The 57,671-nt window shown below is 42.7% G+C and carries 62 protein-coding genes, 1 pseudogene and 1 riboswitch (1 of these 64 running past the window's edge); of the genes and pseudogenes, 59 read left to right on the plus strand and 4 right to left on the minus strand.

The window, feature by feature from the left end:
- From BLU58_RS11240 to BLU58_RS11300, 13 genes and pseudogenes are all read left to right on the plus strand, one after another.
- Nucleotides 1-1,449, plus strand: a pseudogene (locus tag BLU58_RS11240) (collagen-like protein); the annotation flags it as partial.
- A gap of 149 nt (nucleotides 1,450-1,598) precedes the next feature.
- The gene (locus tag BLU58_RS11245; protein WP_093292312.1) at nucleotides 1,599-2,618 is read left to right on the plus strand and encodes an alpha/beta hydrolase; all 1,020 of its coding nucleotides are present in this window, start codon (nucleotides 1,599-1,601) and stop codon (nucleotides 2,616-2,618) included.
- A 70-nt stretch (nucleotides 2,619-2,688) separates the two neighbouring features.
- Entirely contained in the window at nucleotides 2,689-3,807 is a 1,119-nt protein-coding gene (locus BLU58_RS11250; RefSeq protein WP_093292313.1) for a M20/M25/M40 family metallo-hydrolase, read from the plus strand.
- Nucleotides 3,808-3,949: 142 nt separating this feature from the next.
- Nucleotides 3,950-5,131: a NupC/NupG family nucleoside CNT transporter gene (locus BLU58_RS11255; RefSeq protein WP_093292314.1), complete on the plus strand. Its 1,182-nt coding sequence runs from the start codon at nucleotides 3,950-3,952 to the stop codon at nucleotides 5,129-5,131.
- Nucleotides 5,132-5,959: 828 nt separating this feature from the next.
- Nucleotides 5,960-6,859: an alpha-helical endospore appendage domain-containing protein gene (locus BLU58_RS11260; protein WP_093292315.1), complete on the plus strand. Its 900-nt coding sequence runs from the start codon at nucleotides 5,960-5,962 to the stop codon at nucleotides 6,857-6,859.
- Between the two features lie 131 nt (nucleotides 6,860-6,990).
- On the plus strand, nucleotides 6,991-8,373 hold the full coding sequence (locus tag BLU58_RS11265; RefSeq protein ID WP_093292316.1) for a M28 family peptidase: 1,383 nt from the start codon (nucleotides 6,991-6,993) through the stop codon (nucleotides 8,371-8,373).
- Nucleotides 8,374-8,560: 187 nt separating this feature from the next.
- A complete protein-coding gene (locus BLU58_RS11270; RefSeq protein ID WP_093292317.1) occupies nucleotides 8,561-9,301 on the plus strand; it encodes a FadR/GntR family transcriptional regulator in 741 nt (246 codons plus the stop codon).
- A gap of 30 nt (nucleotides 9,302-9,331) precedes the next feature.
- The gene (locus BLU58_RS11275) at nucleotides 9,332-9,598 is read left to right on the plus strand and encodes a (2Fe-2S)-binding protein (protein WP_255404689.1); all 267 of its coding nucleotides are present in this window, start codon (nucleotides 9,332-9,334) and stop codon (nucleotides 9,596-9,598) included.
- Nucleotides 9,599-9,643: 45 nt separating this feature from the next.
- Nucleotides 9,644-9,934: a (2Fe-2S)-binding protein gene (locus BLU58_RS11280; RefSeq protein WP_093292419.1), complete on the plus strand. Its 291-nt coding sequence runs from the start codon at nucleotides 9,644-9,646 to the stop codon at nucleotides 9,932-9,934.
- Complete coding sequence (locus BLU58_RS11285) at nucleotides 9,931-11,154, plus strand: NAD(P)/FAD-dependent oxidoreductase (protein ID WP_093292319.1); 1,224 nt, start codon at nucleotides 9,931-9,933, stop codon at nucleotides 11,152-11,154. Before BLU58_RS11280 ends, BLU58_RS11285 begins: the two co-directional genes overlap by 4 nt.
- Nucleotides 11,155-11,170: 16 nt before the next feature.
- Nucleotides 11,171-12,355, plus strand: a complete 1,185-nt coding sequence (locus BLU58_RS11290) for an NAD(P)/FAD-dependent oxidoreductase (RefSeq protein ID WP_093292320.1) — start codon at nucleotides 11,171-11,173, stop codon at nucleotides 12,353-12,355.
- The gene (locus BLU58_RS11295) at nucleotides 12,352-13,353 is read left to right on the plus strand and encodes a proline racemase family protein (RefSeq protein WP_093292321.1); all 1,002 of its coding nucleotides are present in this window, start codon (nucleotides 12,352-12,354) and stop codon (nucleotides 13,351-13,353) included. Before BLU58_RS11290 ends, BLU58_RS11295 begins: the two co-directional genes overlap by 4 nt.
- A 100-nt stretch (nucleotides 13,354-13,453) precedes the next feature.
- On the plus strand, nucleotides 13,454-14,317 hold the full coding sequence (locus BLU58_RS11300) for a dihydrodipicolinate synthase family protein (protein WP_093292322.1): 864 nt from the start codon (nucleotides 13,454-13,456) through the stop codon (nucleotides 14,315-14,317).
- 22 nt (nucleotides 14,318-14,339) lie between these two features.
- On the opposite strand, the gene BLU58_RS16935 is transcribed toward BLU58_RS11300, so the two are convergent.
- Complete coding sequence (locus BLU58_RS16935; RefSeq protein ID WP_255404690.1) at nucleotides 14,340-14,474, minus strand: hypothetical protein; 135 nt, start codon at nucleotides 14,472-14,474, stop codon at nucleotides 14,340-14,342.
- Between the two features lie 200 nt (nucleotides 14,475-14,674).
- On the opposite strand from BLU58_RS16935, the gene BLU58_RS11305 reads away from it, so the two are divergent.
- Both BLU58_RS11305 and BLU58_RS11310 read left to right on the plus strand, forming a co-directional pair.
- Nucleotides 14,675-16,111 (plus strand): aldehyde dehydrogenase family protein, encoded by a 1,437-nt coding sequence (locus BLU58_RS11305; RefSeq protein ID WP_093292420.1) that lies wholly within the window; start codon nucleotides 14,675-14,677, stop codon nucleotides 16,109-16,111.
- A gap of 440 nt (nucleotides 16,112-16,551) precedes the next feature.
- Entirely contained in the window at nucleotides 16,552-18,300 is a 1,749-nt protein-coding gene (locus tag BLU58_RS11310; protein ID WP_093292323.1) for an aromatic amino acid hydroxylase, read from the plus strand.
- Nucleotides 18,301-18,334: 34 nt separating this feature from the next.
- Here the strand turns inward: BLU58_RS11310 and BLU58_RS11315 are convergent, their stop codons facing one another.
- Complete coding sequence (locus tag BLU58_RS11315; RefSeq protein WP_093292324.1) at nucleotides 18,335-18,517, minus strand: hypothetical protein; 183 nt, start codon at nucleotides 18,515-18,517, stop codon at nucleotides 18,335-18,337.
- Between the two features lie 127 nt (nucleotides 18,518-18,644).
- On the opposite strand from BLU58_RS11315, the gene BLU58_RS11320 reads away from it, so the two are divergent.
- The 12 genes from BLU58_RS11320 (at nucleotide 18,645) to BLU58_RS11375 (ending at nucleotide 28,994) form a co-directional block, all read left to right on the plus strand.
- Complete coding sequence (locus tag BLU58_RS11320; RefSeq protein WP_093292325.1) at nucleotides 18,645-19,187, plus strand: NUDIX domain-containing protein; 543 nt, start codon at nucleotides 18,645-18,647, stop codon at nucleotides 19,185-19,187.
- A 193-nt stretch (nucleotides 19,188-19,380) separates the two neighbouring features.
- The gene (locus tag BLU58_RS11325) at nucleotides 19,381-19,935 is read left to right on the plus strand and encodes a hypothetical protein (protein ID WP_093292326.1); all 555 of its coding nucleotides are present in this window, start codon (nucleotides 19,381-19,383) and stop codon (nucleotides 19,933-19,935) included.
- A 164-nt stretch (nucleotides 19,936-20,099) separates the two neighbouring features.
- On the plus strand, nucleotides 20,100-20,768 hold the full coding sequence (spoIIM, locus tag BLU58_RS11330) for a stage II sporulation protein M (protein ID WP_093292327.1): 669 nt from the start codon (nucleotides 20,100-20,102) through the stop codon (nucleotides 20,766-20,768).
- Nucleotides 20,769-20,859: 91 nt separating this feature from the next.
- Complete coding sequence (locus BLU58_RS11335; RefSeq protein ID WP_072330114.1) at nucleotides 20,860-21,339, plus strand: ferric iron uptake transcriptional regulator; 480 nt, start codon at nucleotides 20,860-20,862, stop codon at nucleotides 21,337-21,339.
- A 99-nt stretch (nucleotides 21,340-21,438) separates the two neighbouring features.
- On the plus strand, nucleotides 21,439-22,554 hold the full coding sequence (gene ald / locus BLU58_RS11340) for an alanine dehydrogenase (protein ID WP_093292328.1): 1,116 nt from the start codon (nucleotides 21,439-21,441) through the stop codon (nucleotides 22,552-22,554).
- Between the two features lie 59 nt (nucleotides 22,555-22,613).
- On the plus strand, nucleotides 22,614-22,859 hold the full coding sequence (locus tag BLU58_RS11345) for a DUF4227 family protein (protein WP_176786631.1): 246 nt from the start codon (nucleotides 22,614-22,616) through the stop codon (nucleotides 22,857-22,859).
- Nucleotides 22,860-22,943: 84 nt separating this feature from the next.
- Nucleotides 22,944-24,119 (plus strand): phosphopentomutase, encoded by a 1,176-nt coding sequence (gene deoB, locus BLU58_RS11350; RefSeq protein ID WP_093292330.1) that lies wholly within the window; start codon nucleotides 22,944-22,946, stop codon nucleotides 24,117-24,119.
- 32 nt (nucleotides 24,120-24,151) lie between these two features.
- Nucleotides 24,152-24,973, plus strand: a complete 822-nt coding sequence (locus BLU58_RS11355; RefSeq protein ID WP_093292331.1) for a purine-nucleoside phosphorylase — start codon at nucleotides 24,152-24,154, stop codon at nucleotides 24,971-24,973.
- 25 nt (nucleotides 24,974-24,998) lie between these two features.
- Complete coding sequence (locus tag BLU58_RS11360) at nucleotides 24,999-25,817, plus strand: purine-nucleoside phosphorylase (RefSeq protein WP_093292332.1); 819 nt, start codon at nucleotides 24,999-25,001, stop codon at nucleotides 25,815-25,817.
- A gap of 4 nt (nucleotides 25,818-25,821) precedes the next feature.
- Nucleotides 25,822-27,150, plus strand: coding sequence for a pyrimidine-nucleoside phosphorylase (locus tag BLU58_RS11365; RefSeq protein WP_093292333.1), 1,329 nt, complete (start codon nucleotides 25,822-25,824; stop codon nucleotides 27,148-27,150).
- A gap of 231 nt (nucleotides 27,151-27,381) precedes the next feature.
- Entirely contained in the window at nucleotides 27,382-28,188 is an 807-nt protein-coding gene (locus BLU58_RS11370) for a TylF/MycF family methyltransferase (RefSeq protein ID WP_093292421.1), read from the plus strand.
- Between the two features lie 29 nt (nucleotides 28,189-28,217).
- Complete coding sequence (locus BLU58_RS11375; protein WP_093292334.1) at nucleotides 28,218-28,994, plus strand: hypothetical protein; 777 nt, start codon at nucleotides 28,218-28,220, stop codon at nucleotides 28,992-28,994.
- 181 nt (nucleotides 28,995-29,175) lie between these two features.
- Here BLU58_RS11375 and BLU58_RS11380 read toward each other — a convergent pair whose 3' ends face one another.
- Nucleotides 29,176-30,126: an ABC transporter substrate-binding protein gene (locus tag BLU58_RS11380; RefSeq protein WP_093292422.1), complete on the minus strand. Its 951-nt coding sequence runs from the start codon at nucleotides 30,124-30,126 to the stop codon at nucleotides 29,176-29,178.
- A gap of 165 nt (nucleotides 30,127-30,291) precedes the next feature.
- Between BLU58_RS11380 and BLU58_RS11385 the strand changes: the two genes are divergently transcribed.
- The 32 genes from BLU58_RS11385 to BLU58_RS11540 all read left to right on the plus strand — a co-directional run bounded on the left by BLU58_RS11385 (nucleotide 30,292) and on the right by BLU58_RS11540 (nucleotide 57,248).
- Nucleotides 30,292-31,296, plus strand: a complete 1,005-nt coding sequence (locus tag BLU58_RS11385) for a FecCD family ABC transporter permease (protein WP_093292335.1) — start codon at nucleotides 30,292-30,294, stop codon at nucleotides 31,294-31,296.
- Nucleotides 31,293-32,360, plus strand: coding sequence for a FecCD family ABC transporter permease (locus BLU58_RS11390; protein ID WP_093292336.1), 1,068 nt, complete (start codon nucleotides 31,293-31,295; stop codon nucleotides 32,358-32,360). The genes BLU58_RS11385 and BLU58_RS11390 overlap by 4 nt, the downstream gene beginning before the upstream one ends.
- 42 nt (nucleotides 32,361-32,402) lie before the next feature.
- A complete protein-coding gene (locus BLU58_RS11395; RefSeq protein ID WP_093292337.1) occupies nucleotides 32,403-33,209 on the plus strand; it encodes an ABC transporter ATP-binding protein in 807 nt (268 codons plus the stop codon).
- Between the two features lie 2 nt (nucleotides 33,210-33,211).
- The gene (locus BLU58_RS11400; RefSeq protein WP_093292338.1) at nucleotides 33,212-33,982 is read left to right on the plus strand and encodes an IucA/IucC family C-terminal-domain containing protein; all 771 of its coding nucleotides are present in this window, start codon (nucleotides 33,212-33,214) and stop codon (nucleotides 33,980-33,982) included.
- A 64-nt stretch (nucleotides 33,983-34,046) separates the two neighbouring features.
- A complete protein-coding gene (locus tag BLU58_RS11405; protein ID WP_093292339.1) occupies nucleotides 34,047-35,207 on the plus strand; it encodes a D-alanyl-D-alanine carboxypeptidase family protein in 1,161 nt (386 codons plus the stop codon).
- 122 nt (nucleotides 35,208-35,329) lie between these two features.
- Nucleotides 35,330-35,683, plus strand: a complete 354-nt coding sequence (gene spoIIAA, locus BLU58_RS11410) for an anti-sigma F factor antagonist (protein ID WP_093292340.1) — start codon at nucleotides 35,330-35,332, stop codon at nucleotides 35,681-35,683.
- Entirely contained in the window at nucleotides 35,680-36,141 is a 462-nt protein-coding gene (gene spoIIAB, locus BLU58_RS11415) for an anti-sigma F factor (protein ID WP_304442034.1), read from the plus strand. The genes spoIIAA and spoIIAB overlap by 4 nt, the downstream gene beginning before the upstream one ends.
- A 10-nt stretch (nucleotides 36,142-36,151) precedes the next feature.
- A complete protein-coding gene (gene sigF / locus BLU58_RS11420) occupies nucleotides 36,152-36,913 on the plus strand; it encodes an RNA polymerase sporulation sigma factor SigF (RefSeq protein ID WP_093292341.1) in 762 nt (253 codons plus the stop codon).
- Nucleotides 36,914-37,043: 130 nt separating this feature from the next.
- The gene (locus tag BLU58_RS11425; protein ID WP_176786632.1) at nucleotides 37,044-37,763 is read left to right on the plus strand and encodes a polysaccharide deacetylase family protein; all 720 of its coding nucleotides are present in this window, start codon (nucleotides 37,044-37,046) and stop codon (nucleotides 37,761-37,763) included.
- A gap of 131 nt (nucleotides 37,764-37,894) precedes the next feature.
- Nucleotides 37,895-38,521, plus strand: a complete 627-nt coding sequence (locus tag BLU58_RS11430; RefSeq protein WP_093292343.1) for a stage V sporulation protein AA — start codon at nucleotides 37,895-37,897, stop codon at nucleotides 38,519-38,521.
- Complete coding sequence (locus tag BLU58_RS11435) at nucleotides 38,502-38,933, plus strand: stage V sporulation protein AB (RefSeq protein ID WP_093292344.1); 432 nt, start codon at nucleotides 38,502-38,504, stop codon at nucleotides 38,931-38,933. The genes BLU58_RS11430 and BLU58_RS11435 overlap by 20 nt, the downstream gene beginning before the upstream one ends.
- Nucleotides 38,934-38,951: 18 nt before the next feature.
- Nucleotides 38,952-39,305 (plus strand): stage V sporulation protein AE, encoded by a 354-nt coding sequence (gene spoVAE, locus BLU58_RS11440; protein ID WP_093292345.1) that lies wholly within the window; start codon nucleotides 38,952-38,954, stop codon nucleotides 39,303-39,305.
- Between the two features lie 6 nt (nucleotides 39,306-39,311).
- On the plus strand, nucleotides 39,312-39,902 hold the full coding sequence (locus BLU58_RS11445) for a stage V sporulation protein SpoVABEA (RefSeq protein WP_093292346.1): 591 nt from the start codon (nucleotides 39,312-39,314) through the stop codon (nucleotides 39,900-39,902).
- A 121-nt stretch (nucleotides 39,903-40,023) separates the two neighbouring features.
- Nucleotides 40,024-40,317, plus strand: coding sequence for a hypothetical protein (locus BLU58_RS11450; RefSeq protein ID WP_093292347.1), 294 nt, complete (start codon nucleotides 40,024-40,026; stop codon nucleotides 40,315-40,317).
- A 121-nt stretch (nucleotides 40,318-40,438) separates the two neighbouring features.
- A complete protein-coding gene (locus BLU58_RS11455; RefSeq protein WP_093292348.1) occupies nucleotides 40,439-40,939 on the plus strand; it encodes a GNAT family N-acetyltransferase in 501 nt (166 codons plus the stop codon).
- Between the two features lie 96 nt (nucleotides 40,940-41,035).
- Nucleotides 41,036-41,962 carry a COX15/CtaA family protein gene (locus BLU58_RS11460; RefSeq protein ID WP_093292349.1) on the plus strand — a complete coding sequence of 309 codons (927 nt, stop codon included), beginning with the start codon at nucleotides 41,036-41,038 and terminating at the stop codon, nucleotides 41,960-41,962.
- Nucleotides 41,963-42,174: 212 nt separating this feature from the next.
- Nucleotides 42,175-42,314, plus strand: a riboswitch (FMN riboswitch).
- 186 nt (nucleotides 42,315-42,500) lie between these two features.
- Nucleotides 42,501-43,154 (plus strand): riboflavin synthase, encoded by a 654-nt coding sequence (gene ribE, locus BLU58_RS11465; RefSeq protein WP_093292350.1) that lies wholly within the window; start codon nucleotides 42,501-42,503, stop codon nucleotides 43,152-43,154.
- A gap of 16 nt (nucleotides 43,155-43,170) precedes the next feature.
- Nucleotides 43,171-44,370 (plus strand): bifunctional 3,4-dihydroxy-2-butanone-4-phosphate synthase/GTP cyclohydrolase II, encoded by a 1,200-nt coding sequence (locus BLU58_RS11470; protein ID WP_093292351.1) that lies wholly within the window; start codon nucleotides 43,171-43,173, stop codon nucleotides 44,368-44,370.
- A 15-nt stretch (nucleotides 44,371-44,385) separates the two neighbouring features.
- Nucleotides 44,386-44,859, plus strand: a complete 474-nt coding sequence (ribE, locus tag BLU58_RS11475) for a 6,7-dimethyl-8-ribityllumazine synthase (RefSeq protein WP_093292352.1) — start codon at nucleotides 44,386-44,388, stop codon at nucleotides 44,857-44,859.
- A 21-nt stretch (nucleotides 44,860-44,880) separates the two neighbouring features.
- Nucleotides 44,881-45,633: a segregation and condensation protein A gene (locus BLU58_RS11480; protein ID WP_093292353.1), complete on the plus strand. Its 753-nt coding sequence runs from the start codon at nucleotides 44,881-44,883 to the stop codon at nucleotides 45,631-45,633.
- Nucleotides 45,633-46,214, plus strand: a complete 582-nt coding sequence (gene scpB, locus BLU58_RS11485; RefSeq protein ID WP_093292424.1) for an SMC-Scp complex subunit ScpB — start codon at nucleotides 45,633-45,635, stop codon at nucleotides 46,212-46,214. Before BLU58_RS11480 ends, scpB begins: the two co-directional genes overlap by 1 nt.
- Nucleotides 46,215-46,261: 47 nt before the next feature.
- On the plus strand, nucleotides 46,262-46,945 hold the full coding sequence (locus BLU58_RS11490; protein WP_093292354.1) for a DUF2953 domain-containing protein: 684 nt from the start codon (nucleotides 46,262-46,264) through the stop codon (nucleotides 46,943-46,945).
- Nucleotides 46,915-47,412 carry a GerW family sporulation protein gene (ytfJ, locus tag BLU58_RS11495; protein WP_093292355.1) on the plus strand — a complete coding sequence of 166 codons (498 nt, stop codon included), beginning with the start codon at nucleotides 46,915-46,917 and terminating at the stop codon, nucleotides 47,410-47,412. Before BLU58_RS11490 ends, ytfJ begins: the two co-directional genes overlap by 31 nt.
- A 111-nt stretch (nucleotides 47,413-47,523) precedes the next feature.
- A complete protein-coding gene (locus BLU58_RS11500) occupies nucleotides 47,524-48,699 on the plus strand; it encodes a D-alanyl-D-alanine carboxypeptidase family protein (RefSeq protein ID WP_255404691.1) in 1,176 nt (391 codons plus the stop codon).
- A complete protein-coding gene (locus tag BLU58_RS11505; RefSeq protein ID WP_093292357.1) occupies nucleotides 48,692-49,294 on the plus strand; it encodes a nucleoside recognition domain-containing protein in 603 nt (200 codons plus the stop codon). The genes BLU58_RS11500 and BLU58_RS11505 overlap by 8 nt, the downstream gene beginning before the upstream one ends.
- A gap of 24 nt (nucleotides 49,295-49,318) precedes the next feature.
- A complete protein-coding gene (locus BLU58_RS11510; RefSeq protein WP_093292358.1) occupies nucleotides 49,319-49,858 on the plus strand; it encodes a spore maturation protein in 540 nt (179 codons plus the stop codon).
- A 153-nt stretch (nucleotides 49,859-50,011) separates the two neighbouring features.
- Nucleotides 50,012-50,725 (plus strand): pseudouridine synthase, encoded by a 714-nt coding sequence (locus BLU58_RS11515; protein WP_093292359.1) that lies wholly within the window; start codon nucleotides 50,012-50,014, stop codon nucleotides 50,723-50,725.
- 101 nt (nucleotides 50,726-50,826) lie between these two features.
- Complete coding sequence (locus BLU58_RS11520; protein ID WP_176786633.1) at nucleotides 50,827-52,422, plus strand: cytochrome c biogenesis protein ResB; 1,596 nt, start codon at nucleotides 50,827-50,829, stop codon at nucleotides 52,420-52,422.
- 17 nt (nucleotides 52,423-52,439) lie between these two features.
- The gene (gene ccsB, locus BLU58_RS11525) at nucleotides 52,440-53,642 is read left to right on the plus strand and encodes a c-type cytochrome biogenesis protein CcsB (protein WP_093292361.1); all 1,203 of its coding nucleotides are present in this window, start codon (nucleotides 52,440-52,442) and stop codon (nucleotides 53,640-53,642) included.
- An 11-nt stretch (nucleotides 53,643-53,653) separates the two neighbouring features.
- Nucleotides 53,654-54,373, plus strand: coding sequence for a response regulator transcription factor (locus BLU58_RS11530; RefSeq protein WP_093292362.1), 720 nt, complete (start codon nucleotides 53,654-53,656; stop codon nucleotides 54,371-54,373).
- Nucleotides 54,370-56,253 carry an ATP-binding protein gene (locus BLU58_RS11535; protein WP_093292363.1) on the plus strand — a complete coding sequence of 628 codons (1,884 nt, stop codon included), beginning with the start codon at nucleotides 54,370-54,372 and terminating at the stop codon, nucleotides 56,251-56,253. The genes BLU58_RS11530 and BLU58_RS11535 overlap by 4 nt, the downstream gene beginning before the upstream one ends.
- Before the next feature lie 86 nt (nucleotides 56,254-56,339).
- Nucleotides 56,340-57,248, plus strand: coding sequence for an EamA family transporter (locus BLU58_RS11540; RefSeq protein WP_093292364.1), 909 nt, complete (start codon nucleotides 56,340-56,342; stop codon nucleotides 57,246-57,248).
- Nucleotides 57,249-57,350: 102 nt separating this feature from the next.
- Here the strand turns inward: BLU58_RS11540 and ribD are convergent, their stop codons facing one another.
- Nucleotides 57,351-57,671, minus strand: the 3' portion of a protein-coding gene (gene ribD, locus BLU58_RS11545) for a bifunctional diaminohydroxyphosphoribosylaminopyrimidine deaminase/5-amino-6-(5-phosphoribosylamino)uracil reductase RibD (RefSeq protein ID WP_093292365.1). 405 nt of this gene lie beyond the right edge of the window; 321 of the gene's 726 nt are visible here — the last part of the coding sequence; the start codon falls outside the window, past its right edge — the gene reads right to left on this strand; its stop codon occupies nucleotides 57,351-57,353.

The following is a 57,671-nucleotide window of genomic DNA, read 5'->3' on the forward strand; positions in this document are numbered from 1 at the left end:
GCCACGGGAGTAACGGGTCCGCAAGGAGAAACGGGTCCGCAAGGCCCTACCGGAGCCCCCGGATCGGCAGCCAATACCGGAGCCACGGGAGTAACGGGTCCGCAAGGAGAAACGGGCCCACAAGGCCCTACCGGAGCCCCCGGTTCAGCGGCCAATACTGGAGCCACGGGAGTAACGGGCCCGCAAGGAGAAACGGGCCCCCAAGGTCCGACAGGCCCTACGGGATTTGCTGGAGCTACCGGAGAAACGGGCCCGCAAGGTCCGACAGGCCCTACGGGATTTGCTGGGGCCATCGGAGAAACCGGCCCGCAAGGGGGGCCGGGTCCCACTGGAATAACCGGCCCCCAAGGTCCGTCGGGTCCCACTGGATTTGCTGGGGCTACCGGAGAAACGGGCCCCCAAGGTCTGCCGGGTCCCACCGGATTTGCTGGAGCCACCGGAGAAACGGGTCCACCAGGTTTCACCGGGGCTACCGGAGTAGGGGAGACCGGAGCCACGGGAGTAACGGGTCCGCAAGGAGAAACGGGCCCGCAAGGCCCTACCGGAGCCCCCGGATCGGCAGCCAATACCGGAGCTACCGGAGTAACGGGTCCGCAAGGAGAAACGGGCCCGCAAGGCCCTACCGGAGCCCCCGGTTCAGCGGCCAATACTGGAGCCACGGGAGTAACTGGCCCGCAAGGAGAAACGGGCCCCCAAGGTCCGACAGGCCCTACGGGATTTGCTGGGGCCATCGGAGAAACCGGCCCGCAAGGGGAGCCAGGTCCCACTGGAATAACCGGCCCCCAAGGTCTGCCGGGTCCCACCGGATTTGCTGGAGCCACAGGAGTAACCGGTCCGCAAGGAGAAACGGGCCCGCAAGGCCCTACCGGGGTAACTGGCCTACAAGGGGAAACAGGTCCGCAAGGGGAAGCAGGCCCACAAGGTCCAACGGGTCCTACTGGTCCTAATATAGCAATCGAGGGATTCTCTGTTTTCCGTCCAACGGGTACGAGTACTTCCGCGAGTGAAATATTGGCTGGCTGGACAGCTCCAGCAAACACTCCCTACTATATAGGAAGTAATTTCAATCCAAACACCGGAGTGTATACTGTTCCGGAAACTGGAAAATACTCGATGAAGGCAGTTATTAGTTATACGACAACAGCAACGATCACTGCCCAAATTGGTGCAAATGTTAATCCGGCTTTTGCTATTCAACGAACGGCACCTATAGATACAACTTTGGTTTCGGGTTTGTTCCCCGTATTAGATGTAAACATTCTATTGATTCTTACCTTAAGAGTGATTTTGGGGAATGCTTCCATTACATTAGTAGGAGACTTTGATTTAGATGCAGGGGATCAGGTTTCGATTGCTTATCAGGCAAATGGATTAGTGATTAGTTTAGATATAGGCGGAGATGCTGCTTTACCTTCAGGCACAGTTTGGTCCGTGCATCGATTGACCTAGAGCACCATATATCGTTTCACCCATATTTCAGAACGAGCCTGTATATCGTCTTATCGATTACAGGCTTGTTTCAATTTTTTTATCATAAATGGGTTATACTTTCTTACTAAGAGAAAACATCATTGATCAAAGAGAGGTGTTATACACAAATGAAAGCAATTAAATCCAAAGGAACATGGAAAAAAAGAATGCTCATCACTTTCATAACCCTTATAGGACTAACTATTGCTGGAGTTAGTTATTGGAATCTTTCTCCCGTTCCAAAATCATTTTTGATTAAAAGAGCATTTGAAGGTGGCGTATTCACCCCATCTGCCGTGCATGGCGATGCTGAAAATAAAACAACAATCACGAAAGATGTCGATTATCAGTCTAAATTTCCAGATGGGAAATTAGACATCATCTATCCGAAAAAGCGTACAGGTGAAACTCCAACTATTTTTTGGGTGCACGGTGGTGGATTTGTGGGAGGGGATAAATCAAATATCACTGGGTATGCGGTAGAGTTGGCTTCCCATGGTTATACCGTGGTGAATATCAACTATGCCCTTGCTCCAAAAAGAAGATATCCTACACCCGTACTTCAACTAGGTGAGGCATACGAATACATGAAGAAAAATGATAAAAAATATGGCGTAAACCTAGATCGAGTCTATTTTGCTGGAGACTCTGCTGGAGCACAGATATCAAGTCAATTCGCTAACATTCAGACCTCGAAAGAGTATGCCAAATTAAACAAAATAGATGCGATTGTAGATCCGACTACGATAAAAGGCATGTTGCTATTTTGCGGCCCGTACAATATGCCGAATCTAGCTAAGATGGAAACAAGTAAAAAGATACAAGACTTTCTACGTACCACTGGATGGGCATACATGGGTAGAGAAGATTGGGAAGGGTTACCGGAAGTAAAAATAGCGGCTGTTTTAAACCATGTCACAGAAAAATTTCCTCCTTCCTTTATTACTGATGGGAATACGAAATCATTTGAAGATCAAGGGAGGGAACTAGCTGCTGCATTACAGAGAAAGGGGGTTTATGTAGATGCTCTTTTCTTTGATAAAAGAGAGTTTGGGGAGTTAGCACATGAATTTCAATTTAAAATGAATACCACAGCAGCACAAAAAACCTTTAACCAGGTTCTAGAATTTTTAAGAAAAAACAGGTAAACCCTTCTGTATTAATGCGAAAACGGTGTTACAATATACGCATACCCTTGACGAGGAGAGGAAGTCCATTATGATTAACCAACAAAGAATACTTGATGAATTTATTGAACTTGTACAAGTGGACAGCGAAACAGGGGACGAGCGTGCGATTTGTGACCTGTTGAAACAGAAGCTAACCGATCTTGGCCTAGATGTAGTCGAAGATGGCTCAGCAGCTGTAACAAAGTATGGTGCTGGTAACTTGATTGCGACCCTAAAGGGGAGTGTGGAAGATGCTCCTACGATCTATTTTACTTGCCACATGGATACCGTTACTCCGGGAAAAGGGATTAAGCCGATTATCAAAGATAACCACATCTATTCAGATGGAACAACCATTCTGGGTAGTGACGATAAGGCTGGATTGGCAGCCATCTTAGAAGGAATTCGTGTGCTACAAGAGCAGAAAGTGCCTCACGGTACGATTCAATTGGTTTTGACGATTGGAGAAGAATCGGGATTAGTAGGTGCTCGCCACTTAGAAAGACAATATGTAAAAGCTGATTTCGGATTTGCTTTAGACTCCAATGGGCCTGTAGGGGAAATCATCGTGAGTGCGCCATCTCAGGTGAAGATCCTCGCCCGCATTCATGGTCGTGCGGCGCATGCAGGAGTAAATCCGGAAGCAGGTATTAGTGCCATTCAAGTGGCTAGTCGTGCTATTTCTCGTATGCCACTCGGGCGAATTGATGAAGAAACGACAGCGAACATCGGTAGTTTCCACGGAGGTACTGCAACCAACATCGTGACAGAATACGTGGAAATTCTAGCGGAGGCTCGGAGCCGTAATGAAGAAAAACTCCATCAACAAGTAGAAAAAATGGTACAAGGATTCCAGTCCGCGGCTGCTGACTTTGGTGCAACAGCAGATGTGAAAACCAATGTCCTTTATCCAGGATTCTCCTTTACAGAAGAAGACTTAGTGGTCCAGAAAGCAGTTGCGGCTGTGAAACGGATTGGTCGTACGCCGGCGATTGGTGGAAGTGGTGGTGGTAGTGATGCCAACGTGATAGCTGGATACGGTATTCCAACTGTCAACTTTGGAATCGGGTATAAGAAAATACATACTACGGAAGAGCATATGCCGATAGAAGAGCTTAACAAAGCCGCTGAGTTGTTTGTAGCAGTTGCACAGGAATGCGCCGAATAGGAAGAAAATGTTTTGTTTTATCAAAAGCTCTTGATGATGCAGGGCTTTTTTCTTTTTGTCTCAGAAAAGGAAGAAATGGCGTATGAACAACCCTTTCTTTGGAAAAATAACGCTAATCACAACGAAACAGGAGACAGAAAATATGAATGTGGTCTTTTTCCTTACAGGTTTACTTTTAGTGTTCGTATTGGGATATATCGCCAGTCATAATCGGAAAGATATTAAGCTGAAGCCTATTATCGTGATGCTTGTAGTAGAAGCAATTCTCACCTTTTTTATGCTAAGTACAGAAGTGGGGATTACGATAGTATCGGGTGTTTCAAAAGCATTTCACAAGTTAGTCGTGCTCGGAATCAGTGGAGTCGACTTTGTATTTGGCGGGTTAGAAAACAATGGGGCATCTACCTTTTTTCTTGATGTGCTATTACCGATTGTCTTTATCTCGGTATTGATCGGGATCTTAAGTCACTATCACATACTGCCATTTATCATTCGGGTGATCGGACTCGGATTAAGTAAGTTAAACGGTATGGGAAAACTGGAGAACTATGTAGCTGTCTCTTCCGCGATCTTGGGACAATCTGAAGTGTTCCTTACCACTAAGAAGCAACTTGGGTCAGTATCAAAGCGGCGTCTTTATACGTTATGTACATCGGCGATGAGTGCGGTTAGTATCGCAATCGTAGGGGCATATATGACGATGGTGGAGCCTAGATACGTTGTTGTGGCCATTATCATCAATATCTTTTCCGCTCTTATCATCGCCAATCTCATTAACCCTTACGACCTCGGAGATGAGGACGATTTAGCGATCGAGCAATCAGCAGAGAAGGTTAATCTCTTTCAAGCCATTAGCGAGAGCATTATGGATGGTTTTAAGGTGGCGATTATCGTGGCAGCGATGTTGATTGGTTATATAGCGCTAATTAACTTCATCAACTACTTGTTTACGTTTGTCTTCCACATCTCATTCCAAACCATACTTGGTTACATCTTCGCACCGGTTGCCTTCTTGATGGGAGTGCCTTTCGAGGAAGCAGTGAAAGCAGGTAGTGTGATGGCAACAAAACTAGTAACAAATGAGTTTGTCGCGATGCTTGACTTCCAAAATGTGTCTAAGCAGCTCTCCGCTAAAACCGTCGGGATCGTTTCTGTTTTCCTAGTCAGTTTCGCTAATTTTAGCTCGATCGGGATTATTACCGGTGCAATTAAGGCATTGAATGAGAAAAAGGGAGATGAGGTAGCGAAGTTTGGTTTGAAATTATTGTACGGTTCTACCTTAGCGTCGATCTTATCGGGTACGATTGTGGGATTGTTTTTGTAAATAAAAGAGCATCCTGTCTAGACAGTAGGATGCCTTTTTATATCTGAGTGGTTCCGCACCAAACATCGAAAAACGTTATTTTTCAGTAGTATCTGTACCTTAATCCGCGTTCTCTTATCCGCGCATGACATGTACAAATACTGTCAAAATAGAATACATTGATAGAGAATCATAAAATAGAAAAGGAAAAGAGGAAATAGCTATGAAGTGTGGATCAATCCCTCGAAGCTTCATAAATAAAATGGTCTTCATAACATTAAGTGATATAACAACAAAATTTAGTGGAAGATTACTCAGGATTACTCGAAATGCAATATATGTGCGTACGAAAACTAGGATAGAACAAGTTCCTTGCACATATATTCGATCTATTAAACTATGTTCCAAATGCTGTACCACTAGATAAGAAAAAAGAATATACCTAAACATCAAAAAACGCTATTCTTTTCAGTATACAACTGAGAGCATAGCGTTTTCTTTAAGGATCAACAACATCAACATGAGTTTTATTTGTACGCTCAGGAATTGTAAAAGCAAGAATCAGGCTTTTATCTTTGTGTAGATGAATGGAGCATTTTAGAAAAAGGGACATACGATGAATTTAATAAAGGAAAAAAGAGTAAGGAAAGATAGGCTTTGATGAGTAGTGGAAAGATGGTTTGGAATTTGGGCTAATTGCAATTCATCATGGATTTGCTGCCTCTCCCTGTCAGGACAACTTCTTTATTGAATAAGATAGGCAATTGCTTGGCAAGGTCTCTGTGCACTAAATAAGGTGGACTAAAATATATTGAAAAAGGGAGCAGATTTAGTCAGGAGGTGAGTAATATGTCTTATCCGAATATACCGAATGTAAGCCCAAATATTAATTTGACTCGAGACGATGCGATTAATTTACTTTTATCTTCGATTGCCCTAGAAGAACTAGGATTGAGTCATATTATTAATGCAGAAGGAGAGAAATTGCAGTACGTGCTCGGAACGCTTCCAGGGATTTCGTCAGCATTAAATCCTACGCTTACGGATCTTTTAGTGATCAATCAAAGTGTTAAAGATACCATTAACGTAATAGCTAAGAAAGAATGGATCTTAAACGAGAAATTAGAGAATGTCTTGGATTCGGCCGGTGGTTCGCTGAATGCAGGTCCACAAGGCCCTGCAGGTCCACCAGGCGCTCCAGGTCCACAAGGTGATATTGGTTCACCAGGTGCTACGGGACCACAGGGTGCTACGGGACCACAAGGTCCGACAGGTCCACAAGGTGCTACGGGACCACAAGGTTTCACTGGTCCAACGGGTGCTATATCTGAAGGATTTGCGAATGGGATTAGTAGTATTGTACCCTATCCGCCTAATACGAGTACTGGAGTTACGTGGGATACTATTTCTTTCGGTGGATCTGGTATTACAATTACACCTGGTGTCGCAGGAATTACTCTTGAAGGGGGTCATAACTATTTAATCAGTGCTTCTCTTTCTGGACGTTCTGTGGCTGGAACTAACGATAGTGGAATGTTTGAGTTGAACTTGGATGGAGTCTTAGTCCCAACTGCACAGTCAATTCTACATGGTCCTAGCCAAAATGCAGATGGCTCTCTTCAAGTAGTGCTTCCAGTTTCTCTACCAAGTCAGGTCCTTACAGCACAAGTAAATCTGATTGGAGCAACAGGTCAAACCCTTGCTCTAGAGGATGGTTTAGTAAGTATTACGATATTGAAAGTAACGTAAGGGAACCCCTTCAAAAGAAGGGGCCTTTTTTTCGCTGTTTTCCTCTATTTAAGAAGGATTCCATAGTACATAGATAGAATAAATCAAAATGTAAAAATATTTAAAATATATTCGTTTGAGGAGGAATTATATTGAAGAAGGCGATCCGCAAGACAGCCATGGGGCTCATGCTCTCGATCCCGTTGGTCTTTACAACAGCGTTTGCTTCAGGAGTTCCTGTGCAAGAAAAAAGGCATGCTAAACCTCGTGTTTCTGAGGAGAGAATTTATCGTGATATTGCTTGGATGGCAAGTAAGGATGATGCTCGTATGGCAGGCACTCCAGGTGAGCATCGAGCGGCGAAGGTGATCGCACAACGCTTTAAAAAATTAGGCTTTGATGTAAAGATGCAGAGATTTCCGTTTACTCGCTTTGAGAGTCGTGGGGCAGCACTAACGGTTAGTCAGCCTGAGAATAAATCGTTTGAGACGGCTCCCCTAACCTATTCTCCGAGTACACCAGCTAAAGGGCTGAGTGCAGATTTAGTATATGCTGGGTTGGGCGCAGAGAGTGACTTTGCTTCTCTGGATGTAAAAGGAAAGATCGCCCTGATCAAGCGTGGAAACCTTACTTTCTACGATAAAACACAAAATGCGGCGAAAGCAGGAGCGATTGGGGTTGTGATCTTTAATAACACCACGGGTAAGTTAGGTGGAACACTCGGACAGCAAACAAGTATCCCTGCAATTGGTCTTACGGATACAGATGGTGCTGTTTTGACTAATTTGTTAAGTAGTGGCCAAAAGGTGACGACGACCATGAAGGCGGACACCAAAGTGATCAATACGTACTCGCAAAATGTGATCGGTACTTACAAGGCGAAAAATGCAAGGAAGGCGAAGACCCTTGTAGTGGGTGCACATTATGATGGCGTTGACTCAGCAGCGGCTAATGATAATGCCTCTGGAACAGCTACGATGTTAGAAGTGGCGCGTCTAGCTTCCCAGAAGAAGCTAGATATGAATGTAAGATTTATCGCGTTTGGTGCGGAAGAAGCTGGATTGGTTGGATCTGAGTTTTATGCACAGTCCCTAAAACCAGAAGAAGCTGCGAAGATTTCTGGCATGATCAACATGGATATGGTTGGAGTTGGGGATAAGGTGAGTGTGTTAACTGCCTCTGCAGATGCACAATCCTTTGTGGCAGACTTGGCAGTCGAGAAAGCGGAAGAGTTACAGATTACCCCGATTAGAGGGTTTTCTACTCGAAGCGATCATGCTTCTTTTGAACCACTAGGCATCCCAGTTGCTTTCTTGCATGTAAGTGAAGATCCATACTACCACAGCGACCAAGACACGTTAGATAAAATCCAGAAGCCAAACCTGAAAAATGTGGGAACACTTGTCACGAACTTAGTTCTCGATATCGCGAATAACAATTCCGGGTCACCAGCAAAGGGACAAATGCAACTTCTAAACGAAGTCCAAGTGAAACAAGCTCATCACGATCACGGTGTGAACTTCGTAACGAAATAAGGTAAGATGGGAAAGCATCAGACTCTCGATGGGTCGGGTGCTTTTTCTTTTATGTAAAATATAAATTTTTATATATAAAATTAAGATAATTAATTGTTCCATGAAGTATCTTTTGATACAATAGGTATTGATAAAAGGTAATACCTTTAGATAATTTACTATTTATGCTTGTGGGGTTGAGAAGAAGATGCAATTTGATACAGATATAGGCGATCGGCATCCATTTTTTTCGGAAGTTCGTCCAGGGCGTGGTTTTGAAGATATCGCGATGCAGATCAAGGAAGCGATTTTGCAAGGGCATTTAAAGGATGGAGATCGTCTACCAAATGAGAGGGAACTGTGTAGCCTCTTTGGAGTGAGCCGTCCTACTGTACGAGAAGCCATTCGATCATTAGAAGCGATTGGAGTAGTAGAGGTGCGTCGTGGGGTTTATGGTGGTATTTTTGTTGCGGAGCCGAAGCCAGATCATGTAGGGAAAGCACTCGCTGCATTGCTACGCTTTCGTGGTGCGACGATTAGTGAGTTAGTGGAGTTTAGGCAAACATTTGAAGCGGAAACGGCGTACTGGGCCGCACAACGAGCCACGACGATACAAGTCGAACAATTAGTGACAATCGCAAACAAAATAAAGGAAGTGGCGCATTCAAGTAAGGTGCCATGGGAGAAGTTTATAGAACTAGATTTGGCCTTCCACGAAGAAGTGGCTCAGGCTTCACATAATCAGATTCGGGTTGCGATCATGTTAGCGATTCATGGTGTGCTCCGTAAAACTTCTTTAATGTTAGAGAAGATTGATGATGTGGTGTGGCGCAAGCAGCAAGCATCGGATTTGATGGAGATTGCTGAGGCGATTAGTGAGGGGAACGCTGAATTAGCACAAAAGCGGATGGCGAACCATATTGAACGGAATATTAGCAAATTTAATTAATGGGCAAATAGGTAACTGTGGGGTGATCATGTGAATGAAGGGTTCATTGTTTGCAGATGTGAGGAAGTAACGGGTAAACAATTGGAGGATGCCTATCTCTCAGGCGCGATCACGTCTCGTCAGTTGAAGATGAAAACGAGAGTTACGATGGGTGCTTGTCAGGGAAGAGTGTGTCGTCAGTTGGTAAATCTGTGGCTTAGTAAGAAAGATCCTAGTGCTGATAAGGGAGTCGAACCATTATCTTATCGAGCTCCAATAAGGCTTGTTACTTTTGGGGAATTGGCGGGTGAGGAATAAGTGAGAAAACCTCTTCGCATTAGTCATCACCCTCTTTTGGGAGAGATGAATAAGAAAGTGATCTCATTTACTTATAATGGTGAGGAGTTAAAAGGGTTAGAAGGGGAGCCGATTGCGGTAGCATTGCTTGCAAATCACATTCGGGTTTTACGTAGACATGAGGAATCAGGATCTGCTCGTGGGCTTTATTGTGGGATTGGTCACTGTATGGAGTGTCGTGTCCAGCTGATTGGAAAAGGGCAAGTACGGGCATGTCTTACCCCTTTGGAAGAAGGAATGGAGATTCGAGAAGGAAGCAGGCTTCCCAACGCGATTACAGGGAGGGTGGATTCATGAATGAAATACAGCAAACCGATCTACTGATTGTAGGTGCGGGTCCGGCAGGGTTGTCGGCTGCAACTACGATTTCGGCGGATCGTGATTTCCGGGTTATGATCATTGATGAATTCCCTGAACCTGGTGGACGTTTGTTAGGGCAGTTTCATGAAGCAAGAGATCGTTCGTGGTGGGTTGGGAAAACGGTTGCAGCTAATCTCATCGCACAAAATGTCTCAGCAGGGGTTACGATTCAGTGCGGCGTTTCGGTGTATGGACTGGAGCTACTTCCCGGCGGTTGGAAGGTGCTTACGTCAAAGGGAGACATCCATACGAAATACTTACTACTGGCAACAGGTGCGGCTGAGATCCCCGTTCCTGTCTCTGGTTGGACACTTCCAGGGGTAATGTCGATCGGAGCAGCGCAAGTGATGGCAAATGTCCATCAAGTCAAGCCGGGCAAGAAGGGGTACATCGTGGGTATAAATGTGCTGTCCCTTGCCATTGCTAGGGAATTAACGGTAGCAGGGATTGAGATAGAGGGGATTGCGTTACCGCCTAGTGATTTGTTTGCGACGGAGGAGACTACCCCCGTTACCGCGGTCGAACTTTTAACAAGGTTATCGGATGCGGCGCCTGCTTCGTGGATGCGCTGGGGTGGAAAGCTGGCACAGAAAATGAAGTTGAGTCGATTAATTGCCTCTTGTTTTCCTAAAAAGGGGTTGAAAGTGTGGGATCTGCCTCTACAACTACGAACTGCACTTGTTTCCATTCAAGGGATAGATCAAGTTGAGTCGGTTATTGTGGCTGATGTGACGAGTAGTGGAGAAATCATTGAAGGAAGCCAGAGGGAGATCAAGGTGGATTTCGTTGCGATAGCGGGAGGTTTGTATCCGTTAGCTGAGCTGGCGGCGTTGGCAGGTTGCCCCTTTCTCTATGTTCCCGAATTAGGTGGGAATATCCCGATTCATAATGAACGAATGAAAACAACCTTGCCTAATCTCTATGTAGCAGGAAATATAACAGGGATAGAAGGAGCGCAAGTAGCCATGGCTCAGGGACGTTTGGTAGCACACTCGATTTTGTATGATGATGGGTGGTTTGCTTGTGAAGAGGAGCCGAAGTTGCTAGATGCGATTGACGAGGTAAAAGAGGTGCGGAACTCTGCGATGATTCAATTTCATCCTGAGATAGATAGCGCTAGGAAGCGGATCTACGAGCTATTTGATCATTGGATGTAGGTGGAGGTGAGACTTGATGACAACGGAGAATGCGGATGTCGTGATTATTGGTGGTGGCATTATCGGGATGGCTACAGCTTACTACTTGGCGAAACTTGGTTCTGATGTCGTGGTTGTGGAAAAAGGAGAGATCGCTGGGGGGACTTCTTCAAAATGTGATGGCAATATTTTAGCAATTGATAAGGAACCCGGTTTTGATAGCCAGATGTCGCTGGAGTCACAAAAATTGGTTTCACAATTAGTGGCTGAGTTAGATGAAGAGTTTGAATATCGGGCACCTGGTAGTATTTTGGTTTGTGAGTCGGAAGAAGAGATGGAAGCAGCGGAAATGTGGGTAAATCGGCAAAAAGAGATAGGATTACCCTTTCGAATGCTCGATCGGGGCGAGATTCGAAGTGAATGGAAGCATATGGCTGATGATATCCACGGTGGATTAGAGTGTGCTACTGATTCTACGGTAAACCCGGTGTTGTTTACGTATTCATTAGCTGTTACAGCAGAGCGGTTAGGCGCTAGATTGAAAACGCATACATGGGTGACAGGGATTCGGTTAGATTCATCCGGGGCTGTGGCAGGGGTGGAAACATCAAATGGATTGATAAAAGCCAAGCATGTTGTGAATGCCGCGGGTGTGTGGTCCAAGCCTATCGCCCAGATGGTGGGGATTGAGATCCCGGTGGAACCACGAAAAGGGCATATTTTAGTCTCTTCTCGATCAGAGAGTATGGGAACGAGAAAAGTGATGGAATTCAGTTATCTGATGAGTAAGTTTGGTAAAGAGAGAAAAGTAGATAAGCGAACGGAACAATATGGCGTTGCCTTGGTTTTTGAACCGACCGCCTCCCAAAATTTTCTGATCGGAAGTAGTCGCGAATTTGTGGGATTTGATATGAAAATTAACGTAGATGTAATTCGTTGTATCGCAAGAAGGGCGATTCGATTCTTTCCTGCGATGAAGGATATCCCTGTCTTGCGGAGCTACTGTGGGCTTCGTCCGTGGACCCCGGACCATTTGCCGATTGTCTCCCGTGTAGAAGAGGTTCCTGGGTTTTATATTGCGGCAGGTCATGAAGGGGATGGGATTAGCCTCGCTGCCATTACTGGCAAAGTGATGAGTGAATGTATTACCGGTCAAGAGACAACGATTTCATTAGAACCGCTACACTATAATCGATTTAAAAAGGAAGCTGGAAAAAGATGAGGATTTCAAAATTAATTTCGACGATTGATACACATACAGGCGGCAATCCAACTCGTACGGTTACGAGCGGTGCACCAAAATTAATAGGCAACACAATGACAGAAAAAATGGTTTATATGAAAGAGCATCACGATGATTTTCGTCGTCTTCTCATGTATGAACCACGTGGACATGGCGTGATGTCAGGGTGTATCTTGACGGAACCTTGTGATCCAACAGCGGATATTGGCGTTGTATTTATTGAGACAGGTGGCTATCTCCCGATGTGTGGTCATGACACGATTGGTGTATGTACGGCGTTAGTGGAAGCAGGAATCTTTCCAACGGATCAAACCACCTTGCGTTTGGATACACCTGCTGGCTTAGTAGAAGCAAAGCTATTAATAGAGGACGGCAAAGTAAAGCGGGTTACGTTTACGAATATCCCTTCTTTCTTATACAAACGAGAAGTCCATGTTTCGGTGGATGGATTAGGAGAAGTAACGTGTGATATTGCATACGGCGGAAACTTTTATGCATTGGTAGAGGCACAGCAAGTCGGGTTAGAGCTTACGACCGAACATGCGGCCGATATAGTCCAAAAGGCGATTCGGATTCGGGATGCGATAAATGAACAGGTCGAGATCGTTCATCCAGAGATCCCCGTGATTAGCGGTCTTACACATGTGGAGTTTTATGCTGATGCAGTATCCCCAGAAGCAGATTGCCGAAATACCGTGGTGATTCCGCCGGGTGGGATTGATCGTTCGCCGTGTGGGACGGGGACTTCTGCGAAGGTCGCAACGTTATTTGAAAAAGGGGAACTGGCACTTCATCAAGAGTTTGTACATGAAAGCATCGTGGGCTCCCTCTTTTATGCAGAGGTGCTGGCTGAAACGACCGTAGGCGATCTTTCAGCGGTGATTCCGCAAATTTCAGGCTCTGCATGGGTTACGGGTTTTCATCAGTTTGTGATTGATCCGAGTGATCCACTTTTGGACGGCTTTTTAATTTTGTAAGGATGGAGAGGATAGAAAGGGGGTGAGGCACTTCTGGGTTAAAGTACGTTTATCGAGTTTGCCAACATGTTCACATACTAAAATACAGGGGGAAAGTGTAATGAAACGATTTTATGGCATCTATGTGGCGATTGTAACCCCTTTTACAGATTCGATGAAGGTGGACTACGATCGATTGAGAGAGCATGCGGACTGGTTAATTCAAAATGGTGTTCATGGACTTGTACCAGTTGGATCAGTAGGAGAGTATGCTGCATTGGATGATGAAGAGAGAGCCAAGGTAGTGGAAACGGTTGTCGAGGCAGCTGCGGGCCGTGTTCCTGTTGTAGTGGGGACAGGTGCTCCGTCTACGCAAAAAGCAGTTGGCTGGGCGGAACATGCGAAGAGGGTAGGCGCAAGCGGGATCATGGCTTTGCCGCCGATTAACTATAATCCAACTCGGTCGGAAGTGATTTCTTTTTATCAGTCTCTGTCGGACGTAGGTCTACCGATTATAGCCTACAACAACCCATTTGATACCAAAGTCGATTTAACCCCTGATTTATTAGCAGAGCTCTGCAAGCTCGAACATGTAGTCGCTGTGAAAGAATTTTCCGGAGATATACGCCGGATTCATGAGATATATGAAAAGACCGATTTGGAAGTTTTAGCAGGCGCGGATGATTTGGCTTTAGAAGGCTTGTTAGCAGGCGCTACCGGGTGGATTGCTGGCTTTACCAATTCGCATCCGAAAGAAAGCGTTGAATTATTCGATTTTGCAATTAACAGAAAAGTCTCGGAAGCCACACAATTATATCGTCGTTTGCTACCTCTTTTTCGTTATGACTCCACCCCGCGTTTGGTTCAATCGATCAAATATGCGCTTGAGTTGGTAGGTAGGCCTGTGGGTAGAGCTCGTGCTCCGCGCCTTGATTTAACGAATGAGGAGAAAGAGAGTATTGAAAAGGCAAGCCAATGTATTTGAGTGTAGTGGGTTGTTGAATTAGTCAGAATCGAATGTCCCGGGGCAATGTATCTTTCCACAGCTCAAATAGTGAACTACGCAGATGTGGAAAAGCAAGTCCGCTTCGTCCTTCTCCGCTTCGGGCAAGTGGCAAAACTCGCAAAGAACGCTCAAACATTGCCGCAAAACGCCCTAGCTACGAAGGACTGCGCTAGGTAGGACCACTAACATCGCAGTGGCCAGATACATTGCCCCTACTCCATTTTCGTTTTCTGGTTTATCAACAAGTCTTGGATTGTGGAGTGCGAGGTACATCTTTGATAGGAGTTTCTCTTGGTGATTGCGAAGATTACGCTACATTTTACAGGAGGAGATACGGTGGAGAGTCGAAACTGGATTGGTGGGGAATGGATTGAGCCGGTGGGGGAGAAGGTGGTTGTAAAAAACCCTTCGCATACGGAGATAGAAGTGGGGACGATAACCCTTTCGGATGATTCACTTGTGTTACAAGCAGGTGAAGCGGCGAGGAGAGCTTCTAGGGGATGGGCGAAATTAACAGGTTCTGCTAGGGGAGAGTTTCTATATAAGATGGCAGATCTGTTGCAGATTCACTCGGAGGAAGTTGCTCAATTAGCGAGTCAGGAGATGGGGAAGCCGATCACAGAGATGAAGTTGGAAGTGATGCGGGGTGTCCATTTACTTAGGTATTACGCAGGAGAGGGAGTAAGAACCCATGGACAGTTGATTCCGTCGACGCAAATAGATGTGGTGCAGTATTCGAAACGAGTTCCACTTGGAGTAGTTGGAATCATCACACCGTGGAATTTCCCTGTAGCGATTCCGATTTGGAAGATTGCTCCTGCATTAATCTGCGGTAATACAGTGGTCTGGAAGCCTGCGGAATACGCTTCTTTAACAGCCGTTCGCTTAACCGAAATCTTTGCTCAAGTTGGACTACCCGAAGGTGTTTTTAATCTAGTGATTGGAAAAGGTAGTGTAATCGGAAATCAGATGATTGAGAAGATGGATGTAGATGCCATCAGCTTTACGGGATCTTCTATGGTAGGAAGTCATATTGCCGCTACTTGCGCCAAGCGCCATATTAAGTATCAGACGGAGATGGGAGGGAAAAATGCTGCTATCGTTTTACATGATGCAGATATCGAAAAAACGGTGCCGATGATTTTAAGCGGAGCTTTTCGTTCAGCAGGCCAAAAATGTACAGCAACAAGTCGAGTCATTGTGGAAAAGGGGATTATGAATTCATTTATCGATGCACTCCGGCAAGGAATATCGAGTGTGAAGTTAAGCTATGCCCTCGATCCAAAAGCCTATTTAGGACCAGTCGCATCAAAAGAACAGTATCAAACGGTTAACTCGTATGTTGAATTGGCTCGTCGGGAAGCAGAAGTCGTGGTAGAAGGGGCTAATACGATACAAAAACCTGGCTATTATATTCCCCCGTTAGTTGTAAAAGGTGTAGGGAATGATCATAAACTCGTGCAAGAGGAAATCTTCGGCCCTGTTGTAACGTTACTTCCTGCTCATGATTTTGAGGAAGCGATTCAATTATGTAATCAAACAGTCTATGGATTAAGTGCATCCATCTTTACAAAAGATGTAAACCACGCGCTCCGCTTCCTAGACGAAGCAGAAGCAGGAATGGTTCGCGTGAATCAAGAAACCGCCGGGGTCGAATATCAATCACCATTCGGTGGAATGAAGCTCTCTAGCTCTCATACACGTGAACAAGGAGTGGCTGCACTTGATTTCTATACACAATGGAAAACATGTGCGATAAGCTATTCCGTTTAGTAGGCATGAAAAAATCCAGCTTAGAAAGATGCTGGATTTTTTCATGCCTACTAAATAAGTTATAAAAAATATTAATAAGAAGGATATATTATATGTCTAATCGAAATAATTAAAAGGGACAAACATGACTTATGTGAAAAATTTCCTATTGCACGATTGCTCCTAATACTGTATATTTACTTTATCGCATAAAAGCAAACAAGTGATAAAGTAAATATGCGGCATCGACAAGAATCAGTAGCACTTACATATGCAGTACCAGAGACTAGGTGGGAGGTGCAAACCTAGGCAATGTTAGATGTGAATTACCCTTGTCAAGTAGGTGCCATAAAGAGTGGGTTATAGCTTACATGTTATAACCAATTAGGGTGGTACCGCGGAGCTTTTCGTCCCTATAGGATGGAAGCTTTTTTATTTTGTAAAAAAAAGGAGAGAGATTTATGTCGAGGAAAACAATCCCGTCCCATCTACAAGCGTATGCTTCAAAGCAGGACTATGATTTATATACACCGATTAATCAGGCGGTCTGGCGTTATGTGATGAGGCAAAACTATCATTTTTTTCGTGATCTTGCTCATGAATCCTATCAGGATGGCTTGGAGAAGTCGGGTATTTCCCTCGATCGAATCCCTCGTGTAGATGAGATGAGTAAATGTTTGGAGCCATTTGGACTAGCAGCAGTGACAATCGATGGGTTGATCCCTGGAGTGGCATTCTTTGACTTCCAAGGTCATGGATTTCTACCTATTGCGACAGAAATTCGGACTCTGAAGCATATTGGTTATACACCTGCTCCTGATATGCTTCATGAGGCTGGAGGGCATGCTCCCATCTTAAGTGAACCGAAATTTGCGGAGTATGTTAGGTTGTTCGGACAGATTGGAGCCAAGGCGATCTCTTCACGGGAAGAGCATGAGTTGTTTTTAGCGACTCGTAAGCTAACTCAAGTCATGGAAGACCCGGCTTCTACTCCAGAGATGATTGCTGAAGTGGAGAGAGTCCATGCTGAGAAGATGAAAGCCGCGACAGTGCGATCAGAGGCGACTGAGATTTCTCGGTTGTACTGGTGGACAGTTGAATATGGTTTGGTTGGTACACGAAGCGATCCGAAAATCTATGGGGCTGGATTGCTTTCTTCGATCAGTGAAGGACAGCATTGTTTATCGCCTGATGTGGAGAAAATCCCATTTGATGTGGATGTATGTATCGACACTGACTTTGATGTGACCAAGCAGCAACCACAATTGTTTGTTTGTCAGGATTTCGATCAATTAATTGAAGGGATTAAGCACTACAGTGAACGAATGGCGTATCGGGTTGGTGGAACGCAAAGTTTGGAAAAAGCACAACGCTCTGGACAAGTAACCACTTCTGTATACAGCTCTGGTTTACAAGTAAGTGGAGTTATAGTGGAACTTCTCTACGATGAACAAGGAGAAGCGATCTATCTTCGGACAGAAGGCGGAACACAGCTATCGTTTGAGGATGAAGAGTTACCAGGCCAAGGATGTGCAGTCCATCATCATGGATTTTCGGCTCCAATAGGCAGAGTAGAGGGTTTAGGGAAGCAATTAGAAGAGTTGGGTTTAGTAGAGTGTGGCGAGTTAGGAATGCGGGTAGGAAGTCAGGTGAGCTTGAGATTTGTGAGCGGAGTTGAGGTAGAGGGAACGTTAGTGAATATGACATTCCAAAGAGATCGTTTGACCCTACTCTCTTTTAAAGATTGTAAGGTTACATGGGGCGATCGGGTGTTGTTTGAACCGGAATGGGGAACTTTTGACATGCCAGTGGGAGAGCGAATCAAGTCTGTTTATGCAGGACCTGCTGATCATGATCGTTTTGTTTTTGAAGAGCAGGATGTATGGACCGTTCATAAACCTGCGGTGGTTTGGACTGATCTGGATGACCTCTATCAGGAGGTCCGTGATCTGCGAGAAGAGCAGAGAACAACGTGGGAGGCCATGGATGTTTTGGCTCGCCTGCACCAAGTTGATCCAGATGACTGGTTACTACGAGTAGAGATATTAGAATTAGCCATTGCCTTTGAGGACAAGAGCTTAGAGAGCCGAGTGAGAGCCGAGTTGAGTGAGATATCTGGAAGGCGGCTAGAGAGCCGATCCTTAATTGAAAATGGGATCAAATTAGCTGAGCAAGAGCCTCATACTATTCTCGTCAAACAGATGACATAGAACAGAGAAAACCCAGGACTCACTTAATCGTGAGTTAGCTGGGTTTTCTCGTTCCTTTTTTTGAACGAATTGGAATTAGATGGGGCCTCCCGGCATGATGAGCTTCGATCCATTCTTGTAGAGTGATCGGAAGATGGGCCCATTCCTGAAGCGTATCCCGAATTTCTTGTACGGTTCCGGATAGGCGGATGCCGTTCGCAAATATTTTCTTCTCCATGTTTTCGCACCCTTAATAAAAGTCTCTTCTTAACGGGATACGCCAAAAGAGAAGAAAATATACCATTTTTGAAATATATTTTTGTGTATAATAGAGAAATATATGAAAACCGAAAGGTTGCGATGGCATGAGAAATTTAGAGGAGAAAACGATTTCAACGAAATCTATTTTTAAAGGTAGAGTCATTTCTCTCCAAGTAGATCAAGTTAAATTGCCAAACGGAAACACTTCAAACAGAGAAATTGTAAAACATCCTGGAGCGGTAGCTGTTGTGGCTATTACGCCAGAAGACCGTATCGTTTTAGTACGTCAATTTCGAAAGCCACTAGAAAAAACGATTTATGAAATCCCTGCAGGAAAGAGAGAGGATGGTGAAGATCCACAAGTTTGTGCAGAGCGTGAACTAGAAGAAGAGACTGGCTATCGTGCAGAGAAATGGAAGCATCTTGTCTCATTCTATACATCCCCGGGCTTTGCTGATGAGTATCTTCATCTCTACCAAGCAGATGAATTAAGTAAAGGACAAGTAAATCTGGATGAAGATGAGTTTGTGGAACGGGTAGAGTGGACGCTTCCAGAATGTGTTCAGGCTATCTCTCGTGGAGATATATGTGATGCGAAGACAGTAGCGGCAATCTTGTTTTGGCAGAATCAACAACACGAATCATGAAGGAAAGGCAGGGTAGATTTCGTCGAAGGTGAAGGGGAATCATATGGGAAAATCAAGCAATAACTTCATAGATGGATTTGGAGAAAATTATTTCGATTCTCCAAATTCATTTAACTTTTCTATAGTAATGATGATATAATATAATTATTCTGTTAAATATGATTTGCAACTAGGAATAGAAGAGGTGATGTGGATGAATCACACAGAAGGACACAATCCTCTCACAGCAACTCGATATACACTGTACTCTTGGATTTTGTTTTTACTACCGCTAACCTTTGGTGTATTACTAGCGTCGATCTATGATTGGTCGGACTTTTGGGCAGCCGTGGTAGTCGGATTAGGTTGCTGTGTACTTGTAAATAATATCATTGTGGTCAAGTATCAACTTTATACGAGACGGATTAGTATCTTGATGATTTTGATTCAAGTATACGTTGCTTGTTTTTTTGGAATTATGTTTTTAGGAAAAGCATATGCAGATGTTCGTTTAGAGCTTGTACTCATGGCGATCTTTGCGATTAATGCTTTTTTAGGTGTGATGTACCGGAGAAACTTATTTTTATGTGGCTGGTGTGCTAAAGTAGTCTTGCTTTTTACAGTTGGTTTTCCCTTTGTTTTTGCGCAGATTGTCCATACATATGGATGGGCACCGACTATGGATGCACCGGGGCTGATGAGTTCGATTGCGGCTGCATTTACTTATTATACGGGCTCTTTGTTACATAACTATTATTTTTCCTCATAACAAACAGAATATTAGTCCGGTTTCCATAAGAAGAGCAAATTAGATAATTCGAATTTGTTCTTCTCTGCCTTATTCATCATGTTCAAGATTGAATCTAGTAAATGGATCATATCTCTCTTATTCCTCTCATAGAATTGTTTTGAGAGAGTGAGGAGGACGGATTAATGGGGAGAAAACATTACTGGAGTCAAGCGATTCAAGCACATGTACAAAGTCAAAAATCGCTCTATATTTTTGTAATAGTCTTATTTTTAACAGGTGTTGTGTTTGGGGCAGTGATCGTGAACATGTTGACTACTGCGCAACGTACGGGTTTGTCTAGTTATTTGGGACATTTTTTTAAAGAGTTAGGGAGAGGGAGTATTGCCGATTCCGAAATTGCCCTTCAACATTCGATCGGAGAGCATTTAAAAACGATTGGTCTGATGTGGTTATTAGGTTTATCGGTTATCGGAATTCCGATTTTATGCCTCTTTTTATTCTTTAAGGGAATGGTGATTGGTTTTACTGTTGGCTTTCTTGTTCAACAGTTTTCATGGACTGGGTTATGGTTTGCCTTTGTTTCCATTGTTCCTACCAATCTGTTTGTCATTCCTGCTATGATGATCGTCTCAGTGGCGGGGGTTTATTTCTCTGTCGATTTAGTAAAAAACCATATCATTGCGCATCGTGGTTCGCTATATCCTAAATTTGTATCCTATTGTGGAGTGGTTGTTATGATGGCTTGTCTCATGATGATTTCTTCTCTCGTTGAGGCGTACCTTTCACCGATGATCATGAGAGGGTCGCTTCCCGAAATCGCTTCTATAGTGTCACTTCTTCCTTTAGTTTAAAGTAATTATTATCTGATAATCTCTTTAAGTTGGTTTGACTTTTCCCGCATATCTCTCATATAATGTTGAGTAGATTGAGGGGGGTGTGGACGTGGAAAAACGAGTAAATCAAATTAAACAACAATTATCCGCCCACAATTATAAACTAACCCCCCAACGGGAAGCGACTGTGCGTGTTTTACTTGAAAATGAAGATGACCATTTGAGCGCAGAGGATGTTTACCTGTTGGTGAAGGACAAAGCACCTGAGATTGGGCTTGCGACAGTTTATCGTACGTTGGAACTACTTAGCGATCTTCACATCATTCATAAGCTGAATTTTGGTGATGGTGTAACCCGATATGAGTTTCGTGCTGAGGGAGCTGAACATCACCATCATCACTTAATGTGTTTAAATTGTGGCTCTGTCGATGAAATTATGGAAGATTTACTAGGACCTATTGAACAGCAGGTGGAGCGAGAGTTCCATTTTCACATTATGGACCACCGTTTGACGTTCCACGGAATTTGTTATCGTTGTAAAGGGCAGGTAATTGATCCAAAAAAATTAATAGGTTCGAAAGTAACGTGAGATGCTATATAATGGCTCTCACTTCTTTTTGGTGATTTTTAGGTTTTAAGTACAATTAGAAAGTGTTAAGATAGGTTTGATGCTGAAGGAGGTTCACTGATGAGAATAGGGATTCCTAGAGAAATTAAGAACAACGAGAACCGGGTTGCGATTACCCCTGGTGGCGTCGATGCGTTTATCAAGGCTGGTCATTCGGTTATGGTAGAGAAGGATGCAGGAATGGGAAGCGGTTTCACTGATGAGGTGTATGCTTCACACGGTGCACAAATTATGGAGAGTGCGGAACAAGTTTGGACAAACTCCGATATGATTTTAAAGGTAAAAGAGCCACAGCCTGCGGAGTACGGATTTTTCCGTGAAGGATTAGTTTTATTTACATATCTCCATCTTGCTCCTGAGCCAGAGTTAACAGCGGCACTCATGGAGAAGAAAGTAACGGCAATTGCGTATGAAACTATTCAATTAGACAATAGATCTCTTCCTTTATTAACTCCAATGAGTGAAGTAGCAGGTCGTATGTCTGTACAAATTGGTGCTTCTTTCTTAGAAAAGCCGCATGGTGGAAAGGGAGTGCTATTAGGTGGTGTTCCGGGAGTTCTTCCTGGTGAAGTCGTAATCGTAGGGGGAGGAATCGTGGGTACCAATGCAGCGAAGATGGCTGTGGGTCTCGGTGCAAATGTAACGATCCTCGATGTGAATCCCGACCGCCTTCGTCAACTAGATGACCAATTTGACGGGAAATTACGAACGGTAATGTCAAACGCGTACAACCTAGCAGAAGCAGTTAAGAAAGCAGATCTACTTATTGGTGCGGTACTCATTCCAGGCCGCCGTGCCCCTCGTTTGGTGACCGAAGAAATGGTAAAACAAATGCAGCCAGGTTCCGTTATCGTGGACGTTGCCATTGACCAAGGTGGCTCGATTGAAACGATTGACCGTGTAACCACACATAGTGATCCGACTTATGTAAAACATGGAGTGGTTCATTACTCAGTGGCTAACATGCCGGGTGCGGTACCTCGTACTTCTACTATCGCGCTCACCAATGTAACAATCCCTTATGCACTTCAGATCGCCAATAGAGGTGTAGAACGTGCTTTAGTGGAGAGTAAACCATTGGCACTTGGCGTAAACACAATTCAAGGAAAATGCACGTATCAAGCAGTTGCAGAGAGCTTGAATGTGACTTACACCCCTCTCGAGGAAGTTTTATAAGAATAAATCGGTTCCCCTACCCATACATTGATAAAAAATGGGTGGGGGACGAGTTATTTATGATTATATCCACCAGACGGATCAAGCAATGGCTTACGTTTTTATTATTATTTGTCTTATTTACCCTTCTTCTCTATCAAGTGATGAGCTTTTTTACCGAGATGTTTGAACCAGATTCGATCTATAAAGAACCAATCGGTGATGCGGTAAAGGTATTTTCAGACTACGGTAGACAAACATCACAAGCGACCTTTTCCGAACTAGTCCGAGAGCGCCTGTTATGGTTTTATGAGATTGGGGAATAAGAATAGTAAGATTTTCTATGTAAACATCCTAACAAAATAGGATGATTCTTTTTTTATCAATAACATATGAGAGGGGGATTAGACATGAGAAAATACAATCGTGTCTTCCTCATTGTCTTGGATAGTGTAGGAATTGGCGAATTACCAGATGCCAATTTATATAATGATGTCGGCGCTCATACATTAGGTCATATAGCACAATATGTAAATGGATTAGCTATGCCCAATATGTCGAAGTTAGGACTTGGAAATATTGAAGCAGTAGAAGGGATCCTACCTGCCGATGTCCCACAAGCTGCCTATGCTCGGATGAAAGAAGTTTCACGTGGTAAAGATACCACCACCGGACACTGGGAGTTTATGGGTATTATCACAGAAACCCCGTTTAAAACATATCCAGATGGCTTTCCGAGCGAATTGATTCAGGAGTTTGAGCAAAGGGTCGGACGAAAAGTTTTGTGTAACAAACCTGCCTCGGGTACAGAAGTATTAGATGAGTTTGGCGAAGAGCACATGAAGACAGGTGCCGTCATTGTTTACACTTCTGCGGATAGTGTATTCCAGATTGCAGCGCATGAAGAAGTCGTGCCACTAGAAGAGCTATATAAAATTTGTGAAGTAGCAAGAGAGTTAACATTAGATGAAAGGTATTCCGTAGTACGGGTGATTGCACGTCCATTTGTCGGAAGCCCAGGGAATTTTACACGTACTTCTAATCGTCGTGATTATTCTGTGAAACCACCTATTAAGACTGTTTTGAATCATTTGCAAGAGGCTGGTAAAGAAGTAATCTCGATTGGTAAAATCTCCGATATTTATGCCGGAGAAGGAATTGTTCGCTCGATCCATACGAAAGACAATATGGATGGAGTGGATCAGGTATTAGCAGTGGCGAAACAGGAGTTCCACGGCCTCGCGTTTGCCAATCTAGTCGATTTTGATGCTAAATTTGGACATCGTCGTGATCCGGAGGGATACGGACGGGCGTTAGAAGATTTTGATGCTCGTTTGCCTGAGATTCTCGCAAATCTGCGCGAAGACGACCTCCTGATCATCACAGCTGATCATGGAAACGATCCAACCTTCCACGGAACCGATCATACTCGTGAGTATACGCCACTTATCGTATACAGTCCATCTATGACAGAAGGTACAAATTTAGGGGTTCGTGAAACGTTTGCAGATATTGGTGCTTCCATCGCTGAGAACTTTGGAGTAACCTCTCCTTATGGAACTAGTTTTCTAAAAGAATTACCTTAAATGAACGATATTCTGAGATAGGCGGTGCTGACGTGAGTCAAAATCAATTCAATATCCGAGAAGCAACAGAGTGGATTCAATCCAAAATCCAAGTTCAACCCAAAATTGGACTTATTTTAGGATCAGGTTTAGGAGTGCTTGCTGGAGAAGTAGAGAATCCTGTAAAGCTTCCTTACAATGATATCCCTCATTTTCCACAATCTACGGTTGAGGGGCATGCTGGAGAACTAGTGGTAGGTACGTTAGAAGATCAACCAGTATTAGTTATGGCAGGTCGTTTCCATCTATATGAGGGGCATCCGTTAACATCCGTAACCTTCCCGATTCGGGTGATGAAAGAGCTTGGAATCGAAAAGATCATCGTAACCAATGCGGCTGGTGGAGTAAATATGTCCTACCAACCAGGTGACCTGATGCTCATCAAGGATCATATTAATATGACGTTCCAAAATCCATTGATCGGACCAAATGATCCAGAGCAAGGAGTACGATTCCCGGATATGTCGACTGCATATGACTCAGAACTACGTGAAATTGCTCGCAGGGTGGCCACAGAGCAGGGAGTGAAATTTCAAGAAGGTGTATATATCGGACTTCTTGGCCCGACTTATGAAACGCCAGCAGAGATTCGCATGTGTCGTTTTCTCGGTGGAGATGCGATTGGGATGTCAACCGTACCTGAGGTAATCGTCGCTCGTCACGCTGGGATTCGTTGCTTAGGAATCTCTTGCATTAGCAACATGGCAGCAGGAATTTTAGAGCAACCTCTCTCCCATGATGAGGTTATGGAGACAACAGAGCTTGTAAGATCCCAGTTTATAAATCTGGTAAAAGGAATCTTGCGCAACATCTAAAAATCTTACATTTCGAGGTGCAACGATGAATATGATCCAACGTATCCAAGAGGCGAAAGAGTTTATCTCAAGCAAAACAAACCAAACCTATCCATTTGGGTTGATTCTCGGTTCAGGCTTAGGTGATCTTGCAGATAAGGTAGAAAATAAAGTTATAATCAAATATGATGAAGTGCCACATTTTCCCGTATCTACAGTGGAAGGTCATGCAGGGCAGCTAGTGTTAGGGACTTTAGCAGGGAAGCAAGTCATCGCGATGCAAGGTCGTTTTCATTTCTATGAGGGGTACAGCCAACAAGATGTAACATTTCCTGTGCGTGTGATGAAAGCACTCGGAGTCGAAACGGTACTCGTAACCAACGCTGCTGGTGGAATGAATACAGATTTCCATGCAGGAGATCTCATGATTATCACGGATCATATTAATATGACTGGTTCTAATCCATTGATTGGCCCTAATTTCGCGGATCTAGGTCCTCGTTTTCCAGATATGTCGACTGCTTACACGCCGGAATTGGTACAGGTAGCCAAGCGTGTAGCGGCTGCTCAAGGCGTTACTGTTCAACAAGGTGTGTACGCTGGTATTAGTGGCCCAACTTATATGACGCCAGCAGAGCTGATCATGCTACGTAATATGGGCGGAGATGCGATCGGAATGTCAACTGTGCCAGAAGTAATTGTCGCTCGTCATGCCGGAATGAAAGTGCTAGGGATTACTTGTATTACCGACATGGCGATAGGGGAATCACTTGAACCGCTTACACATGAACAAGTAGTAGAAGTAGCGAATCGTACCAAACCAATCTTTATGAATTTGGTTCAGGGCATTTTAAAAGAGGTGTAAGTGGATGGACACAGTTTCAATCATTCGTAAAAAGCGGGATGGACATGAATTATCAACGGAAGAAATTCGTTTTCTTGTAGAAGGTTATTCTACAGGAGATGTCCCAGATTATCAGATGTCTTCGTTTACCATGGCAGTTTTTTTCAATGGAATGACTGACCGAGAAACGGCAGACCTTACTATGGCAATGGTCGAGTCTGGTGAACAGGTTGATCTTTCTAAGATTAATGGAATAAAAGTAGATAAACATAGTACTGGTGGGGTTGGAGATACCACTACTTTAACACTTGTTCCACTTGTAGCGGCTACTGGGGTTCCAGTAGCAAAGCTTTCAGGACGGGGGCTTGGTCATACAGGTGGAACAATCGATAAGTTGGATGCGATCGAAGGATTTTCCACGGAACTCGATATTGAAGAGTTTATTCGATTAGTTAATAATAGTAACGTAGCTGTAGTGGGCCAAACGGCAAATTTAACACCTGCGGATAAGAAACTTTATGCACTCCGGGATGTAACAGGAACGGTTGACTCCATTCCCTTGATTGCCAGTTCTATTATGAGTAAAAAGATTGCATCCGGTGCAGACGCTATCGTTCTCGATGTAAAAACAGGCGATGGAGCCTTTATGAAAGAAGAGGCGGATGCGATTAAATTGGCAAAAGCGATGGTGGCAATCGGGAAGCAAGTAGGCCGAAAAACAATCGCTGTCATTAGTGATATGAGCCAACCACTCGGTTATGCGATCGGAAATGCCGTTGAAGTAGAAGAAGCCATTGCTACCCTTAAAGGAGAAGGTCCAGAAGATCTTCACGAGTTAGGGCTTGTCCTCGGTTCTCAAATGCTAATTCTTGCCGGTCGTGCGAAGACAACCGAAGAAGCACGCGGTTTGCTAGAAGGTGTGGTGAAGGACGGTAGTGCCCTTGCGAAATTCCGGGAGTTTATCAAGGGACAACATGGAAATGCAGAGATCGTGGATCATCCAGAACTTCTTCCACAACCAGCAGAGAAAATCGAATTCCTAGCGAATCAATCTGGATTTGTACAACGTATTCTCGCTGAAGAAGTGGGTCTGTGTGCGATGAGATTAGGTGCTGGCCGTGAAACCAAAGATGATGTGATCGATTATGCTGTAGGTATTGTGCTTCATAAAAAAGTAGGCGATTCTGTTTCTGACAAGGAAGTGATCGCTACCTTGGATGTGAATAAAAAAGATAATCTTGATGAGGTACAGTCTCGTCTACGCCAAGCGATTCAGATTGGGTCTGAGCAAGTCCAAGCACCGCCATTGGTACATTGCATTGTGACAGAAGATGGTGTGCAAAAATATAAATAGTAGGGTTTTGGTGAAGCAAAAGCGAGCGAGATAACAAGATAAAGTCGCGAAACCCCCTAATTGTAGGTTTTTGTGTTCAACAATTAGGGGGTTTTTCTATGAAATCATAAGCGATTCTAGCATCTTCTTTAGACCATCTGGATAGAAACAGAAAAACAAACATATTCTCTACCCTTTTTCATATCATGGTTATATACGTTTGTAAGGAGAGTGTTAAGAGTGATTGAAAATATGGGAAACGAGCAATCTGCCGAACAACTTTATCTTGAATTGTTAAAAAAAGCAATCTTATTTGAGATTTGGATTGAGCATGAAAGAAATTTCCCTAGTTCAGATAATTATGTGTTCAATCCCGTTCCAGAAAAGCGAGAAACGGGTTCAGATTGGCCACCAATTGCTCATAGTATGATTGGCAGGGAACGTATGAATCACCTGCATCAATGCTTGGAGTCAGTAATCCGTGAAAACGTTCCCGGAGATTTTATCGAAACAGGGGTTTGGAGAGGTGGTTCGTGTATTTTTATGAGAGGATTTTTAAAGGCTCATAGAATTACAGATAGAACTGTTTGGGTTGCTGATTCATTTGAAGGATTGCCACTGCCTGATCCGAATTACCCTGTTGATCAAGGCGGAGTCTGGCATATGTATGACTTTTTAAGAGTATCTTTGGAAACGGTAATAGATAATTTCAAAAGATATAGTTTATTAGATGATCAAGTATCTTTTCTAAAAGGTTGGTTTAAAGATACCTTGCCTAAAGCCCCTATTCAAAAAATAGCACTAGCTAGACTAGATGGAGATATGTATTCCTCTACTTGGGACAGCTTGAGTAATCTATACGATAAAATTTCTTTGGGAGGATATATCATCATTGATGACTACATCCTGCCTTGTTGTGCAAGTGCAGTGCACGATTTCCGAAACCAATTCGGTATAGATGATGCAATCATCAAAATTGGTAAAGAACCTTGTTCAGCTGCTTATTGGAGAAAAACAAAAGAACGTTCGAAGGCTGTATTGAAACCACATACCGTGTAGTAGATTACACAGGAAATGGAGGAATGAAATTGGCTATTCATCTATCCCCAGAACAAAGCATCAACCATCCTGATCATAAAAGGGTCTGTTTTATTCATGCACGTACTCTAAACCACTGGGCAGATATAACATATGGACAATTAAAGAGGTTATGCTCATCTGGCTTATATCAAAAATTAGATGCTGTTTTTATTAATTTTGTGACGGACCATATAAACGACCCTGAATATATTCAACAGTTTATCATAGAGCCCTTGAGTCATTATGATGATACCGTTCAATTTAGAATACTTCCTGAAGAACAACAGTGGGAAAGACCCACCTTGCATTGGTTGCATGATTACTGTAGTGCAAGCGTAAATAATGTGGAAGTGCTATATCTCCATTCAAAAGGAATAACACATTATGGGAAGGAACATTTACCGTGTGTAGAAGACTGGGTTAATTTGATGGAAACCGTATTAATTGACCATCATCAAGTGAGCTTGGACTATCTAAAAAAAGTGGACGTTTGTGGAACTATCTATATCTATTCACATCCTTATCCACCGTGTTATATGGGGAATAAGTGGTGGGCGAATAGTGATTATCTCAAGAAGCTATCCCCTCGTGTTGGCTCTAACCACCTGGATCCAGAATTTTGGATTCTAACCAATCATACTGTTACCTTTGCAGATATATTCAATTCTGGATATGGGATTGCCGTTCATTATGTGCAACCATTCCCTAAAGAGCGGATTCCAACCGAGTTTCAACCTGTTGTTTATGAGAAAAATGGGGGAGAAGTAAGAGTAATCCAGATTTAGAATTTTGAGATGCTGGTGCAATAGAAGGAAGAAAAGCCCAACATTTTCATCATAAAGCATCTTTTTTCCTTTTGTTCAGATACTTCAATTGCCTGATAGCTATGCTATCAGGCAATTTCTTTTCCTCATGAACTACTTTTTTGAAACACAACTAACTAGACTTCATCCAGTGAATCCATCGTTATTTTACTTCAAAAAATTTGGCTACATCGTCAACCATGAGGTTTGCTGCCAGAACGCCACCAGCGGTATTCCAGATCGTGTCACTCACTTTGAATGCTTTTTTGTTTTTAACTGCATTTAGTCCTTGAAAGAGTGGGTCTTTTAGCCATTCTTTTTCGAGATCGGTTGCTTTGTTATCGCCTGTTTCGTAGGTGAAATAGAATAGGTAGTCACCATCCATAGCTGGGATGCGCTCTTTTCCTACACCACGTTCCGCTAAGTCATTTTTATTTTGTGACTCAGGACGTGCAAATCCGAGATCTTTCAAGATCACTCCAGAGAAAGAATCTAGGTGGTAGATGCGAACGTCACCTGTTACGAAACGAACCATGGAAACTTTATTTTTTAGCTTGTCCCCGAGTTTCCCTCTTAATTGGGAGATTTTTTCATCATATTGAGTCAGAATTTTTTGTCCCTCTGATTCTTTGTTTAATACCTTTGCATAGAATTTGAAGTTTTCTTTCCAGTCACCCCGAAGTGATTCGGAGAAGACAGTTGGTGCAATTGCTTTTAGTTGTTCGTATATTTTTTCCTGACGCATTTTGTTTCCTATAATTAAATCTGGCTTTAAAGAAGCGATGGTTTCAAGACTTGGTTCACTTTCTAACCCAACCACTTTAACGCCTTCCATTTGATCCTTAATATGATCGTACCAAGGCTTACCTGTAAAGGATTGTACAGCTCCAACTGGCTTTACTCCTAAAGCGAGTAGGGCTTCTGTTCCTTCGTTAGTAAGAATTACAACTTTTTTAGGTGTGCCTTTCACTTCAGTTTTGCCCATAGCATGTTCGATTGTAGTAGTAGGACCGTCTGATTTTCCAGATTCAGTTGTAGTTTTACTACCGCAAGCAGTAAGAGCAGATGTGAGGAAAAGAAGGCTCGCTAAGATGAAAAGGGAGCGACTCTTCATAAATCGTGAAAACATATGTATGATTACCTCCGTTGATTTGAAAATGATTTTCAATTACAATGAGAATCATAATCAATATTTAGTGCAGCTGTCAACAAAATAAATGAAAATAATTCTTATTAAAAAACAACTTTGTGATCATGTGAGGGGAGTATGTAGTAAGAAATGAAGATTCATACACACCAGGGGAAATGGCTTGCACTAATCACTTCCATTTTTTTATTAATTTTTTGCATGTTGGGTAGTGTGTTACTTGGCTATACAGATACGTCTATTCAAACGGCTATTCAAGCTTTTTCACATCCTACTGGCGTTTTTGATCAATTAGTGGTGACAGAAGTTCGCTTGCCACGAGCTTTAATTGGTGCCGCGATTGGGGGAGCATTAGCCGTTGCGGGTGCATTGATGCAAGCACTTACCCGTAATCCGATGGCTTCCCCTGATTTTATCGGGGTAAATGCGGGAGCTAGCTTCTTTATCGTGGCTGCGATGATGCTGTTCTCGGTTACGTCATTGGAAGCGTTTTTATGGATTGGATTAGTGGGTTCTGCGATGACCTCACTTTCTGTTTACTTATTGGGCTCTATCGGGAGTGGTGGATTGTCTCCCTTAAAAATCACATTAGCGGGAGCAGCAACGGCGATGCTATTCGCCTCTATGACGCAAGGGTTGCTAGTGTTAGATGAGTCGGCACTCGATCAAGTGATGTTTTGGTTAGCCGGTTCGATTGAAGGGCGAAAATTAGAGTTATTGCAACTGGTAGTTCCCTATTTGACGATGGGGTTCCTCATTGCCCTTTTCTTAGGAAAATCGATTAATGTGTTACAGATGGGAGAAGATGTAGCAACGGGTTTAGGGCAGAAAACGTGGTTAGTAAAATTGCTTGGACTCGTTTCGATCGTTCTTCTAGCAGGAAGTGCTGTATCGGTAGCAGGCCCTATTAGCTTTATTGGGGTGATGGTTCCTCATATTGCCAAAGGATTAGTGGGTAATGATTATCGTTGGTTAGTTCCTTTTAGCATAACGATCGGAGGGATTGTCCTCGTGTTGGCTGATATAGCGGCTCGATTTGTCATGATGCCAGAAGAGGTACCTGTAGGTGTGATGACAGCATTGATCGGAATCCCTTTTTTCTTAGCAGTAGCACGTAGGGGAGTCGGAAAGGCATGAAAACGAAGCGATGGTTGATAATACGTAGAGGGAGAGCAGAACAAGTTTCACTTCTATTTGAAAAGCGTTCATTTTGGATGATTACGATTTTTCTAGTTCTTTTGATAGTAACGTTTCTCCTGTCTGCAGGAGCAGGAGAAGTATATGTGAACCCGATTGAGGTGGGTAAAGTCATATTCGGTATGGATGCGAATGCATTTTCGAAGCTAGTTGTAGAATCGTTTCGGCTACCCCGAATGATTGTAGCGATTTTGGTCGGAATGTTACTCGCTATTTCAGGCTCTATTTTGCAGGGGATTGTGCGAAATCCGCTTGCTTCTCCTGATTTATTAGGGATTACAGGTGGGGCGAGTGTGGCGGTTGTTATGTTTTTAGGAATGTTTAGCAATCCTAAGACGAATGCTCTATTGGTGAGTATTCATTGGCTTCCATTGATTGCGATATGTGGGGCTATCATTGCAGCCCTCATTTTATATAGTCTTGCTTGGAAAAATGGCTTATCACCTATGCGTCTTGTGTTAATGGGGATTGGCGTTTGGGCACTGATGAAAGCGCTGACGACTTTGTTCATGGTGAAAAGTGTCATTTACCGCGCAAGCCAAGCAAATGTGTGGATTACTGGTTCAGTATATGGAACAAATTGGGATCATGTATCGATATTAGTCCCAATCGCACTTTTACTCTTTTTATGTACTTTCTTTTCTGTTCGTCCATTAAATGTTCAAGCTTTTGGCGAAGAAATCGCGGTTGGTTTAGGTAGTCAGGTCTCAAAACAAAGATTATGGTTACTTACTTTGAGTACATTAACAGCTGGGGTGGCGGTTGCTTATGGTGGAGGAATTAGTTTTATCGGTCTCATGGCACCCCATATCGCCCGTAGATTGGTCGGTTCGAATTATGGTGCTCTTTTGCCTATTTCAGCCTTAATTGGAGGGTTCCTCGTGTTGCTTGCCGATACGATTGGCCGGACTTTCTTCCTACCATTGGAAGTGCCAGCAGGTGTGTTTATCTCGATTTTAGGAGCCCCTTATTTTATCTATTTATTAATTCGAGAACGAGTCTAACGGTGATGATCCATGCATGAAAGGAAGGAGATGATTAACGTTATGATTGCAGTAGAGACAAGTCAATTAAAATTGGCATATGGAGAGCAAGTGATTATCGATGGATTGGATGTTGAGATTCCAAAGGGGAAGATTACGGTATTAATCGGCTGTAATGGATGCGGAAAATCAACTCTACTACGCTCTATGGCTCGGCTACTAAAACCAAAAGCCGGAACCATCTTATTGGAAGGACAGACGATTTCAAAAATGTCCACGAAGGAGATCGCGAAACAGTTAGCGATTTTGCCCCAAGGCCCTGTTGCTCCTGAGGGATTAACGGTATTACAACTAGTGAAACAAGGGAGATTTCCTTATCAAAGCATGCTGCGTCAGTGGTCTACGGAAGATGAGGAACTTGTAAACAAGGCACTTCAAGCGACGGGGCTAGATGAATTACGAGATCAGGACGTTGATTCGTTATCAGGTGGACAGAGGCAACGTGCTTGGATTGCTATGACCCTTGCACAAAATCCAGATATTCTATTGTTAGATGAGCCAACGACATACTTAGATCTAACACATCAGGTAGACATTCTGGACTTATTATTTACGTTAAATCGCCAAGAGAACCGTACTATTTTGATGGTTCTACATGATCTTAATTTAGCCTGTCGATATGCGGATCATCTGATTGCGGTCAAATGTGGAGAGATTTATGCACAAGGATCACCAGAAGAGATTATGTCGCCTAGCTTGGTACAAGATGTATTTCAAATGGATTGTAAGATTATTTCGGACCCCATCTTTGGGACCCCTTTATTAATCCCGCACGGGAAAGGGAGAAACGTTGCTAGAAAGGAGGGGTAGACATGTCCATGATGGTGGAAGAGCTTAACTTGTTACAAACTCGATTTCGCCTTGATCCGCGTTCTTGGAGTGAGCTACAAAGTGAAGCTCAGGGATGGAGCTTTCCGTTGAGCGATTTACTTGAAGAGAAGCCCAGAGAACAAGTGTTACGCCAAATCAAAGACCTTCTTGGAACAGCTAATCTATCAGTAGCTAGCTCCATGTTGGTGAAGAGAATTAGCTTCGCCTTCTTGATTCCGTTAGCGTTATTTTCGCTTTATCAAAAGAGAGTAACAGGATCAACTTGGAATGTGTCATTGTTAACCCCTCTTGAATCAGATTCATTATGGGTCCCCAGTATTGTTATGGACCTATCTGAGATACAAGAAGTACTTGTAGAGAATCGTTCTTCTGAGCGAACAGAGTTATTTCGTTGGATGTTTCAACAACATTTTGCACCATGGGTGAATGGAATACGATGTTCCGTCAACATTTCGGAAATCACACTATGGGAAAATGTATTTGTCTATATAAAATGGATGTATCAGACTATGCGGAGCGAGGCTTACTCTGTAGAATGTAAAAGACAGATTGAGGAAGATTATCAAGCACTCATTTCCGATCCTACCTTATCTCTTGATCAAAAAGGAACGAATCCATTTATCGCTTTTTCGCAAGAAGCTTTTACCCATAACCGTAAAACATGTTGCCTAGCCTATTTAACTTCCCTACGACCTCAGCATTGCAAGACTTGCCCTGTAAATTGTAGTGCTCGTGGATCATCTTCTAACTGATTTCGCATACTTCCTGTTTGTCTGAGAGACACTATGCTCATTAGGACGATAGGAGGAATGCTAGATGCTGAAACGGATCAGTATCTCTGTTTTTATTTCAATCTTTGTACTCTCTTTATTTGTGCCACGAGCTATCATACATGCGGCAGAACTAGATCTAGCACCTAATGCGAAATCAGCTGTATTGATGGACGCGGATACAGGAACGATCATTTATGAGAAGAATAGTCATGAAAAACTACCGCCTGCGAGTATTACGAAGGTGATGACGATGCTTCTGGTGATGGAATCAATTGAACAGAAGAAGTTGAAGCTAACTGATTCAGTCACGGTTTCAGAAAATGCCTCGTCAAAAGGTGGCTCTCAGATTTTCTTAGAACCAGGTGAATCGATGACCGTTCATGATTTATTAAAAGGAGTGGCCATCGGTTCGGCAAATGATGCTTCAGTTGCTTTAGCCGAGCATATCGGAGGGACAGAGGATAACTTTGTTGCGATGATGAACAAACGCGCTGTGCAGTTAGGATTAAAGGATACCAAGTTTCAAAATCCAAATGGTTTACCTGTAGCAGATCACTATTCTTCTGCATATGATATTGCTTTGCTTTCTCGAGAGCTATTAAAATATCCTGAGATAACTAAGTATACGAGTATGTATCAGGACTACTTGCGACAAGATTCGAAGAAGCCATTTTGGCTCGTAAATACGAATAAATTGGTTCGTTTTTATCAAGGGCTAGATGGTCTGAAAACAGGTTTTACCACTGAGGCACGTTTTTGCTTAACTGCAACTGCGAAACGGGATAACTTCCGTGTCATTTCGGTAGTTCTCGGTGAACCTGACTCGAAAATGCGAAACCAAGAAGTCTCCAAGATGTTAGATTATGCGTTTAGTCAGTACACCAACTACACTTTCTACAAAAAAGGGGATCTTATAGCCAAAGTTGAAGTGGATAAAGGCGAACCTGAAGAGATGTTAATTCGTGCGCATCACTCGATGTCGATTCTGATGAAGAAGGGCGAAGATCCGAAGCAGTATAAAAAGGTAGTTCATTTTAAAGAGTTAAAAGCTCCGATTAAGCAAGGGGAGACGATCGGGACAATCGACTTTACGAATAAAGAAGGAAAAGTCGTAACTCATCTCGAGATAACAAGTTCGAGGGACATCCAAGAAGCTAGCCTTTGGAACGCGATTCAAAAAGTGTTTACGGACATCTTTAAGTAACTTCTTGAAGGAAGCTAGCCAGAAAGCTAGCTTCCTTTTTTGGTTTTATAGCAGGATATGGGAATTATTTGAAGAAAACATCATACAGAAGAGAAGCACCTGAATGAGAAGGAGGGGTTCAGTTGGCTTTACATTTAGATGTAAAACGTTCAAAGAATGTGCTAGTTGCTCGTCTCGATGGAGAATTAGATCATCATACGGCGGCTCATGTTCGTAAAGTGATTGAGGAAGAGCTAAATCACGAATGGGTCACTCATCTTGTATTAAATTTGGAGAAGCTCGAATTTATGGATAGCTCTGGTTTAGGAGTGATCCTCGGTCGCTATAAACGAGTGACGCAAATGGGGGGTAAGATGACGATCTGCTCTGTACAACCGTCGATTGAGCGAATCATGGAGATGTCAGGGTTGTTTAAGATTCTTCAAATGTTTCAAGATGAAAGCAGTGCAGTTTCTGCATGTGGGGTGGCGTCATGATTAAACCAGTACATACAAACTTTATGGAATTATGTTTTAATGCTCGATCAGAGAATGAATCATTTGCTCGAGTAGCGGTTGCCGCTTTTCTATCGCAGTTAGATCCTACTATAGAGGACTTGACAGATATCAAAACAGTCGTGAGTGAAGCGGTCACAAACTCAGTCATTCATGGGTATGAGGAAGATCCAGAAGGTGTAATCTTAATTCGCACCGAGATTGAAGGTACTAAGATTTGTGTGCAAATTACGGATTATGGTTTAGGAATTGAAGATGTAGCGGAAGCACGGCAGCCTCTCTATACATCGAAACCCGAATTGGAGCGATCGGGTATGGGTTTTACGATCATGGAGAATTTCATGGACGAGGTGATGATTCACTCCAAACTAGGAGAAGGTACGACCATTCAGCTAGTTAAACAGCTTACTCCGCAATCTCAGCAATCGTTAGTGAATTGAGGGAAGCAATATGGATGCGGAAGTGCGTAAAGAACGTCATAATCATTTGTCGGATGCCGAAGTCAAAGAGCTCATTTTACTCAGCCAGCAAGGGGACCTGTTGGCTCGAGATCGGTTAGTGAGTCATAATATTCGATTAGTTTGGTCCGTGGTGCAACGTTTCTTAAATCGAGGTTATGAAGCAGAGGACTTGTTTCAAATAGGAAGCATTGGATTACTAAAAGCGGTAGATAAATTTGATCTCAGTTATGATGTGAAGTTCTCCACCTATGCGGTCCCGATGATTATCGGAGAGATTCAACGATTCCTTCGAGATGATGGGATGGTAAAAGTAAGTCGTAGTTTGAAAGAATTGGCTAATAAAGTACGAAAAACCAAGGATGAGTTATCGAAACGTCTAAATCGACTGCCCACATTACATGAGATTGCGAAAGAGATTGGAATTGAGCCGGAAGAGATCGTTTTCGCACAAGAAGCAAACCGTGCCCCTACTTCGATTCATGAGACGGTATATGAAAACGATGGCGATCCGATTACATTGATGGATCAAATTGCGGATGATAGCGAAAAATTTTGGTTTGATAAGCTGGTGTTACATGATGCGATTGATCGTTTATCAGAACGAGAGCAATTAATCGTGTACCTACGGTATTTTAAGGATCAAACACAATCGGAAGTAGCCGAAAGGTTAGGTATATCTCAGGTTCAAGTTTCTAGGCTAGAGAAAAAAATCATTGCCCGGATGAAAGAAGATTTATCACAAATTAATTAATTCCTTGTGAAGGAGTATCCTGTTACGGGATTGCTCCTTTTTTTTCTTGATTTGGGCTTTTAACTATAGCAAATCAGTGTTTTACTCATAAAGGTAATACATCCCTAGTAATGTGAAAGGATGTGTTTCTTTGTCTCGTTCGAGTATCGCTCAACTTCTCTATCCTTGGAAAAGAACTGATTTTATCCCAAATATAACGCAAAATGAACAGCCGTTTTCTTGGGTAGAAAAATATTCTTATGTGTATAGTGGTCCCTATAATCAAAATGCGATTGCTCTTACATTTGATGATGGACCAGATGAGGTCTATACTCCAAAGGTATTAGATATTCTAAAAAAATATCGAGCTAAGGCAACTTTCTTTTTGGTCGGAAATAATGTAGAAAAATACCCAGAAGTAGTAAAACGAATTGCAAGAGAAGGCCACCAAATTGGGAATCATAGCTATGACCATGCAAATTTAAAAAAACTACCTGATAAGGAATATCATGAACAAATTGAAAAAACGGGAAGACTGATACGTAATCTAGTCGGATATACACCGAAAGCATTTCGGCCACCTTATGGTTCCCTCAGTGAAAAACAAGTAAAATGGGCAAGCGATAAAAAATACCTCGTGACACAATGGAATGTGGATACATTAGACTGGAAAGGATTAAGCAAAGAAGAAGTTTTGTCAAGAGCATTAGATTCTACTACACCGGGAGCTATTATCTTACAACATTCTATGTATCCAATGAAATTACAAGGCTCAGTTGAAGCTCTAGAGCAACTGATTCCCATATTAAAGTCAAATGGAACTCGATTGGTTACCATCTCCCAAATGTTTCGTACTCCTCAAGGGATATAAGATTTCATATAAAAAGGCTCTTACTTTGAAGTGATACACAAAGTAAGAGCTTTATTTGTTGTGATTTTCACTGAAATTTATTTTTTTGCACATACTACTTTTAACCACAATGTGAAAGGAGTCGCACACTTGTGGCATCAATCGTTTATATCAAGTTGAAGAAAAAAATAAAAGCACAGATGGAGCAACGGATTTTGTTGCAGGATATAGCAGAAGTTGTAGCGGATCGGGATCAAATGGAACTACAACATATGCCGATTATCCAGCTTACTCCCAAATACGGTACTTATGCCGTGATTGAAGCGATTCATGTGCTACGTGTGGTAAAACATGCATTTCCGCATCTACAGATTCAGATGATCGGGCCCGTTCATTCCATCATCGAGCGATCTCCAGAGCCACGTCTACGTAGGAAACTGTTCGTTTTTTTAACGTGGATTTTTCTATTTACTGGTTCTGGATTAGCTATTATGAACTTCCATACAGATGTTAGTATGAAGAAGGTGCATGACCGGATCTATTTTCTTGTCACGGGTGATCAGGTAGATGGATCTTTATGGTTGCAGATTCCTTATTCGCTTGGGATCGGAGTAGGAATGGTCCTTTTCTTCAATCATGTATTTAAACGCCGCTTCAATGAGGAGCCAAGTCCGATGGAGTTGGAAATGTATCTATATCAAGAGACAATCGATCAGTACGTCATCGAACACGAAAAGGTTCGTACAGAAGGGGACTCACATGATCCAACAACTCATTGATGGTCTCATTCTCGTCTTTTTCGGTTTGGCTGGTGGCTTTGCAGTAGGGAGTGGATTTGTCGCTTTTATTGCTGTACTAGATATCGTGCCTCGCCTTACCCATCTTACTCGTTCGAAGTCTTCAATCCATTGGTATGAGGGAGCTATTATTACAGGTACATTAGTCTTCACATGGCTCGATTTGAGAAATATGACGCTTGGAATTCCGATGTGGATCATCCTGCCACTAGGGGCTTTCATGGGAATTTTTGTTGGAATGTTAGCAGCTGCATTGACCGAAGCATTAAATGTATTCCCGATTCTCGTGAAACGTATGGGGATGAAGGAATCACTGTTGATGTTCTTGATGGCCATGTCGCTCGGAAAAGTAATCGGCTCTCTGTTGCAGTGGACCTATTTTAAAATCTGGTAATGGAAAGGATGAAATCAAGTGGGGACGTTTCTGACTGCTTTTATAGTGGGAGGCTTAATTTGTGTAATTGGACAATTATTAATTGATTTAACGCCACTTACCCAAGCACATGTAATGACATTATTAGTGGTTACGGGGGCTGTACTAGATGGAATCGGCTTGTACGAACCGCTTATTAAATTTGCGGGAGCAGGGGCCACAGTACCCATTACCAGTTTCGGTAATGCACTTGTTCACGGTACGGTTAAACATATGCAAGAAAATGGGATAGCAGGATTATTATCAGGCATGTTTTCAATCACAAGTGCAGGTATTACGGCGGCGATCGTATTTGCTTGTTTAACTGCCCTTATTTTTAAACCGAAAGGGTAACGATAGATGGATCACCAAAGAAGAAAAGTGATTGTCGTGACAGATGGAGATCAGGTTGCTCAAGAAGCTTTGGAACAAGTAGCTAAACGAATTCATGGACGCGTGATCTCCCTCTCTGCGGGTAACCCGACCCATCTTTCAGGACCTGAGCTTGTGAAACTGATCCATCGGGCGAAATACGATCCAGTTATCGTGATGTTTGATGACTGTGGAAATGCCAAGGAAGGATTTGGAGAAAGGGCATTACGATATGTAGCGAATCATGAAAGCATCGAAGTAATCGGTGCGATTGCTGTTGCTTCAAACTGTATGAAGAGCCGAGGGACACCTGTCCATATGGCTCTAGATTGTCATGGAAATGTGATTAGTCATCCAGTTGATAAATATGGGAAACCCCAGTATAATGAAGAACTTCGAATCTACGGAGACACCGTAGAAATTTTAAATGCGATTCAAATTCCGATCATCATCGGAATCGGTGATGTCGGGAAGATGCGAAGGTACGATTATTATAAAATAGGAGCTCCTGTTACTACGAAGGCAATTAAACTATTATTAGATATTTATCAAAAGAATACTGGAATTGTTGATATATAAAGAGAATCCAATCGATGCTCACTATGTGAAATCTGTTGGATATATTTCGTTGTAAAGGAATAGTTCCTATGTTACAATTACAAAAATTCACAGTTCGATTGTTTAGGGGAGAGGATTTGTTATGTCAAGGTACGATCTTGATCAAATAGGGGATATGGTGGCTCAGTTAGTTGGAATGGTAGGGAAGAACAATGAGAAGCTCGACCAAATGGATGAGAAGCAGTCTAAAATGGATGAGAGATTGTCTAAGATGGATGAGAGATTGTCTAAGATGGACGACAGACTTTCTACGATAGAAGAGGATATGTCCATTATGAAAGATGACTTGTCAGCTACGAAGGACAACATTGAATTCTTAATCGATCGCCAGTATGCAACGGAGAAGGAAGTTTGGAAGCTTAAGAAAAAGGCGTAAGCTGATTGAATCGATTGTTTGAGTTTGTGTTCAGAGAATGTGGCTTGAATGTAACTCGACTCATGGCTCCTTGTGTTAACACTTATAAAAAATATTCCTCTACATCATAGGAGTGAGATATATGTTTAACATACGAAAAGCAACGGGAGATGATTTATCCGCAGTACAACAAGTAGCACAGCAATCTTGGCATTATACTTATCGTGACATAATTCCAGCGAATTTAATCCAACGTTTTCTCGACCAAGCGTATAGTATACCTAGTATGGAACACAGGTTACATAACACTTATCTTTACGTAGTGGAGCAAGACGATCAATTAGTCGGGTTCTCCAACTTTTCGAAAACAAATGAGACTGGAATGTCGCATCTGATTGCGATTTACCTTTTACCCGCATATATTGGACAAGGGTTAGGGAAAAGTTTACTCCAATATGCCATGCAGGAGGAGTGCCTTCAAAGTGCAAAAGAGATCGAATTAGAAGTTTCTACTGAAAATAAACGAGCCATTGATTTTTATCAGTCTATGGGCTTTCGGATTATAGACGAATATGTAGATCTTTTTTTTGATAAAAAAATTCAAACAACTAAGATGATTTGGACACAAAATCAAGCTGGTTGATTTTGTGTCTACTTTGTGTCGATAAAGCCTAATCCTGACCCTTATGTTACAATTAGTGATGAATTTCACATATATTCCTTTGAAGAGGGGATTTACATGAAAAAGCATGCTACATTGCGCTTTTTATCTGTTATCACAGCACTCGTTTCATATTTCATGTTACTGATGGGTGCGATTGTGACTAAGACGGGCTCAGGAAAAGGGTGCGGAAACTCATGGCCGATCTGTAAGGGAGAGTTGATTCCAGAATCGATGCCGCTTGAATCGATTATCGAGTATAGTCATCGAATTATTTCGTCAGCAGCTGGCATACTCATTCTTGCGCTTACGATCTGGTCGTGGATGATTTATCGTGATAACTTTCGCGTGAAGCTATTTGGAGCCATGAGCGTATTTTTTGTTCTGTTACAAGGTGGTTTAGGAGCTTTAACTGTTATGTTTGAAGGTCCTTTTATCAAAAAATTTATGTTGGCACTTCATTTTGGTTTTTCTCTTATTTCGTTCGCAAGTGTGATGCTGTTGGCTATTCAACTTTTTCGACTCCGTGATAGAAAGCCAGATAAAAGTTCTGGCACGCCTTTAAGTCGAGGATTTGGTTGGAGTGTATGGGGATTGGCGACGTATACATACATTGCTGTATACAGTGGAGCGCTCGTTCGTCATATGGAGGCAACGATGGGTTGTGGCTATGATTTTCCTAGTTGTGGGGTGACGAAATTCCCTGGATTTGGATCCACTGCGGAGATTCACATGCTTCATCGATATGCAGGGATTTTGCTCTTTCTGCTAACTTTGTGGCTATTAGTTGTTGTTCTTCGGAAGTATCGCGATAATCGAGATTTTGTACAAGGTAGTTGGATTGCGATGATTCTTATTACCTTGCAAGCAATAGCTGGAATTGTAACAGTTAAAACAGGTGGAGTGTTGATGGCCGCCCTGGTTCATACTACGATTATTACGATTTACTTTACTGCGATCAGTTATTTGTGTATGTTGGCTGGTGCACCGTGGAAGAAGAGATAAATTACGATAACTTTGCATAAGCTTATAAAAAATGAACCGCACCTCTCAACTGTTGGACACGAAATAAAATCCAACAGTTGAGAGGTGCTTTTTCTATGAATTTGAATACCGCGTTCATTTCATCATGATGATCGGCAATGTAATCCCTAGACAATTTTTTCCCCACAAGATATACTTGACTTGTTATACAAATCACAATTTAATACCAATGTTACATCCTTCGGGGCAGGGTGAAATTCCCTACCGGCGGTGATGGCGTATATAAATGCGCCTTAGCCCGTGACCCGCTTTTAGCGGTGGATTCGGTGAAACTCCGGAGCCGACAGTATAGTCTGGATGGGAGAAGGATGATATGGAACGACTCCTTGAGCGTTGATTTTTTTCAAAAACTCAATCTTTCAAGGTTTATTTTGCTGTGTATAAAATAGCAAAATAAGTAATAGTCGTAACGTTTCTTTCCCATACCTAAAGACAGCCCCAGCGAAAAAATCGTTGGGGTTTTTTATGCAACTATATACAAAAGAAGGTGAATAGATCCATGTTTACAGGAATCATCGAAGAAGTGGGCTATGTAGCTCGTGTCCGCACTGTTGGCCAGACACAGGTGTTAGTGATTGGGTGCCACAAAGTTTTGGAAGGGACAAAGCTAGGCGACAGCATTGCGGTAAATGGTGTTTGTCTTACGGTTACCAAAATGGATCATGGCTTTTTCTATGCTGATGTGATGCCTGAAACATATCAAAGGACTTGCTTACAGTTTCTTCGTTCCGATGATCCAGTTCATTTAGAGCGTGCTGTGGCTCTGGGTGATCGAATGGGAGGGCACTTCGTTCAGGGACATGTCGATGGAATAGCAAAGCTTATAAAGAAACAACCTGCAGAGAATGCAGTCTTATTTCAATTTGAAATCGAACCAAGCTGGACCAAGTTTATGATTCCTAAAGGCTCTATTGCAATTAATGGCACAAGTCTAACCTTAGTCGAGGTGACAGATACAACTTTTTCTGTCTCTTTGATTCCACACACTATGCGAGAAACGCAGTTTGGTTCTCTCGTAACAGGCGATCGAGTCAATATCGAGTGCGATATGATGGCCAAATATATAGCAAAGTGGACTGGGGTTTACTCAGAGCCAACGATCACATCCGATGGAGTACAACTTACGACTTTACAAAGAACTGGTTTTCTATAAAAGGGGGAGACGATAGATGTTCCATACGATTGAAGAAGCGATAGCCGACCTAAAGCAAGGGAAAATGATTATCGTGGTGGATGACGAAGATCGAGAAAATGAAGGGGACCTCGTAGCGCTTGCTGAATATGCAACGCCGGAGTTAGTTAATTTTATGGTTTCTCAAGGGCGTGGACTTGTGTGTGTGCCGATCACAGCGAAGAGAGCGAAACAATTGGAGCTTTCTTACATGATTGAAGCAAATGAGAATACGGACAAACACGGAACTGCTTTTACTGTTTCAGTTGACTCTCAAGCTTCACACACGGGGATTTCTGCCTTTGAACGTTCTCAAACAGTGCTTGATCTCATGGACGAGACTAAACAAGCACATGATTTTCGGCGACCTGGTCACATTTTCCCTCTAATTGCAAGAGAAGGTGGAGTCATCGAGAGACCGGGGCATACAGAGGCAGCAGTTGATCTCGCAAGGCTTTGTGGTTCCTCACCGGCTGGTATACTCTGTGAGATTTTAAATGAGGATGGAACGATGGCTCGCGTTCCAGATCTAATCCCCTTTGCAACGAAATGGAACCTCAAAATGATTACCATTCAAGATTTAATCCAATATCGTTTAGCACAAGAGCCAACTGTCGAGCGGCGTGAAGAGATTCATCTTCCAACGGAATACGGGGATTTTCGGATGATTGCGTACACGGCTCCTGATGGGAAAGAGCATATCGCATTGGTAAAAGGAGTTGTAGATCCAGAAAAGCCTGTCTTAGTTAGGGTTCATTCGGAATGTATGACCGGCGATTTATTTACTTCCCGGCGTTGTGATTGTGGTGTGCAACTGCATGAATCACTATTAATGATCAAAGAAAATGGCAGTGGCATCTTAATTTATCTCCCTCAAGAGGGGCGTGGAATCGGTCTGTTAAATAAGATGCGTGCTTACCAATTACAAGACCAAGGTCTTGATACGGTGGAAGCCAATCTGCATCTTGGATTTCCAGATGACAAGCGCGACTACCATAGTGCAGCGCAGATCTTACGTGATCTAAGTGTCGATCAGATTCATTTGATTACGAATAATCCTAGAAAAGTATCGGGTTTACAACAGTCTGGGATTGAAGTATTAGAGAGAGTACCGATTGAAGTTCATCCATATACAGAAAATAAACGTTATTTAGTCACAAAGAAAGAAAAATTAGGTCATCAATTACAGTGGGTATAAAGGAGAGGAATTTTTATGATAGAAAAAGTATATGAAGGTAAATTAGTTGCGCAAGGATATCGCTTTGGGATTGTGGTAGCCCGATTTAATGAGTTTATTACGAGCAAATTATTGGGTGGTGCTAAAGATGCCCTCTTGCGTCATGGCGCAGAACAGGAGAATATAGAGATAGCGTGGGTACCAGGCGCGTTTGAGATTCCGCTGATCGTAGAAGAGATGGCGGCTTCTAAGAAATATGATGCGATTATTACATTAGGGTGCGTAATCCGTGGGTCAACTACCCATTATGATTATGTGTGTAATGAGGTAGCGAAGGGAGTAGCGAGTGCAAGTGTTCGCCACCGACTACCTGTGATGTTTGGCGTTATTACTACGGAGAATATTGAACAAGCCATTGAGAGAGCGGGAACGAAAGCAGGGAATAAAGGGTATGAAGTAGCGGTAGGGGCTATTGAGATGGCAAGCCTACAACGCGAATTACTCGGATAAAGAAAGTCGTGATGAATACCTGTGGAAGTAAAATTTAAATTGAATTCGTTTGAAGGCCCTCTGGATTTATTACTTCATCTGATTGATCAATCCGAGTTGGATATCTATGAAGTGCCCATTTCTCAGATTACAGATCAATATATGAGCATGATTCAAGAAGCAAACCATTATGAGATAGGGATGGCAAGTGAGTTTATCGTGATGGCTGCTACATTATTAGCGATTAAGAGCCGGATGTTACTTCCAAAACAAGAGATCTTCGAAGAAGCACACGGCTTTATGGATGATGAGTGGATGGATCCTCGGGAAGAGTTAGTTGAGAAGTTGTTGGAGTACAAACGGTACAAACGATTAGGGGAAATGTTACGGGGGCAGGAAGAAGAGAGGAGTCGTGTCTATACGCGAATGCCAACAGATCTAAGCTCCTTTGCTCCCGTTGAAAATCCAGTAGCGGGCTTGACAACGGATGACCTCTTACAAGCATTTGTCGTTGCTCTTCAGAGCCATTCACCTAAAAATGAGCCCATGACCAAGCTGGCACGAGAGGAAATCTCAGTAAGTGATCGCATGGAGGAAATTGTTCAGGAATTAGCGATTCAGGGGCGGATTTTATTTACGTCGCTGCTAGACTGGATGAAGATGAGTAGGGAGCGAGTTATTACTACTTTTTTGGCCCTTCTTGAATTAATGAAGACGAAACGGATCAGGTGTAGCCAATATGATCTTTTTGCTGATATCTTGATCGAACCGTTTGTGCAGGAGGCGACCTCATGATAGAAAACAGAGAATGGAAAGCGATTATCGAAGGTTTACTATTTGCGGCTGGGGATGAGGGGCTAAGTGTAAAAGAGTTATCTGAGATTACGGAGTTGTCCAAGCAAGAGGTTCAAATGTTTGTGAATGAGATGATGATGGAGTGGAAATTAGACCAACGAGGAATTCAGATGGTTCAAGTGGCAAAAGTATACCAGTTGACCACTCTTGCAGAGCATAATAAATACTTTGAGAAGCTGGCCAGTGCACCCACAAGATCCCAATTATCGCGTGCGGCTTTGGAAACGTTGGCGATTATCGCATATCGCCAACCGATTACACGCTTGGAAATTGAGGAGATACGGGGAGTGAAGACAGATCGTACCGTTCAATTACTGCAACGAAAAGGGCTAGTCCGAGAAACAGGACGCGCGGAAGGGCCGGGTCGTCCGATTTTACTAGGTACAACCAAAGAATTTCTTGAGTATTTCGGTTTAAATCGATTGGAGGATTTACCTGCACCAGATAGCCTTTTTAACTGGCAAGAGATGGAGCAGGAACGTCATGAGTTATTTGAGCGCTTAGGTGTAGAGAAGGTTTAAACCCCATTATTCAGGCTCATACTACCTATTATGGGTAGGTGAGGTGCGTGCAAATTCTTTCTTGGGTTTTTCTTATTTTATTTATTGTACTTATCTTGATTGTATGTTCCAACATTCAAATTGAATTGGAATATCAACGTGAAGGCAAGATGGATGATGGAGCCGTTCGTATAAAGGTATTTTATGGGCTTATCCGTTATACGATGCGGATTTCGGAGATGAATATGGATGTTGACCCAGAAAAAGGGATCACGTATCAATCCGACTGGGACGCGAATGCAGGTAACTCCACCGTGCATTCTGGGAAAAGCAAGGAAAGAATGAATTGGTCTGGGTTTCAAAATGCAAGAGAGCGATTTTCAGAGATACTGGAAAGAGTACAAGATTTCTTTCCGTTAATTCGCTATTTTTGTTCTAAGATATGTTGTAAGAACTTAGAATGGAAGACCCAAGTAGGTACTGGGGATGCCGCTGAGGCTGGAGTGCTAACGGGCCTTGTTTGGGGAATCAAATCGTTTTTAATCAGTGCAGTTGGAAATTATATTAAGTGGAAAAAAGCGCCTGAGATTGATGTGATCCCCCATTTTAATCAACTTGCTTTCAATATGTATTTTCATTGTATACTTTGCTTTCGGGTGTGGCATGCTATCGTTGTAGTGACCCGTCTCTGGATCCAAATGCGAAAAGGGAGGGAACGGACATGGCAGGCGAGCACCCAATTCAAGGCTTGATGATGACGGCAATGGAAAATTTGAAAGAAATGATTGATGTAAATACCATCATTGGTGAGCCAGTGGAAACGGTTGATGGTCAAATCATCATCCCTGTGTCAAAAGTAGGATTTGGTTTTGCTGCAGGTGGTTCTGAATTTGTAGGACTTGGAAAAATACAAACCCAAGAAACCCGTTCATCTCGTTCAGAGACTTCTACAGACCGTCGAAGTGAACGTAGAGATGAGTCTAACTCTGGATCTAATAAACAACACTACCCATTTGGTGGGGGTAGTGGGGGCGGGGTATCGATTACTCCTGTTGCGTTCATCGTAGTAGGTCCCCACGGTATTCGCCTTCTTAATTTAGAGGGCGCTAACCATTTGTATGATCGTCTAATCGACTCTGTACCTCAATTGTTTGAACGATTCTCGAGGAAAAAACATCACCATTCTCATGATGGTGGATGCCATCCTGAATGTGAATAGATTGAAGAAAGGATATGGAGATAAAGGCCATATTCTTTTTTTGTTCCATCATAACGAGATCCTGTCCGCATATAAATGGTACAAACCCCTATGGTGGACGAGGTGGATGTAGTGAAGAAGTGGCGGATTATCACCGGACTTTGCATCATTTGTATGGTTTGCACGATGTTTCCCACACCCATTTATAGCCAAGAAAATCAAAATCAAGCACAGCAAATCTCCGCTAAAATGGGAGATAGTGCTGCTGCATCGATTTTATTAGATCAAACTTCGGGACGAGTCCTATACGCAAAAAAAGAAAATGATGAGATGAAAATTGCAAGTCTGACGAAGATTATGACAGCTATCCTTGCGGTCGAAAAAGGAGATCTACAAGACTTGGTTACGATTCAGCCCAGTGCGGTGGGTGTAGAAGGATCTTCTATTTATTTAAAAGCGGGCGAGAAAGTACCTCTAGAGGCGCTTTTATACGGGCTGATGTTACGTTCCGGAAATGATGCTGCTACTGCGATTGCACAGCATATTGGCGGTTCCTTGGAAGGTTTTGTTTATTTAATGAATGAGAAGGCACAAGAATTAGGGCTTCAACATACTCATTTTACAAATCCGCATGGACTAGATGAAGAGAAGCATTATTCATCTGCGAAGGATCTTGCATTATTAACCCAGTATGCTCTCCGAAATCCTATTTTTCAGCAAATTGTTAAAACGGAGTTAAAGACGGTGGAGTGGCCGGGTGAAGAGTGGAAACGTACGCTACTAAACAAAAATAAACTGTTGAAAATGTATCCCTTTGCAGATGGGGTTAAGACAGGGTATACGAAACAGGCTAAGCGAACTCTTGTTACTTCGGCGACAAAAGATGGACAACAGTTAATTGCAGTCACCTTAAATGATGGAGATGACTGGAAAGATCATATGAATTTGTTTGATTATGGATTCCAAAACTTTCAGCTTAGGGAAGTAGTGAAGAAAGATCAGAAAATCACCTCTACGGAGATGGTAAATAAGGAAAAAAAGCGTTTAATCCTTGTGGCTGGAAAGTCCTTATCCTTTCCACTACAAAACTCAGAGACCAGCCAAGTAAAAATGGAATCCACCGTAAGTTATCCCTTAGAGAAAGTAGAGAAAAATGGAGTATTGGTTGGAACAGCGAAAGTCTACTTTGAACAAGAGTTAGTAGGGATTGTTCCGATCTACAGTAAATTCACACAAGACCCAAGCATCTTAAATAGTTGGATGGAAGTATTGGCATTTATGTGTGGAAGGATGGGGCAAGGTGATTAATTATATCTGGGTATTTATGATCGTAAGTGGGATTATCGCTGCTGTCCTTCAAGGAAAGATCGATCTAGTTACATCTGCCGCACTAACGGGCGCCAAAGATGCTGTTGCGGTATGTATTGGGCTTATCAGTATTCTTGTTTTTTGGTTAGGAATGATGAAGATTGCAGAGGATTCAGGACTTCTGAAGAAGCTCACAAAATTTCTGAGACCCATTGCCAAATTGCTATTTCCAAGTGTGCCCGAAAATCATCCAGCGATGGGCTATATTTTATCCAATATGAGTGCTAATTTGTTTGGATTGGGGAATGCTGCTACTCCGATGGGGATTAAGGCAATGGAAGAGCTACAAAAGCTAAATCCAGAGCCTCATAAAGCAACTCCTGCGATGTGCACCTTGTTAGCTTTAAACACATCTGGATTAACGCTAATACCGGCTACGATGATTGGGATTCGAATGAAATATGACTCTGCTAATCCGACTGAAATTATCGGTCCTACCCTTTTGGCTACGATCGTCGCTACAGGTGGTGCTGTTTTATTGGACCGCTATTACCGGCATCGTCATTTTAGAGGACTAAATACATACAAGAAGTAAAGAAATGCAAAGGAGAGGGATCCATTGTATGAAATAATCTCGGCTATATCCAACTATATGCTACCTGCCATCATCGTGCTTATCCCCCTCTATGCATTGTTTCGGAAAGTTCCTGTATACGAAAGTTTCGTGGAAGGAGCAAAAGAAGGTTTTCCCACAGCGATCCAGATTATCCCACACTTAGTAGGTATGATGTTTGCTGTAGCCGTATTTCGAGATACAGGAGCACTCGATTTTTACTTACAAGCATTAGTGCCACTTGCCAATTGGTTACATATCCCCCCTGATATCCTGCCTATCGGAATCCTAAGACCGATCTCTGGAACGGGCTCGCTTGCATTTGTAGAAAGCATCTTTCATACTTTTGGCCCCGATTCTTTCATGGGAAAGCTAGCTTCTACGATACAAGCAAGTACGGATACGACTTTATATGTCATTACTGTCTACTTCGGCGCTGTTGGCGTTAAGAAATCATTATATGCTTTAAAAGTCGGGCTTCTAGCTGACTTGATCGGATTTGTCGCTTCACTCATCATCTGTACCATTATGTTTGGAGCATTGTAAATTCAAATAAAATGAGTGCTAGTTTACCAATGTGTAAAATAGCACTCATTTTGCTTTTTAGAATAAAATTAGATTCGTCACTCAAGTTCTGCTATCATCAATATGAGTGTAAGCTCCGGTCGAAACGGCTATGATGACAAATGAGGTGTAATAATGGAGCGTTTACAAAAAGTACTTGCCCAAGCAGGGATTGCTTCACGCAGACAAAGTGAAGAGTTGATCCTACAAGGGAAGGTAAAAGTAAATGGACAAGTTGTACAGACATTAGGAACGAAGGTCGATCCAGACCAAGATTGGATCGAAGTAAATGGAAAGCATATCAAACAAGAGAAGAAGCGCACGTTTGTCTTTTATAAACCTAAGCTTGTCATTACGAGCATGAGTGATCCGGAAGGCCGTAAAACGGTTGTAGATTACTTTGCCGATGTTCCTGAACGGATCTATCCCGTAGGTCGTTTAGATTACGAGACAGAGGGATTATTACTCATGACAAACGATGGGGAGCTTGCTAACCGTTTAGCTCATCCTCGTTACGAAGTGAACAAGGTATATATAACGACGGTCAAAGGCAAGCCGACAGATGAAGAATTAGAACAACTTCGCAAAGGAGTCCGTTTAGAGGATGGCATGACCGCTCCTGCTGAAGTGCGTATGATGCAAGCCAATCCCGAAAAGAGCAAACTTCGGATTCAAATTCATGAAGGTCGGAATCGCCAAATTCGTCGTATGTGTGAAGTAATTGGCTATCCTGTTCTCCACTTAATTCGGACCAAGTATGCTTTTCTTCACTTACAAGGCTTAAATCCTGGGGATAAACGTGAATTGACGAAAGCAGAGATCGAGAAATTAAATCGTATGCTACGATAGTATGTTCAAATAATCTTCAAATTTGTAATCAAAGTTTGTGAAGGATGTAACGATATAATGAAATTGGATTTATGAGTGTAGGAACGGAACGGGGGAGGAGAATGGTCGAAAACACCAAATGCGAATGTGGTCATAATAACCCCGTCGGTACGATTCTTTGTGAGTACTGCGGAAAGCCACTTCAGCAGGAAGTGATAGAGAAATCCTCGATTGAAAATGAGATGAGGTATGAGGGGGCAGCAAGACGCTCTCAGCAATCAGTCATGTCGCTGTTTGACCGTGTCTGGGCCTTTTTCTCATCAGTGAAAGTAGCCATTAGCCTGATTGTGATTACCTTAGTCCTCTCATCTGTTGGGACGATCTTCCCACAAGAAGAGTTTGTAGGGGCGGCTTCTAAGGAGTTGTTTTACCAACAGGAGTACGGTTGGTGGGGTACGATATTTTATCAATTAGGGCTTTCAAAGATGTATTCACAGTGGTGGTTTGCTAGCCTAATCGCTATGATTGGGATTTCGTTGGTCATATGTAGTTTAGATCGCGTTGTTCCTTTATATAAGGCATTAAAGGGACAAAAAGTGATTAAAAATATTGAGTTTATGAAACGTCAGCGGATTCACGTGGCAGCAGAAGTGGCAAGGGATGAAGAAGAATCGAAATTAGCGGAGTTAGAGCAACAGCTCAAGAAGCACCATTACCACATTCAGCGTGATGGGAAGGCCATTCTCGCGGAAAAAGGGCGTTTTAGTCGATGGGGCCCTTATATTAATCATATTGGACTTATTATCTTCTTATTTGGGATTCTCCTGCGGTTTATACCAGGTTGGAATATCGATTCATTTGTTAACTTGGTAGAGGGTGAAACCAAACGTGTACCCCAAACGCAGTACTATGTTAAAAATGAGAAAACCGTTGCCGAGTATTATCGTCCTGAAGAACTACCTCCAGCTATGAGAAGCGGTGGGGGAGCGGTAATTAAGAAGTATCAAACAGATGCGGTTTTGCTGAAAAAAGTGCCAGGTAGTAATGAAATGAAAGAAGTTACTAGGCATAACATTCAGGTAAATGATCCCCTAACATATGAAGGATTAAATCTCTTGCAGAGTGATTTTCAGCCTCAGCAACTTCGCGGTATTAAGCTTGGCATCACGGATAAAAATACGAATCAGAGTAAAGGTCAGTTTACAGTAGTCTTTCACGATATTTCGTTGAATCAGGTTTATCAAGTGGGAGATCTGAAAGTACGAATGGAAGAGTATTACCCTGATTTTGCTATTGAAAATCAACGCCCCATCACAAAATCTCAAGAACCAAATAAACCAGCTTTCATCTTTACGATTCAAAATCCAGATGGGAAGAAAGAGAAATCCTGGGTGATTTCGGGAGAGCGTCTTCCAGATCCGGAAGGAAATCAATATGGTATTGATTTGGCCGGTTTTGATCTCGCTAACCAGACTGGATTAATGGTTCGTGCAGAGAAAAGTTTATGGGTCTATTTGATCGGTGGTATCATCTTTATGATTGGTGTCACAATGGGATCCTATTGGCAACACCGCCGGGTATGGGCACGTGTCGAAGATGGAGTCCTATATATAGGGGCCCACACAAATAAGAACTGGTTTGCTCTACGTCGTGAGTTGGAAATGGTGGGCAAGCCAATCGGTCAGGTATTTGGACTAGTAGAAAATGAAAAAGAGTAGGAAAGAGAGGTGCGATCATGAAGACGATCATGGAGTACTTCCTGTTTGCCACATTCTTTTTATATTTGTTCTCAGCGGTTGCTTTTTTAGTCGGTGTATCAGGTGCTAAAAAGAAGGGCAATGCAGAACGGGTGAAAAAATGGGGGAAAGCAGGTTTCATCCTCGCAATCGTAGGAGTTACCTTGCATGTTGCATTTATCGTTATACGAATCATGATTAGTGGGCATTTCCCGACAAGTAACATGTTTGAGTTTATTGCATTCCTATGTTTTGCGGTCGTGTTAGGTTTTATAATTGTGTTTTTTATCTATCGCTCTTTTGTACTTGGCGCCTTTGTTATGCCGATCGCCGTGATCTTGCTTTCATATGCCACTGTATTTCCACGTGATGTACAACCTCTAATCCCTGCTCTGCAGAGTAGCTGGTTATATATACACGTGACAACGGCGGCGATTGGTCAGGGACTATTTGGTGTTTCCTTTGTTGCTGGATTGGTTTATCTCATCCATAAAGTAGGGAATCGTGATAAAAGCAAGGCGGCGGTCTCTCTAGAATTGATATTCTTAGTCTTGATCATGTTTGGAAGTTTTTCGATTGTGTCTACGATCTTCCAAATGACAGGATATCAAGCGACTTTTAAGCATGTTTATAAGGGTGTCGAGGTTGTGCAAGAGTATAAACTGCCGGCGATTGTCTCACCTTATGAAAGTAAGACTGTAAAAATGGATTCATTTGCTGGGATGTCCAAGCCGCTCTTTGAATCACCTAAGATTTTTCAAGGAGAAAAAGCAGCGAGTAAATTGAATTCGGTTCTCTGGTCGATTGGTTCGGGATTGATCATCTATGGAATTTACTTTGCGATTGCCCGGAAGCGATTAGGGAAGCTACTTCATCCACTGGTGCAAAAGTTAAATTTAGAACTGATGGATGAAATCGTGTACCGATCCATCGTGATTGGGTATCCTATTTTTACATTGGGCGCCTTGATTTTTGCTATGATTTGGGCGAATCAAGCATGGGGCAGACCGTGGGGTTGGGACCCGAAGGAGACTTGGGCTTTTATTACATGGATGTTTTATAGTGCTTATCTCCATCTTCGTTTATCGAGAGGGTGGCATGGTGAAAAATCAGCATGGTTGGCAGTAGTTGGCTTTGCTATCATCTTAATTAACTTGATTGTAATCAATCTCGTTATTTCAGGCTTGCATTCCTACACATAAGAGGTGAAATTATGGATAATAATCAACAAACCATATTAGTGGTAGACGATGAGGATCGTATTCGTCGCCTACTCCGGATGTACTTGGAAAGAGAAGGATATATCATTGATGAAGCAGAAGATGGCGAGCAGGCTTTGGAGAAGGCATTCCAAAAAGATTATGATCTAATCCTTTTGGATCTGATGTTGCCAGGTATGGATGGTCTTGAAGTATGTGCTGAGATTCGTAAAAAGAAAGCAACTCCGATTATCATGCTGACTGCTCGTGGAGAAGAGACGAATCGAGTAGATGGATTTGAAGTCGGAACCGATGACTATGTAGTAAAGCCTTTTAGCCCTCGTGAATTGGTACATCGCGTGAAAGCGGTAGTGCGACGTGCATCAGCAACTGCGTACCTAACAACGAAAACCAATACCCATAATGTGATTGTTTTCCCTGAGTTGACGATCGATCATGATGCACACGAGGTAAAAGCAGGGGGGAAAAGTATCTCCTTAACACCAAAAGAGTACGAGCTCTTACACTATCTGGCAAAATCCCCGGATAAAGTTTTTACACGTGAAACATTGTTGAGGGATGTTTGGAATTATGAGTTCTTTGGTGATTTACGAACGGTAGATACACATGTAAAACGTCTTCGTGAGAAGTTAAATCGTGCCTCCTCTCGTGCAGCGAGTATGATTACGACGGTTTGGGGAGTTGGATATAAACTTGAGGTGCCAAAAGAGTGATTCTACGTAGTGTAGTAGGGAAGCTTTGGCTTACCATTATTGTCTTGGTATCTCTAGTCCTGATTTTACTAAGCGTGTTTTTAAGTGAACAAGTAGAGCAGTTTTATGAGCAGGATCAACTCAAGAGCTTAGGAGAAGTGGGGGAAGAGATTCAGAACGGTTTGACAGGTGTTAAAAATCATGCTAACTCGCGAATTCCTTCTTCCATTAGACAAAAGCCAGGCATTAATGCAGCTGAGTTCAACCGTAATATTGAAAAAGAATATGTGGATATCGTGACCGAGATTGCGGGTCATTTTCATACGCATGTCATTATTACCGATTTCCAAGGAAAACCACTTTTTGATCAATCAGCTCAAACGCAGAGATATTTGGATGGCATTAAAAGCGTTTTGAAGCTGGATCAGTTGCGAGAAGAGTTAGTATCTGAGGACGCGACTGCTAAACGAACTGGAAAGCTCCGGCTTCCGAAGACTGAGTTAGTGGAGAGGGGATTTGAAGACGGACAAATACTGGTCTATGCAATTCCTTACTTAAAAGATGCTAAGATCAAAGGGGCCATTGTCCTGTTTCAAAAGCAAGGTGCTTTTAGTGAGCAAGATATCAAGAAATGGATTTTTTACTCTGCTCTGATTGGAATTGCGCTTACGACTGTATTTGCTTTCTTCCTATCTACACGGATAACACAACCTCTTATTCAGATGCAAAGAGCAGCCGAGAAGATGGCGCGTGGGAAGTTTTCGACGCGAGTGATGGTTCGGGCTCATGAGCGAGATGAGATCGCGGAATTAGCGATGACATTTAATCAGATGGCCGGTCAATTGGAAGAGTCAATTAATCTTCTTTCTCACGAAAAAGAGCAGCTGACTAGCATCCTTCGTAGTATGTCAGACGGAGTAATTAGCATTAATGCGCACGGGAAGATTATCTTGTCGAATCCGCCAGCAGAGAGATTTCTAAACCTTTATCGTGATCCACAAGATTTCAAACAGAATAATAGCCTACCTCCGACCTTACTGGAAGTGTTCCGATATGTATTAGAAGATGAAGCGGAACAGATGGGAGATATTGAGGAGCAAGGGCGAACTTGGCAACTGATCATGGCACCGTTGTATGCACGTGAACAAGTACGTGGAGCTGTTGCGGTGATGCGTGATGTGACGGAAGAGCGCCATTTAGAGAAATTGCGCAAAGATTTTGTAGCGAATGTGTCACATGAATTACGCACACCGCTCTCTATGTTACAAGGATACAGTGAAGCATTGCTCGATGATATCGCAGACTCTCCGGAGATGCGTCAAGAGTTAGCGCAGATTATCAATGATGAATCCCAGCGGATGAGTCGACTGGTAAATGAGCTACTAGACCTAGCAAGAATGGAAGCAGGGCATATTGATCTCGTTTTATCGGAGCTACCTGTGAGGTCATTTGTCGATCGTGTAACTCGTAAATTTAGTGGACTTGCGGGTGAGAAAAAGATTGAATTGGTTGGGGAAGTAGAGGAAGGTGTCCCGACCGTGTATTGGGATGAAGACCGTGTCGAACAAATCCTAACCAACCTAATTGGAAATGCGATTCAGCATACGCCAGAAAATGGAAGAGTAACAGTACGTGCCAAATGGCTAGATCATCATGTATACTTAGAAGTCGAAGATACAGGAACGGGGATTCCAACCGAAGATTTGCCATATGTTTTTCAGCGCTTCTATAAGGCAGATAAAGCGCGAACCAGAAAAACAGTTTTAGGTGGTACAGGGCTTGGGCTTGCGATTGCCAAGCATTTGGTACATGCTCATAATGGAAAAATATCCGTTCGCAGTGAATTGGGCGTTGGTACTACATTCTGTGTTCAACTTCCACAAATAGTGGAAGATAATTAGATAAAAAAGCCGAACAAGGTGGACCTCTTTATGGATTTTTTCCTATCAAGAGGTCTACCTCGTTTTGTGATAAGGAGGGGTTAACGTTGAGTCGTATTAAAGCATCCATACTAGTGTTAATTGCCGGAATTTCATACGGATTTATTAGTCTCTTTGTTAAATTAGCCTATGCAGAAGGATATAGTCCTGCACAAGTATCAGGAAGCCAAGTGTTTGTTGGGGCACTAGGTATGTGGTTCCTAGCATATAAGGGACGCGTAGAGTGGAGAAAAAAACGAATCAGTCGTAAAGATCTTATATCACTATTATTGGGTGGTTCATTTTCTGCCATTACAGGGGTTACCTACTATTTATGTCTACAAACAACACCGGCATCATTTGCTATTATTTTGATGTTCCAGTTTGCATGGATGGGGATGTTGATCGAGTGTATCAAATCACGCCGCAAACCGACGAAGCATGAACTTATTTCGATCGGTGTGATTTTACTGGGAACCTGTATGGCAGCGGGTATCTCAGTAGAGGAGCTATCTAAGCTTTCAGGAATTGGTGTTTTTTATGGCCTTCTCTCTGCCATTGGTTATACAGGATTTATCTACTTTAATGGAACGTTGGCGCCAACTGTTCATCCTACCCTTCGAGGAGCGTGGATGATAACAGGAACCGTAATTGCTATGTGTGGGATTTACCCACCAACCTTTTTAGTAGACGGTTCTTTATTGGATGGTCTATGGGCTTGGGGACTCTTACTAGGGTTATTTGGTTCTCTCATTCCTTCCTATTTATTTGCGATTGGGATACCACATATTGGATCAGGAATGGCTTCGATCTTAGGATCAGTCGAACTACCTGTTGTCATTTTAACATCTGCCCTTTTATTAAGTGAATCCGTTTCGATGTTCCAGTGGATGGGAACGATCCTTATCCTTGTAGGGATCGGGTTCTCTGAGTTTCGTCGTGCTAGTAGTGAAAAGAAGATGAAATTAGCAGAGTAAGATCTATCTGACTAAAAGACAGGAGGGGGGCTATCCCCTCTAAACATATAAGCCTAAAATTTCGAATAATATATAGTTAACAATAAGAGTCTGATGCCTAAGTTAGATGTCGTAAATGGGGTATCCACTTATACAAATATCTTCACCAAAATGATCGAACGTAAGCCGGTCCAGCCGAACAGCTAGTCCCATCTGTGCAAATCCCTCACCCGAAATCGGGGAAATACTATCTTTTCCTCCCAGTAATTTTGGAGCAATAAAAATCATTGCTTTCTGAACTAGGGAAGCCTCCAGCATCGACCAATTCAACTGACCCCCACCTTCAAGCAGAACAGATTGAATTCCATTTTCCCCGAGTTTCTCCATTGCTCTGCGTAATGCCACTCTTGATCCATTACCCGTACGAAGCACTTTCACCCCATA

This window comes from Thermoactinomyces sp. DSM 45892 (genome assembly GCF_900107305.1).
Classification (GTDB): Bacteria; Bacillota; Bacilli; order Thermoactinomycetales; family Thermoactinomycetaceae; genus Baia.

Bases quoted from the DNA above. Each gene is read 5' to 3' on its own strand.
- BLU58_RS11245 (WP_093292312.1), top strand. From the start codon at position 1,599: ATGAAAGCAATTAAATCCAAAGGAACATGGAAAAAAAGAATGCTCATC.
- BLU58_RS11250 (WP_093292313.1), top strand. From the start codon at position 2,689: ATGATTAACCAACAAAGAATACTTGATGAATTTATTGAACTTGTACAA.
- BLU58_RS11255 (WP_093292314.1), top strand. From the start codon at position 3,950: ATGAATGTGGTCTTTTTCCTTACAGGTTTACTTTTAGTGTTCGTATTG.
- BLU58_RS11260 (WP_093292315.1), top strand. From the start codon at position 5,960: ATGTCTTATCCGAATATACCGAATGTAAGCCCAAATATTAATTTGACT.
- BLU58_RS11270 (WP_093292317.1), top strand. From the start codon at position 8,561: ATGCAATTTGATACAGATATAGGCGATCGGCATCCATTTTTTTCGGAA.
- BLU58_RS11280 (WP_093292419.1), top strand. From the start codon at position 9,644: ATGAATAAGAAAGTGATCTCATTTACTTATAATGGTGAGGAGTTAAAA.
- BLU58_RS11285 (WP_093292319.1), top strand. From the start codon at position 9,931: ATGAATGAAATACAGCAAACCGATCTACTGATTGTAGGTGCGGGTCCG.
- BLU58_RS11290 (WP_093292320.1), top strand. From the start codon at position 11,171: ATGACAACGGAGAATGCGGATGTCGTGATTATTGGTGGTGGCATTATC.
- BLU58_RS11295 (WP_093292321.1), top strand. From the start codon at position 12,352: ATGAGGATTTCAAAATTAATTTCGACGATTGATACACATACAGGCGGC.
- BLU58_RS11300 (WP_093292322.1), top strand. From the start codon at position 13,454: ATGAAACGATTTTATGGCATCTATGTGGCGATTGTAACCCCTTTTACA.
- BLU58_RS16935 (WP_255404690.1), bottom strand. From the start codon at position 14,474: ATGTTTGAGCGTTCTTTGCGAGTTTTGCCACTTGCCCGAAGCGGAGAA.
- BLU58_RS11310 (WP_093292323.1), top strand. From the start codon at position 16,552: ATGTCGAGGAAAACAATCCCGTCCCATCTACAAGCGTATGCTTCAAAG.
- BLU58_RS11315 (WP_093292324.1), bottom strand. From the start codon at position 18,517: ATGGAGAAGAAAATATTTGCGAACGGCATCCGCCTATCCGGAACCGTA.
- BLU58_RS11320 (WP_093292325.1), top strand. From the start codon at position 18,645: ATGAGAAATTTAGAGGAGAAAACGATTTCAACGAAATCTATTTTTAAA.
- BLU58_RS11325 (WP_093292326.1), top strand. From the start codon at position 19,381: ATGAATCACACAGAAGGACACAATCCTCTCACAGCAACTCGATATACA.
- spoIIM (WP_093292327.1), top strand. From the start codon at position 20,100: ATGGGGAGAAAACATTACTGGAGTCAAGCGATTCAAGCACATGTACAA.
- ald (WP_093292328.1), top strand. From the start codon at position 21,439: ATGAGAATAGGGATTCCTAGAGAAATTAAGAACAACGAGAACCGGGTT.
- BLU58_RS11345 (WP_176786631.1), top strand. From the start codon at position 22,614: ATGATTATATCCACCAGACGGATCAAGCAATGGCTTACGTTTTTATTA.
- deoB (WP_093292330.1), top strand. From the start codon at position 22,944: ATGAGAAAATACAATCGTGTCTTCCTCATTGTCTTGGATAGTGTAGGA.
- BLU58_RS11360 (WP_093292332.1), top strand. From the start codon at position 24,999: ATGAATATGATCCAACGTATCCAAGAGGCGAAAGAGTTTATCTCAAGC.
- BLU58_RS11365 (WP_093292333.1), top strand. From the start codon at position 25,822: ATGGACACAGTTTCAATCATTCGTAAAAAGCGGGATGGACATGAATTA.
- BLU58_RS11370 (WP_093292421.1), top strand. From the start codon at position 27,382: ATGGGAAACGAGCAATCTGCCGAACAACTTTATCTTGAATTGTTAAAA.
- BLU58_RS11380 (WP_093292422.1), bottom strand. From the start codon at position 30,126: ATGAAGAGTCGCTCCCTTTTCATCTTAGCGAGCCTTCTTTTCCTCACA.
- BLU58_RS11385 (WP_093292335.1), top strand. From the start codon at position 30,292: ATGAAGATTCATACACACCAGGGGAAATGGCTTGCACTAATCACTTCC.
- BLU58_RS11390 (WP_093292336.1), top strand. From the start codon at position 31,293: ATGAAAACGAAGCGATGGTTGATAATACGTAGAGGGAGAGCAGAACAA.
- BLU58_RS11395 (WP_093292337.1), top strand. From the start codon at position 32,403: ATGATTGCAGTAGAGACAAGTCAATTAAAATTGGCATATGGAGAGCAA.
- BLU58_RS11400 (WP_093292338.1), top strand. From the start codon at position 33,212: ATGTCCATGATGGTGGAAGAGCTTAACTTGTTACAAACTCGATTTCGC.
- BLU58_RS11405 (WP_093292339.1), top strand. From the start codon at position 34,047: ATGCTGAAACGGATCAGTATCTCTGTTTTTATTTCAATCTTTGTACTC.
- spoIIAB (WP_304442034.1), top strand. From the start codon at position 35,680: ATGATTAAACCAGTACATACAAACTTTATGGAATTATGTTTTAATGCT.
- sigF (WP_093292341.1), top strand. From the start codon at position 36,152: ATGGATGCGGAAGTGCGTAAAGAACGTCATAATCATTTGTCGGATGCC.
- BLU58_RS11435 (WP_093292344.1), top strand. From the start codon at position 38,502: ATGATCCAACAACTCATTGATGGTCTCATTCTCGTCTTTTTCGGTTTG.
- BLU58_RS11445 (WP_093292346.1), top strand. From the start codon at position 39,312: ATGGATCACCAAAGAAGAAAAGTGATTGTCGTGACAGATGGAGATCAG.
- BLU58_RS11450 (WP_093292347.1), top strand. From the start codon at position 40,024: ATGTCAAGGTACGATCTTGATCAAATAGGGGATATGGTGGCTCAGTTA.
- BLU58_RS11455 (WP_093292348.1), top strand. From the start codon at position 40,439: ATGTTTAACATACGAAAAGCAACGGGAGATGATTTATCCGCAGTACAA.
- BLU58_RS11460 (WP_093292349.1), top strand. From the start codon at position 41,036: ATGAAAAAGCATGCTACATTGCGCTTTTTATCTGTTATCACAGCACTC.
- ribE (WP_093292350.1), top strand. From the start codon at position 42,501: ATGTTTACAGGAATCATCGAAGAAGTGGGCTATGTAGCTCGTGTCCGC.
- BLU58_RS11470 (WP_093292351.1), top strand. From the start codon at position 43,171: ATGTTCCATACGATTGAAGAAGCGATAGCCGACCTAAAGCAAGGGAAA.
- ribE (WP_093292352.1), top strand. From the start codon at position 44,386: ATGATAGAAAAAGTATATGAAGGTAAATTAGTTGCGCAAGGATATCGC.
- ytfJ (WP_093292355.1), top strand. From the start codon at position 46,915: ATGGCAGGCGAGCACCCAATTCAAGGCTTGATGATGACGGCAATGGAA.
- BLU58_RS11515 (WP_093292359.1), top strand. From the start codon at position 50,012: ATGGAGCGTTTACAAAAAGTACTTGCCCAAGCAGGGATTGCTTCACGC.
- BLU58_RS11520 (WP_176786633.1), top strand. From the start codon at position 50,827: ATGGTCGAAAACACCAAATGCGAATGTGGTCATAATAACCCCGTCGGT.
- ccsB (WP_093292361.1), top strand. From the start codon at position 52,440: ATGAAGACGATCATGGAGTACTTCCTGTTTGCCACATTCTTTTTATAT.
- BLU58_RS11530 (WP_093292362.1), top strand. From the start codon at position 53,654: ATGGATAATAATCAACAAACCATATTAGTGGTAGACGATGAGGATCGT.